Source organism: Segatella hominis, from assembly GCF_019249725.2.
Taxonomy (GTDB): domain Bacteria; phylum Bacteroidota; class Bacteroidia; order Bacteroidales; family Bacteroidaceae; genus Prevotella.
The window spans coordinates 1,487,501-1,545,171 of the sequence record NZ_CP137559.1 but is presented as its reverse complement, the minus strand read 5'-3'; the positions used below and the strand labels follow the sequence as shown (position 1 = coordinate 1,545,171).

Genomic DNA, 57,671 nt, shown 5'->3' with positions numbered 1-57,671 from the left:
CAGTGAAGAGAATGCATCTGGCGGTATTATCGTTACAGCTCCTACTTGTGGTGCCTGCGGCGTGTTGCCGGCTGTGCTTTATCACATGCATAAGGCGCATGAAATGGGTGAACAGCGTATTCTTCGTGCTTTGGCTACAGCTGGTCTTGTAGGAAATGTCGTTAAGCAGAATGCTTCCATCAGTGGTGCGGATGTCGGTTGTCAGGGTGAGGTAGGTGTAGCCTGCGCTATGGCTTCAGCTGCTGCCTGTCAACTTTTTGGTGGAAGTCCATCACAGGTAGAGTATGCTGCGGAAATGGGACTGGAGCATCACCTCGGTATGACCTGCGATCCTGTATGCGGTTTGGTTCAGATACCTTGTATCGAGCGCAATGCATTTGCTGCGGCACGTGCCTTGGATGCAGATCTGTATGCTTCCTTCTCCGACGGTCATCACCGTGTTTCATTTGATAGAGTAGTGGAGGTAATGCGACAGACAGGTCATGATCTCCCATCGCTCTATAAGGAAACTTCTGAGGGAGGATTGGCCAAAGGATTTAAGAGTAAGTTCTGAATTTTCAATAGTCAATATTCATCAGCAATCAGTCACTGATACAGAGTTATGGATGCTGAGTTTCAATCATGAGAAAAGGCTTGTTTAGGAATGAAAAATCCTACACAAGCCTTTCTGCTATAGGGGAAATCCTGATTGATAAGATGTTTACCCTCGCTTTTGAAATCAAAGTTTTTTCCCTAATGCAATTGCTGCAATCACGTTAGCTCCTTCTTTCTTGAGTTTGTCTGCGAATTTGCAAACGGAACTGCCTGATGCGATAATGTCGTCGAAGAGCAGGATGTCCTTGCTCTTGATGGCTTCGAAGTCAAAGGTGTATTCGTCCTCTTCCTCTCCATCGTCAGGGTTTGTACGGGTAGTCCAGGAGATAAGCGGATAGGCATTAGCCATACCAGTCTTCTCGCAGACCTCCTTGCTGAATTCCTCAAAACGTCGTTTGGTATTTGCACGGGTAGATGCAGGAATACAAACGAGGGTCAACTGGTTAGCGGCATCGCCGAAAGTCTCCTTGATGAGAGTGGTGATGTCGGAAATTGCTTTCTTGAGAGCCTGTTGATGGTCAATCTCTGTGGTCAACTCCGAGTTTCCCTTGAAGTTGACAATGTAATCTCTCTTTTCCCAGTCTTCGGCAGACAGTTTGAAATTGCCATACGCATTGTAGGAGGCGTAATCGACAATCCATTTGTAAGGAAGACCGTTTTCAAGATGTTTCCAGTTTGTAATAATCGTAGTGTATTCTGCCATAACTTTCATGTTAATTAATGAAACAATAGAGTATTTTGAATGCTACAATATTATATGATATGTAGTAATGATGCAAAAATAGGAATATTTTTTTGAATATCTCACATATTTGTCTTAATTTTACGAAAATCTTTGTAATTTTGCACCATATTTAAAATATACATCATTTTTATGACGAGAAAAAGTAAAATTCATGAGATTAGAGATTACGTCATCATAGCCTTGGCGATGTTGATAGGTAGTATTGGATTGAATATTTTCCTCTTGCCTAATCATATCACGATGGGTGGTATCGGCGGTCTCGCTTCTATCTTGTACTGGGGTGCAGGCATCCCTGTATCAGTTTCTTATTTCGGTCTGAATGTCTTCCTGTTGGCAATAGCCTTGCGCATCCTCGGATGGCGATTCTGTGTGAAGACACTCTATGGCATTTCCCTTTTTGCCCTTTATACTCGCATTATAGAGTTCTATGGGGAAGGAAATATTACCTTGTTGCATGACCAGCCTTTCATGGCGACCGTCTTGGGAGGTTTTTGTATGGGTACGAGTGCTGGATTAGGTTTGTCCTGCAATGGCAGTACGGGTGGCTCGGATACGGTGGCAGCCATGATCAACAAGTTTTATAATATTTCCTTAGGACATGCCATTTTGATTTGTGACCTCTGTATTATTTCGAGCAGTTATTTCGTGCTGAAGAGTTGGGAGATGGTGATTTATGGTTATGTATGCCTCTTTGTGTCGTCTCTCTGTGTTGATCATGTCATCAATACCTTGCGTCGTTCGGTCCAGTTCTTTATCATCTCTGATAAGTATCTTGAGTTGAGTGCTGCTATCAATACGACAGCCGACCGTGGTTGTACGGTGATGGATGGACATGGTTGCTATAGTGGTAAGAATGTCCACATGCTCTTTGTCTTGGCACGTCAAAGGGAATCGCAAAAGATTTTCCGACTGATAGACGAGATAGATCCTACTGCTTTTGTCAGTCAGAGTGCCGTTATCGGTGTTTATGGTTTAGGCTTCGACCGTTTCAAGGTAAACAGAACACTGTTGAAGAAGTAGGAGAAAATTATAAATATAGTTGCCCTGTTATATATATAATAATGTATAACAGGGCAATTTGCGTGTAAAAAAGGGATTTTTTAGCAAAAATGAAAAAAAGTTCGGAAAAAATTTGGTGGAATCAAATAATTGTAGTACCTTTGCACTCGCAATTCAGAAATGAGGCTAAAAGCTAAGTAAATGAGTTCGATGAGCGGGGTGTAGCGCAGCCCGGTAGCGCTCCTGTTTTGGGAACAGGTGGTCGCAGGTTCGAATCCTGTCGCCCCGACTCAATCTCTTACTAAGTTAGCATCATGCAAGCGGGGTGTAGCGCAGCCCGGTAGCGCTCCTGTTTTGGGAACAGGTGGTCGCAGGTTCGAATCCTGTCGCCCCGACAAAAAGCTAAGAAGTCTATTCTTCTTAGCTTTTTTGTTTATATATAAAAGCTGTTGTACTTTTGTATCGTATCAAGATAGGGTAACAATTTTTTAAAATTAGTATAGCTCATGATTATTACAATAGCCCGCCAGTGTGGCTGTGGTGCCGTCAATGTAGGCAAATTGCTGGCAGAACATTATGGTATTCCTTTTTATACCAGAAAGAGCTTGCTTCGGATGGCAAGCGAGAAAGGTGTGCTCGATGAGATGGAAGCATTCTTTGAGGAGCGCCCAGTAGATGAACTCCTGTTTGCCATGTCTTCCTTTGGTGAAACACGCAAAGATTCCACGGAAAGACCTTTGCGTGTACTTGCAGACATGATTGGAGACGAGAACTGTATTATCATCGGTCGTTGCGGTAACTATATTTTCCGTGAACGTAAGGATTTGGTTTCCGTATTCTTGAAGGGAACGATGAAATCCCGCATTGCAGATATCCAGATGGAACAGAATCTTTCTTATGAAGATGCGAAGGAGTTTGTGGAACAGTTAGACGACTGTCGTGTGGCATATCATAAGTATTATACCGGACTTACCTGGGGAGATGCCAATGATTATGACATTTGTCTGGATAGCGATCGGTTGGGAACAGAAAAAACAGCCAGTATGATTGAGCGCTATGTGGAGCAAATCGGTTTGGACAACGAAAAGTGATACTAAAATTAACTTGAAATCATGAAGTTTCTTATTCAATTTATGATAATCATCGCTTTCTCGTTTTTGGGAGAGCTGTTGCATTATTTTCTTCCATTGCCTATACCAGCCAGTATATATGGTATAGTCTTGTTGTTTGTCGCCTTGGAGTTGAAATGGGTCAAGGTGAAGGATATCCGTGAGACGAGCAGTTTTCTCATCGCAGTCATGCCAGTCATGTTTATTCCTGCAGCTGTAGGACTTATCGATTCCTGGAAGTCGATAGGTAATTCCTGGCTGGAATATATCATCGTTACGGTATTGACTACTTTTGTAGTGATGGGAGTCTCTGGTTGGATTACACAATTTGTTATCCAGCGTAACAAGGTACAGAAAGAAAATAAGAAGTAATTAACTAAAATAATAAGGGAGAAAACAAGATGGAGTTGTTTCAGGAATCAGTATTTTTTGGAGTACTGGTCAGTTTGGCATCGTATGGAATAGGTTTGGCTTTGAAAATTAAGACGGGTTGGTCTCTTATGAATCCGCTCTTGATAGCTATCATATTGGTTATCTGTGTGTTGTTGTTTACAGGTGTAAGTTATGAGTCGTATAGTGCTGGTGCCAATATCATCAGTTATTTGCTGACGCCTGCCACAATTTGTTTGGCTGTACCATTGTATCAGCAGGTAGAATTGTTGAAGAAGAATTATCGTGCCGTCATGATTGGTATCTTGTCGGGTGTGTTGGCAAGTTTGTGTTCCGTACTTATTCTTGCATTACTATTTCATTTCGATCATGCTTCGTATGTTACGTTCTTGCCAAAGTCCATTACGACAGCCATCGGTATTGGCGTATCAGAAGAATTGGGCGGTCACGTATCAGTTTCAGTAGTCGTTATCATCGTAACGGGAGTTCTTGGAAACATCTTTGCAGAGAAGTTCCTTTCCCTCCTTCGCATCAAGGAACCGATAGCAAAAGGTATCGCCATCGGTTGTTCTGCCCATGCTTTGGGTACGGCTAAAGCGATGGAGATGGGTACCATTGAGGGAGCGATGAGTAGTCTTTCTATTGTGGTTTGTGGTGTGATGACGGTGATAGGTGCGTCTTTTTTTGCTCTTTTCTTGTAGCTTTTGCACAATTTGCACAAAAAATGGCTTAAAAGCGATACTTTTTTTGGTGGTTTGCTTAAAAAACGTTACCTTTGTCCTGCAAAAATATGAAAAAAGGCAGAATGCCCCAACTTCATATTATATGCAGGATTTCACAGGGCAACGCATACTTCGGCAACCCCTTATGTAATCTGCTATCAGTAAAAGAAATGATAAGTTTGATCGAGACATGTAAAAGTAGTAACAAGTTTCGAGTAACCATAGAAGTGTCAAAACCATTCCTGATATGATTAAGTTTTTAGACTTACAGAAGATTACTTTGCAGCATGCGGATGAGATTCACGAGGCAGTTAGCCGTGTGATAGATTCCGGTTGGTATCTGCAAGGTAGTTCAGTCAAGCAGTTTGAAGAACATTACGCTCACTTTATCGGTACCCGCCATTGTATAGGTGTAGGAAACGGCTTGGATGCCCTGACCCTCATCTATCGTGCTTACATGGAGATGGGCGTGATGAAGGAGGGGGATGAGGTGATTGTTCCTGCCAATACCTATATCGCTTCCATCTTGGCTATTTCAGAGAATGGTCTGAAACCTGTTTTGGTAGAACCAGATCCAGAGACTCTTGAGATAGACGATGCTCGTATAGAGGAAGCAATCACGGAGCGCACCCGTTCTGTGATGATTGTCCATCTTTACGGACGATGCGCTTATACTCAACGGATTGCTGATATTTGCAATAAGTATCACTTGAAATTAGTAGAGGATAATGCCCAGGCACATGGTTGCCGTTATCTCGGTGAACCAGCTGTTCAGGAATCTGCGCAGAAAGGCAAGCGCACTGGTAGTTTGGGAGATGCAGCCGGACATAGTTTTTATCCAGGAAAGAATTTGGGAGCATTGGGAGATGGCGGTGCTGTTACCACAGATAATCAGGAATTGGCAGAAGTCATTCGAGCTTTAGCCAATTATGGTTCGCATAAGAAATATGTCTTTCAATATAAGGGCCGTAATAGCCGTTTGGATGAGATTCAGGCAGCAGTACTTGATGTCAAGCTCAAGTATATTGATGAGGATAATGCCCGTCGCCAGCAGATTGCCCGATATTATTATGATCATATCCAAGGTTTGGAAACTTCATCTGCTCATCCTGCAGGATATATTCGTTTACCCAAGCAGATGCCAGATGCGAGCAATGTCTATCATATCTTCCCGATTTTCAGTAATCGTAGGGATGAGTTGCAGCACTACCTTTCCGCTCAAGGTATCCAGACATTAATCCATTACCCAATAGCTCCTCACTGTCAGGAATGCTATCCTGAATTACATTCCCTTTCCCTTCCCATCTCAGAGCAGCTTCATCAGGAAGAACTGAGTTTGCCGATAAGTCCTGTTGTGACATGGGAAGAAGTGGAAGAGGTGGTAAAGAGTATTAAGTCTTATTTCTTTTTATAAGGAATAGTCTTTTTATGTCACAAAGTGGAACGATTGCAAGAAACATTCTCATCATGTACATTCGTATGTTTGCCACGGTGATAATAGAATTCTACATCAGTCGTGTATAGTCTCAAGTGGCTTTTTGCCATCAAGAGTTATAAGGAAACTGGGCGAACTTTTCATTTTATCAGAAAGATGGTTGATAAAATATAGAATAATTTGCAAGTTCTTGCGTTATTATAAATATGAGTAAGAATTCGATTATATTATATTTTATAGGTTTATTAAGCTTCGTAAGTTTGTCTTCCTGTATGGATGATGAGGATTTTTCTTCATCCCGGGCAGACTTGCTGACTTTTTCTACTGATACGGTAAGGTTGGATACTACCTTCTCGAATGTACCGACACCTACCAGAACGATGTGGGTTTACAATCGTTCTGGAAAGGGTATCAGATGTAGCAATATCCGACTGGAAGGTGGTAATCAGGAAGGTTTCAGAGTGAATGTGGATGGTACGTTTCTCGGACAGGCAGCTGGTTTTCAGACAAGTGATGTCGAGATTCGTAAGGGAGATAGCATCCGTGTATTCGTGGAACTGACTTCAGCTCTGCAGGAGAAAAATGAACCGCAGCTGGTGGAGGACGACCTTGTCTTTACTTTAGAGAGCGGGGTGCAGCAGAAGATTAATCTGCGTGCTTTTTCATGGGATGCAGAGATGCACAACGGTCTGGAAGTGAAGAAAGGTGAGGAAACAATTCTGGGTGAACCGGATGAAAGCGGCTACCAGAAACCAATCGTCATCTATGGCGGAATCAAGGTGGATAGCTTAGGTACACTCACTATCAGAGAGGGTGCTACGCTTTATTTCCATGAGAATGCTGGTATTGATGTATATGGTAAACTGAAGGCTGCAGGTACTGCAGAAAAACCGGTTACTATGAGGGGTGACCGTATCGACCGGATGTTCGACTATCTGCCATACGACCGTACTCCCGGACAATGGCAGGGCATCCGCTTGAGAGAGGCTTCTGCTGATAATGAACTGAAATATGCTGATCTCCATAGTGCTTATCATGGTATCGTAGTGGATTCCTGCGATCTTGCTACCCAGAAATTGCTGGTAGAAAATTCTACTATCCATAACTGCCAAGGCTATGGCTTAGCGATTTCTTATGCCAAGGTACAGGTTTATAATACGCAGATTTCAAACACGCTCAATCATTGTCTCTATGTAGAGGGTGGTCATGTGGATGTCAACAATAGTACGATTGCACAGTTCTATCCGTTTGATGGCAATCGACGTTCTGCAATCGGTTTCAAGGCTCCTATAGATACATTGGACGTCAGAAATTCTCTCGTTACGGGATATGGTAATGATGAGGTACTGTGGACGCCAGTAGAGGAAGAACCGCTCAAGTTCAGTTTCGACCATTGTGTGTTGCGTACCGAGAAGATGATGACGGAGGACAGTCTCCGTTTTACTCATGTCGTCTATGAAGATGTGAAGGATACCACCATGTATGGCGAGAAGCATTTCTCTGTTTTCGATACAGAAAATCTGATTTATGATTTCCACTTGTCTGCCAAGTCTGCTGCCATTGGTGCAGCCGACCCGAAAACCGCTTTGCCTTATGACCGTAATGGCCTCAAACGCGAAGAAGACAAGGCTGATGCTGGATGCTTCCTGTATCGGGAGGAGAAAAAAGAAGAGTAGTTTTTCTTTTATGACTTATCAGGAGAAATGTAGCTTATGAAGATGAGTACATATAGAAAATGGGCCTTGTGCTTTTTGGGGATGAACTTGATGTTTGTCCCTTCTTTGGTTTTTGCCCAGCGCAATGATGAGGCTACCGAGCAGCTGGGCAAAGCTTTGGAGTATTTTACTTCTCAAAAATATCATGAGTGCCTGATGATTATGCAGGACTTGGAGAAGCAATATCGGCTCAATCCCAGATACAAGGCCTATTTAGGTGTCTGCTATTATTACGAATGGGATTATGAACATGCTAATAAGTATCTGACGGAGGCAATACCCCAGTTGGCTCTGTTTGCCCCTCATGAGCGCTCGTTCTATTATTGGGCAAATGCAGAAAGTCTTTTCAATCAGCAGAAGTACAAGGAGGCCATTCCTATGTATGAGGCAATGTTGCCGTTGTGCTATGAGAATGAAAAGCCGGATGCTTATTATCGCTTAGGTTTCTGTCATCTGTTTATGGAAAACTGGGTGGGGGCATGGAATGAATTCCTCAAGGCTCAGGATGCTTATCAGAAATATAGGGACACACCCGACATGCAGGCCCGTATCATACAGGTCAGCCACATGTTGGATGGATTGAAGCCTAAGGTGATAGGTATTGTAATCAGCGATCTGCTGAAATAGTTATCTCATATTGGCATCTACGAAAGAGAAAGGAAGCAGGTCCTTGATGCTTCTGAAGCAATAGATGCCCTCTGTGCCATAGAGAAGAATGCGTACCGGTTGCTTGTAGCGGTCTTCTATTTCGAGGATGACCTGGCGGCAAGCTCCACATGGGGAAATCGGATCCTTGAGAAATCCGTTGGCATTTTTTGCAGCGATGGCAATGGTCTTGATGGACAATTCCGGATGGTTTGCCTGTGCAGCAAAGACTGCCGTTCTTTCAGCACAGAGTCCTGATGGGAAGGCTGCGTTTTCCTGGTTGGCACCGATGACGATGCTACCATCTTCCAGAAGACAGGAGGCTCCTACATAGAAGTGGCTATAGTTGGCGTATGAATTCTGGGTAGCTGCAATAGCTTTTTCTACCAGGTTCTGTTCTTCCTGGCTCAATTCTTCCAATTGCGCAAACTGGTATTCAATTTCGATCTTTCTTTCTTTCATAGTTCTAAGGAGTTTTGGTTTTGTAACAGATAACTGAAACCTATTTCTACTGAAAATAGGTTTCAGTTATTTTTTTTATTTTTGAAGTTTATATAGATGACTATTTTGTATAGAAATCTATTAGGTTTGTGATAGCTCTCTTACAGACAGGGCAGAATTCTGGCGTATCATTGATGCGCATGCGGCAATCCTGAACGCCACGATATACTCCCTTGGTGCTGTAGCCGGCACCTTCAAAGACTCCCACCTTGCTTTCTGCCACCTTGGTATTCTCTGAGAGAGGGGTAGGAATAGGTGTTCCTTTCTTTACCATGTCTTTCCACTTGCTGGAGAAGTTGACCAGCGTGGTGATGTTCGGCTCCCAAGGTTCTACGTCGTGTGGGTACATCGGAATCTCTTCGAAATCGTAGGCGTATTCGTCTGCGAGACCAGCAAAGGAATGTCCGAACTCATGTACTACTACTGGCTTGTACCACTTGTGGTGGGTAGAGGTCAGGTTGTAAGAATTGAGGATTCCGCCTCCACCATATTTCTTGGAATTTACCAGCACGATGATGTGTTCGTATGGAGTACCAGCCAACCAGTTGTGCAGGTCCTTCAGATGGAGTGTGGTCAGGTATCTGTCGCTATAGAATGTATCAAAATGAGAGTGGAGTGCAGTATTCTTCCAAATTCCTTTGGCTGGTTCGCTCGTTCCGCTTTCTTCAGATGGTGATTTTACGGCGATGACATTGAATCGGTCACGCATTTTTTTGAATGGCTCATGATTGAAGAGCGCTTCGTTGGCATCCTTTACGTCTTTGATGAAAGTGTCCATCTCTGCATCTGTGTATCCCTCTGCTACGTAAGCAACATGGATGCAGCGAGTTGTATCGGCTGCCTGCTGGATGGTTTCGTATGCTGTCGGCTTCTCTCCCTTGTGGTGGATAAGGATGTCGGTAGGCACTACCTGATGGGTGAGTGATGCAGTAACCTCACGACGGTTGTTGAAGAGCGACAGGGTGATGTCCACCGTGTCTTTTGGCATCGGTACGAGGAAGACATTCTCGAAACTCTGCGTATTCTTCTTAGCCTCCGGGTAGGAAAGCCATTCCTGGAAGAGGGTAGAGAAGGAGTTGCGATAGATGACCTCACCTGTCTTGTGGGCACGAACTGTGATTTGTCCGTTTCCTTCTACAGGCACTTCGCCCAGTCGCTGCTTTTTACCATACCAGCGGGGCATGACGTTCAGTTCATCTACTGCAATCATCTGTTGCTTCGCGTTTCCTACGAAGGTATAATCTACTCGCAGGGTTTTGTCAACGAAATAGTCGTTGAAGTTTTGTGCCAGGAGTTTGCCTGGCATCATGAGCATAGCAAGAGCTGCAATGATCAGTGTTTTCTTCTTCATTTTCTTTTCTTTATTTCTTTATCTTACTTTCAGTCTGGCTCCAGGGTATATCTTGAAGTCAGGATCAAGGTGATTCTTGGAATAGAGACTCTTCAGTCTGATGCCATATTTCTGTGAAATGCTGTACATGCTCTCGCCTGGTTGTACGATATGAGGGCGTTTCTTGAACTGCTTAGGCGCTTTCTTGCGCTTTTTCTTCAGATAGATGACATCTCCCTTGTGCAGGATGTCGTGCTTGTCTCTTTCGTTGTACTTAGCCAATTTTCTCCAACTGATACCCACTTCCTTTCCGATGCTCTTGAAGGTTTCTCCCTCTCTGGCATACAGATAATAATTGTCATTGAAGATGTGGATAGGATGCAGAAGTCCTTGTGCGTTGACCGGCTGATCTGTGCCACTATGTTCTGCCATGAATTTGTCGTAGCGTTTTTCCTTGTCATAATCATGGAGCTTGTACAGTTCGATAATCTGTATCAGTTTGTTGGCATACTGCGGATTGGTAGCATAGCCACATTGTTTCAGTCCTCTTGCCCATCCTTTGTAGTCGTTGCTGTTCAGTGAGAAAAGCCGGGCATATCGCTGTTGCCGTGCCAGAAAGCGGCTATGGTCTTCGTAGCTTTCCCTGGCATCACTATATACACGGAAACATTCACCACGGGCGTCATCGTCGTGGTATTGCGTAGGACCTGTCCATGAAGTGTGGCATTTGATGCCGAAATGATTATTGCCCTGTCTTACCAGGCTGCTTCTTCCTGCAGCGCTCTCGAAGAGACCTTGTGCCAGCGTGATACTGGCTGGTATCCGATATTTGAGCATCTGCTCGATAGCAAGATCCTTGTACTGGTTGATATATGTCTGATAAGTCTGGTTCCACTTCATCTGTGCGCCCGAAGGAAGGGTGCAGAGCAGAAGAGCCAAACCTATGATATTTGCTTTGATTCTATTCATACTGCAAAAATATAAAAAATAGTTTATTTTCGCTTGTTTTCCCTTATTTATTTATTAATTTTCACTTTTTGTATGCTTTTTCGATATTATTTGATTATTTTTGCAGGAAAAAAGATGAGCACAAGGATATTGATAGCTTTAGGCTCTAATCATGAGCAAGAGAAGAATGTGGCTTTCGCAATGGAGCGTCTGCGCAGTTTTTTCCCCGGCATTTCCTTTTCGAGAATACTGTGGACCGAACCGATAGGCATCGCATCTGACCGATTCGTGAATGCCCTTGCCTTAGCTGATATGGATAGAGAGCAGGAGGAAGTGGAACGGATATTGAAGCAGATAGAGAAAGAATGTGGAAGAAGCCGGGAGGAAAAGGTGAGGAATATTATCAGGTTGGATCTCGATCTTTTGCAGTGGGGTACAGTCCGGTTGCGTGAACAGGACTGGGAAAGGGGTTACGTCCGCCTGTTGCTGCAGGAGATGCAATGGGCATTCTGATAATTTCATAAACTTATAGGGAGTTATAGAATACGAAAATACGGAATGTGAAAATGCGGAATGGACGATACAATAAAAATCCTCTTGATGAGGCTGATAAAGCCGAATCAAGAGGATTTTTATATTTCACCAGCATCAGGATTCCTCCCGATGCTGGTGAGTAAAGTTATGATGTCTTATCGTTTTAATGTCTTATAAAACCGGTGTCGGGTTGTCTTTGGTGAGGTGCAGTTCTACCACTTCTCCTGTGGCAAGCGATTTCTTCACATTGATGAGTCGCTGGTTGCTGCTTCCCCTGAAAAATAAATCCTTATCAGCGAGTGCCTTTATGAACGGACCATCTACCAGAACATCTATCTGTTCGAGCAGTGCTCTCTGTGCCGGGTTCTTCAGGAGATTCTCATATTTATAACCCGTAAAGCACCAGATATCCTTGCTGCTTTCCTTGCGGATGGCACGAGCTAACTCTGCAAATCCCTCAGCCTGAAACATCGGGTCGCCTCCTGAGAAGGTAACATTGGCGAACGGATCGCTCATGATTTCCTTCAGCAGGTCTTCGGTCGATGTCATTGTACCATTGTTGATGTCCCACGACTGCGGATTATGGCATTCAGGACAATGATTGGGACAACCTGCACAATAGATAGAGGTCCTGAAACCAGGACCATCCACCATCGTGTCGTGGATTACGCTAAGAACGCTTATCATGATTTCTTCCCAGTTTATCCTTATCTTACTTTTGTGGAGTGTCGATATGAGTTACACGGTCGTGAAGCTCAGCCAACTTGCCACTGTTCCAGCGATCGGTAGTACCTACGAGGTAACCGGTGATGCGCTGCAACTTGTCGATGTGGTGGCTTCCGCACTTAGGACAAACTTCCAGGTTGGCCTCTGCATTCTCGTAGCCACAGTCCAGACAGCGGTTGCGGTTGTGGTTTACAGAACCGTATCCCATATTGTACTTATCCATCATGTCAACCACACTGGCAATGACAGAAGGGTTGTGGGTAGCATCGCCGTCAATCTCTACATAGAAGATGTGTCCACCACGAGTCAGATCGTGATAAGGAGCCTCCACCTGTGCCTTCTTCATGGCAGTACACTTGTAATATACAGGTACGTGGTTTGAGTTGGTATAGTAATCACGGTCAGTAACACCAGGGATAATACCAAACTGCTTGCGGTCTTTCTTAGTGAACTTACCGCTCAAGCCCTCTGCAGGAGTAGCGAGGATAGAGTAGTTGTGGTGATACTGCTCGCTGTATTCGTCAGCATGTTCCTTCATGAAGGTAACAATCTTCAGACCCAATTCCTGTGCCTCTTCGCTCTCGCCGTGGTGATGACCGATGAGGGCAACCAGACATTCTGCGAGTCCGATGAAACCGATACCCAACGTTCCGTGATTGATTACGCTCTCGATGGTCTCCTCTGGCTTCAGGTTCTCGGCACCTACCCAAAGATATTTCATCAGCAATGGGAACTGCTTAGCCATAGCGGTCTTCTGGAACTGGAAGCGCTCGTCGAGCTGCTTGGCTGTGATATCGAGGATATTGTCAAGCTTCTCGAAGAAAGTCTTGATTCTCAATTCCTTGTTCTCGATACCCATGCACTCGATGGCCAACTTTACGATATTGATTGTAGAGAAACTCAAGTTACCGCGTGCGATACTGGTCTTCTCTCCCCAACGGTCTTCGAATACACGTGTACGGCAACCCATAGTGGCGATTTCCCACTTGTAGCGCTCAGGATCGTCAGCACGCCACTTCTCGTTCTGATTGAATGTGGCGTCGAGGTTGAGGAAGTTAGGGAAGAAACGGCGGGCTGTTACCTTGCAAGCCAACTGATAGAGGTCGTAGTTGCGATCCTCTGGCAAGAAGTTGACACCACGTTTCTTTTTCCAAATCTGGATAGGGAAGATGGCAGTTTCGCCATTTCCTACGCCATCGTAAGTACTCTTCAGAATCTCGCGCATGATGCAACGGCCTTCTGCACTGGTATCTGTACCATAATTGATAGAAGAGAATACCACCTGATTACCGCCACGGGAGTGGATGGTGTTCATATTGTGGATGAAAGCCTCCATCGCCTGATGTACACGGTTTACGGTCTTGTTGATGGCGTGCTGTTCCAGACGTGCTCTTCCCTGAAGATTGTCGAGTGGCTTCTCGATATAGTCATCGATAGGCGCATCATAAAGATCCTTGAGATCTTCGCCAGAGAGCTTCTCCAAGTTTTTCACTTCCTCCTGGTAAGACATTCTTACGTATGGAGCCAGGTAGAAGTCGAAAGCAGGAATAGCCTGACCACCGTGCATCTCGTTCTGACAGGTTTCCAGAGAGATGCAAGCCAGTACGGCTGCTGTCTCGATACGCTTGGCTGGACGGCTGGAACCATGGCCAGCTGTGAAGCCATGCTTCAGGATGACGTCGAGCGGATGCTGTACGCAAGTCAGACTCTTGGTAGGATAATAATCTTTGTCGTGTATATGAATGTAGTTGTGCAGGACGGCGTCACGAACTTCCTCGCTGAGGAGATAGTCGTCAACGAATGGTTTTGTAGTTTCAGAAGCAAATTTCATCATCATGCCGGCAGGAGTGTCGGCATTCATGTTGGCGTTTTCACGGGTGATGTCATTGTTCTTGGCATTCACGATGCTCATGAACACATCGCGTGTCTTTGCCTTGCGGGCAATGTTACGCTGGTTGCGGTATGCGATGTACTTCTGTGCCACGTCCTTGCGGGCACTCTTCATGAGCTCCATCTCGATGGCATCCTGGATGGCTTCTACGCTCATCTGGTTCTTGCCACGATAGCTTACATGATCAGTGATTTTCTCAATAAGAGTTTCATCTTCACCCTTGTCTGTGTGCAACATGGCTTTACGTATGGCAGCCATGATTTTCTGTTGATTGAAACCAACAATGCGTCCGTCACGCTTTACTACAGTTTGTATCATTTCTATCTTTACTTTAAGATTGATATTTAATTAGCTTATTATTAACATTTTACGCAAAAAGGAGGCAGTAGGAACCTCGATTTTGACATTGCAAAGATACAAAAGATATTTGAAAGTTTTCTGTTTTGGACAACTTTTCTTTGGTTAAAAAATATTAAGTAGTTGATAATCAGGCAATTAAAAAATCGTTTTGGAAAACTTTTGTATTTTATTGTTTCCCAAAACGATTAATTGCTTATGCATCAAAGAGTTATGCGATTTTTGCCCCGAAATGTTAATTATTGCTTATCCGGATGCTTTAGTCGATAATCCCTTTATATATGGGATTTCTGCACCTCACTTGCAGAAATCTGTGCTTATTTCTGATTTCTTTTATAGTCAAGTGCTGCACCTATTGCCGTGCAGAATTCTGAATATTTAGGTATGCGGAACCTAACATTGTAGAGTTTCTCCATGGCAGGGAATACTTCCCGGCACTGAGGCATGAGGGTCAGGTTTCCGATGAGTACGAAATCCTTGATTCCCGACTCTAAGGAGGAGAGAATTGTGGCAGAACCGATACATTGCAGTACCATCCAGATGAGGCCTTTGGCTATATCTTCACGAGATGCGTTTGCCTTGGCGTTGCTGAACAGAGATGCCACGGCATTCATTGGCAGTCCTGGCAATGGTTTGGCGCTGATATCGCCTATGAGCAGATTGATCTTGGAAACATCACCATCTTTTGCCAGATGGGCTATCTGCTTCACGTCGTCGGTCTTGAGCATGATGCGGCTCAGTCCTGCTAAGGTGCCGCCTCCGATGCCGATACCTCCGATGTGGCGTATGTTGTCGCCTTCGCATTTCACGAGTGATGTACCCGTTCCCATGCTTACTACAATCATCCTGTCGAGCTTGCTTTCATATTTGGCACCAAGTCCGTCGGCTACGAATTCCTCGCTCTTGGAGGTAGGAAGTCCATAGATAGGCTCGTCTATATAAGCAGAGCCTACACCGGTAAGCATCACATGTTCCACCTCAGAGAGGCTGATCTGGTTGTCGTGCAGGTATTTTCCGAATGCTCCATACAGAGACGTGATTGGGTCTGTAGCCTTGATGCGGATGGGACTTACTACGATTCCGTCTTCGTCAATGCCCACAATCTTGGTGGTGGAGATACCTACGTCGATACCAATTACTATTTTTTTCATTTTAGAGATATATTGTTTTTGAGTTTTTTAAAGCACACCCATCTTACAGAAAGTGATGAGCACACCATATCCGAGAATCATACTGATGAGACCGATGGTCAGACCTGCTTTCACCATATCGGTCTGCTGGATGAGTCCGGTAGAGTAGGCGATGGCATTCGGAGGGGTGGAAATAGGAAGCGACATGGCGCAGGAAGCAGCCACGGCTACACCTATAATAATAGTAGAGGTTCCACCGATGCTTTCGAGTGAACTGCCCATGCCGGCACATACTACGGTCAGGATAGGAATCAGGAGGGCTGCAGTAGCGGTGTTGGAGATAAAGTTACTCAATGCAAAGCAGACGAGTCCTGAAACGATCATGATGACTACCGGGTTGAATGTGTCAAATGGAATACTTTTCACGGCATTCTCTGCTAACCCCGTACCATTCATGGCAAGACCCAAGGCAAAACCACCGGCTACCATCCAGATGACAGCCCAGTCGATTTCCTTCAGGTCGTCGGCTGTGAGCACACCGGTAAATGCAAATATGGCGATAGGCAACATGGCTACGGTATTGGCATTGATACCGAAATATTTCTTACCGAATACCCAGAGTACGATGGTCAGGATGAAGGTGGCAGCTACTACGATGGTACGCCAGTTGAACTGGATGTCTCCCTGAATCTGCAGTTCGATAGTCTTCTGTGAGAAAGGGAACATCTTGCGGATAATAAACCATGCCAATACCAGCATGACGAGTACCATCGGGCACATAATCATCATCCAATCTCCGAAACCGATGTCGAGATTGAGTCCGTCTGGTGCTGTAAGAACCTTGTATGCGAAGGCATTAGGAGGTGTTCCGATAGGAGTTCCCATACCGCCGAGGTTAGCTCCGATAGGGATGGCCATGGTGAGTGCGATTCTTCCCTTCCCGTTGGCAGGAAGTGCCTTGAACACAGGAGTCAGGAAGGTAAGCATCATGGCTGCGGTGGCAGTATTGGAGATAAACATGGAGAAGATGCCGGTGATGAGCATGAAGCCCAACAGTACATTTTCTGATTTCTTGCCGAAAGGAGCGATGAGAGTCTTAGCCATCAGTACGTCGAGTCCACTCTTGGTGGCGGCGATGGCCATCACGAAACCACCGAGGAAGAGGATGATGGTAGGGTCGGCAAAGCAGGCCATGATACCCTGATATTCCAGGAGGTTGCCGTATTCGCCTTCGGAACCTTGCATGATATTGAAGGCCGAGTCGGATACACCGAACAGCAATACGAAGATGATGACTACTGATGTTGCCCAGGCAGGAATGGCTTCGGTGAGCCATAGCATGACCGCCATGACGAAGATGGCGATGACGCGTTGCTGAACGACTGTCAGCCCCTCGATGCCAAAGCTGTCGATGGGCAGATTCCAAACTAGTGCGGTGAGCAGGGCGGTGATGGTAAACATCAGAGCCTTCTTGCGATTGAAGTCGCTGCTCAAAACTTTTTTGACGGTTTCTTGCATTTTCTCTATGTTTTTTATGGATTTTGTCGGCAAATGTACGCAATATTTCCGACATAACAAAATATTAGATAGAAATATTCATCAAATACTGAGAAAAATTACAAAAAGAATGTTTTTCCGAAAAAAAATGATGCAAAAGGTTGGTCTTTTAAAAATAAAGTATTATATTTGCGAAATCTTATAGTGAAAGATTATCTAACATAAATATTTTATACCATGACTCAAGTTACATTTGTTTTGGTTTTCTTTGTAGTGGTCATGCTGCTGGCATTTTCGTTATACCACCACAAGAAGCACATAGAGTTTAAGATGTCGGACATCGAGAAGGCTGTCCGTAGTGCTTATCCTGAGGGTGTCACTTCTGTAAAGAAGGGAGACCTGGTAGTTGCTGTGAAGAAGTATTTCCATTGCAGTGCTAAGGATGCCCATTATATAATAGGTGTAGCTCGTAGAAAGAAGATCGTGGATATTGCTGCCGAGCAGGTATCATTGCATACGGAAAATTGCTCCTTAGAGGGCACAAAAATGCCATAGTCAGGGCGCAAAGTTGCCGTGCCTAAGCATTTTTTCACCCTTCATTATCCATCATAGTCTAATGATGCGTTTTATTGAGGTCTAATGATGCGCTTTATTAGGTGCTAACGAAGCGCTTTATTAGGTGTTAATGATGCGCATCGTTAGGTCATGTAGATTTTCAACAAGTTATGTTCTTGAAAATCAGTAGATTACAGATGAAGTGTGATGGCGATATAAAGAATGAATCTTCTTTACATTAGCTTGGCTGAGGTTCTCGTATTTTCAGACGCTTCTGTTTTCTCTGAGAATATCGTAAATATGAAGAAGATGGAAAAATGTACTGGTAATCAGATAATTGTGTGTATTTTTACAGGATGATGGCGTGGAGGAAAATCTATAGTCGTACGATTTTAACCCCTATAGTTGTACGACCATAACTCTGGAGTTGTACAACCATAGCATGTATAGTTGTACAACTGTAACTTTATAGTTGTACAACTATAGGTCTTGTTCCTAATAGAGAGCAGAAAATAGGGTGTTTCAGTCTCTCAATCCCCCTTGTTTTTGTCGCTAGATTCAAAACTTGTAGGTGTATGAAATATGGTTATATATTTTGACGGAAAGTTGTAGGATTTGAAGGATACTTTACCTCTGTAATAGGAAAAATCAATATGAATTATGCAATTTGCATTATGCAATTTGCATAATTCGAAATAAATAATTATCTTTGCAGTCGAAAGTAACATTCTAAAATGGTGCGCAATATGGAGAATCCTTTTATCATAACGGGTTATATCAAGCCCGAATATTTCTGCGATAGAGAAAAGGAAGCAGAAAGAATCATCAGTAAGATAACGAGTGGCGAGAATATGGTGGTAATGGCTGCAAGACGAGTAGGCAAGAGTAAACTGATAGACTTTTGCATGGACTCTCCTGCTATCAAAGACCATTTTATCTGTATTTCCATCGATATTCTCCGAACTTCCAGCATTCATGAATTTGCCTTCGAGTTGGGAAAGGCTGTATTTGATTTGGCAGCTCATCGTGGAGCCAAGATGATGAGAATGGTGGTTAACACCCTGAAGTCTATCAATGGCTGCTTCGGTTACGATCCGATTTCCAATACCCCAACGTTTAATCTTTCGTTGGGTGATATTTCTAATCCGCTCTATACATTGGATGAGATATTTGCCTGTTTGGAGCAGGCCGATAAAAAATGTATCGTTGCCATTGATGAGTTCCAGCAGATAGGCTATTATCCGGAGAAGAATATGGAGGCCATTCTCAGAACTTATATTCAGAAGTGCAGCAATGCTAATTTCATCTTCTCTGGCAGCGAGCGTCACCTAATTTCCAAGATGTTTTCCGAGAAAGCGCATCCTTTTTACAATAGTGCTGATATGATGAATCTGGAGGTGATTCCGCTTGATAAATACAAGGAGTTTGCTATCCGTTTGTTTGGTAAGTTTGATAAGAAGATTAAGGAGGAGGCTATAGAGTTGGTGTATCAGGCTTTTGGTGGCAATACCTATTATATGCAGAAGGTGATGCATGAGGCTTTCAACCAAACAGCGCCACAGGCTGAGGCTGATTGTGAGATGATAAAGAGCATCATCCATGCTTTGGTATTGGATAATGACCATAAGTTTAGCGAGATACTTTCCCGTCTCACTCTTCCGCAGAAGGAACTTCTGTATGCTGTTGCTAAGGAGGGAATGGCTAGTCAGATTACCTCTTCTGGCTTTGTGAAGAAGCATAGTCTCCGCTCGGCAAGTAGTGTGCAGAGTGCTGTGAAGAAACTGCTGGAATATCATCTGATTTCTACTTCTCAGAGTACGTATTATATTGATGATCAGCTTATGAACTTATGGTTGAAGGAATAAATTGAATGTTTTTGAAGTGAAATCGAGATAGGACAATAGAGCCTTTTGGTATTTTTGATACTGAAAGGCTTTTTTTGTATCTTAAAATGAAGAAAGTCGCTCTTTTCTTTGGCATTTCTAATTCTTTTCGTTATTTTTGTGGCGTTAATTTAAAAGAAAGGAATAAGATGGAAACGATTAATATTCAGTTTCAAGTACCTTCTACAGGTCAATATACGCTTGACGAATTTGTCGCTAAGCTCAAAGACTATGCTGAAAAATTAGCCAGTTCTATCTCCAAATCAGAAAATAGCTACCAGGAAAGATATATGAGCCAAGCCGAGCAGGAAGCCTATGTGGCAGAAAGTCTCAACCGTGCTCTTGATGAAATGGAAGCTCATAAGAAGAATGGGACTAAGCCGATGGATGCTCGTGATTTGTTGAGAAGACTTCGGGAAGAGGAGGCGTAGTATGAAGGTTAAGATTTATACGGAAAAAGAATTTGAGCGACAACTTAGAAAGCTTTCCAAGAAATATCGTTCAATGCTTGATGACTATGATGCTTTTCTTACAGGCTTAGAACAGGATCCTTACCAAGGTACTAGTCTTGGCAAAGGTGTCAGAAAGGTAAGAATGGCAATAGCTAGTAAGGGTAAAGGTAAGAGTGGTGGTGCAAGGGTCATCACTTATAATCTTTACCAGGAAGGAGATACCATTATCATTGATTTATTGACAATTTATGATAAAGGAGAAATCTCTAATATCTCTGATGAGTTTATCAGTTTTTTGCTTGATAAGCGTGAAAATGGATAATACGCAGAATTTGTAGATTGTGTGATAGTGGAACTTCTTTGGTGTGTCGGGTAAAGATTTCCAGGAAATCAAGTCGGCGATAGCTGGTTTGCAGAAAGGCGAGTTGATTATCAAGGATCATACGATGGCTGCCCTTGGTTTGGGTGGTAAACCGTATAAGAAAATAAAGGTGACGCATCTCATTTGATGCGCCATCTTTTTAAATTTTACTGGGGAAAATATGATTCTCGAATTCAACAAGCAAGGGAATTATATCATATAATCAGCAGAGAAACTTTCTAAATCTCTCCCCACTCTTCATCCGACCATTCTTCTTCCCTAAAAGTATGTTCTTTAGACCCCCAGTTAGTATTTCCATTACCGTTACCAGGAACTTTATTAGTATCGATGGAAAGACTGGTCAGAATACAAGTATCTTCTGCCAGACTCATACTCTTTACAGTTGGCTCTATATATATTTTTTTGATAGAAACTAGCTATATTATCAAAAATAGTGTTAACGATTTCTGTATTTCAGAAATCATTAAGAAGATTAACTAAAATCCGTATGGCAGACAAAAGGATGCTGCCTTTTTGCGCAGCCCCAAAAAACATTTTTCCATCAAAAAAATACGTTATTTCGATTTTTTTTCGTAATATTGCACTCAAAAACAACATTAAAGGCTATTGATATGAAACGAATCTTTATTTCAATGACAGGTATCATCACATGTATGAACCTGATGGCACAAACTCCAGTCAGTTTTTATCCTCAGGAGAATGCCCAAGACATCAACATCGATACACATCTGGTCATCGTGTTTGACAAGACTGTAAAGACTGGCAGCAAGGGCATAATCACAGTTACGGACAAGACAACTCGAAATGTGGTTGATAGAATCGATATGAGCATTCCGGCGGGACCAACCGAAGGACAGCCCAAGAATCCCAATGCTGTCTATACTCCCGTTCCCTATATATATAAGGTGGAGAATGTAACCAATCGCAATACCCGTCCTGGAACTCCATCAGGTGCTGCTAAGGAAGACAAGCGCAAGTATCAGAAGACCATCATTGGTGGCTTCTCTGATGCCTTTCACTTCTATCCGGTCATCTGTCACGGGAACAAAGCAACCATTTATCTTCATAACAATATGCTGGAATATGGACATGAATATGAAATCAAGATCAGCAAGGGTACGATTGAGGGATGGAATGGCAAGAAGTCATGGACGTTTAGGACAAAGGAAAAAGCCCCTTCTGCAGATTTGCGTCATATAGTTGTGGCAGCTGATGGCAGCGGAGACTTCTCCACTCTGCAAGGTGCCATGGATTGGATACCAGACTCATTGCCTTCTGAAGCCAGCAGGAAAAAGGTTTTCGTGAAGAAGGGAGATTATGAAGAGCTGGTTTATTTCCGCAATAAGCGATTTGTTACTATCCAAGGAGAATTCATGGATGGGGTAGTGGTGCATTACCCCAATAACGAGGTGTTCAATCCTCACCCGGTTGATATCAAGACCAATGAGCAGAAAGGAACATTCCCTTCTCGCCGTGCGGCTGTGGCGGCAGACAACTGTGCCGACATGATTTTCAAGGATATCACCTTCAAGACAGATTGCAAGGGACAGGCTGAGGGATTCCTGCTCAATGGTGAAAGAAACTTTGCAGAGAATGTGCATGTCATCGGTGACGGTGATGCTCTTCAGGTGAATGGTTCTGCCTACTGGCTTAACTGCGTGATTGATGGAGGAGGTGACACGGTGCTGGGTAGAGGTCCATCCTATTTCAATCACTGTATCCTTTCCAGCTATGATGCTTTCATGTGGATTAGAAATACCTGGGAGAACCATGGTAACATCTTCAATGACTGTACCTTCAAGGGATTGGGCAAGGATGCCGTGATAGCCCGCCTTCCTGACAACAAGGGCAGAAATTATCCTGATGCGGAATGCGTGCTGCTGAATTGTACGCTTGATGGTGTGCCTTCTGAAGGCTTTGGCCCCATAGATGAGTCGGCATCTACGGCAAATCTCCTGGAATTCAACAGTCATGACAAGGAAGGTAAAACTATAGATATCAGCAAGAGAAACAAGCATGTCCGTCAGCTTGACGCCATCAAGGATGCTGAGACAATCGGAAAATACTCCAATGCAAGTTGGGTATTGAATTGGTAAGAAAGGAGATTATTTATGTCACAAAAGAAGATATTCAGATGCCAGGAATGTGGGTACGAGACCGAAATATATGAGGGACGTGGTTTCATGGGGCAGCACATAGAAGCCATGTCTTGTCCCGACTGCAGGAACATAGTACCTCTAGTGGTGGGGGGAGTGATAGGTGATGCTGCACCTAGCTTCAACTCCCTTGTGGGAAGACTGTGTCTGAGATGCGGATCTGCCAGGATTCACAGGTGGGATATGCACACTCTTTCTAAACCTGTTTTTCAATCCATGCCATCAATACCGCTACTGCATATTGCTGTTCTTCTCTGGTCAGCTGTCTTCCGGCAGGTATATGATGCCATTTGGAGAAACATCCACGACAGCAGCAGCCTGTAGCATGCTGGGCAATGAATACGGGATGACCTCTCATCGGCGTCTGCTTGCCGTCATTGGGGATTACGGCTGGAGCAAGACGTTTGGCAACGAAATCCTCTGCATGCTTACGGATGGTTGTCAAGCCCTTTTCTGCAATATATTCCTTATCCCTTTTCGAAAGGTGAAAACGGCTGCGGAATGCTGATTTCGAAAGCCTTTCAAACAGATCTGTCAAGTCATACTCTTTGTCTGGAGAGGTATGGTTTTCCTTGTTTTCTGAAGAGACAGAATCTTTCTGATAATCCTCTTTCTCCTCAGGAAACAAATTGAGTTCTACATATCTGGCATGGTTTGCCCTCGAATCTTTTTTCATATCTATTTATCTCCTATATCTGTTAATCTCCTATATATTTAATGGATATCAGACTCTTCTGCTGTAGATGCATTGTCCTCCTTGGGTTGGGGCTTGGGTACGAAGCCCAGAATAGCTACCAGACAACTCATCAATGGACTGATGATGTTGAAGAAGCAGAAGGGGAGATAGACCAGTGTCGGGATGCCGAGAACCGTACTCTGCGTCATACCGCAGGCTGTCCATGGAACCAGTACGCTCGTCACGGTAGCACTATCCTCTGTACTTCGGCTTAAGAGTTCCGGACGGTAGCCTCGTTCAGCATATTCATCCTTGTAGATAGATGCATTCATGATGATGCTCAGAAACTGGTCGCCCATAACGAGATTGAGCAATACGCCCGATGTCACGGTACTGCAGACAAGTGATACGGTGCTGTGGATGCTTTTCAGAAGCATGTGGGTGATAGCGTGAAGCATGCCGCTGGCCACCATACATGAACCGAAACACATGGCACAGAGAATGAGCCAGATGGTGTTGAGCATACCTGCCATGCCGCGGGTTGCCACGAGTTCATTGATGTTCTCCATGCCGCAATCTACCTGAGTGTGGGTATAGCAGGTTATCATGATTCCCTCAAAGAGGCTCTTGGCAGTGATGTTGTCTTCTCCTGCAATATTTACCAGTACTTCCGGCTGGAGGATGAGGGCACAGATGCATGCAGAAAGAGCTGAAAGAAGAAGCGTGATGAGAGAAGGGGTCTTGCGGTAGATGAGCCATCCTGTAAAAGCAGGAACGAGCATTGTAAGCAGGGAGATATTGAAACCATGACTAAGACCGGTAAGATACTGGCTGATATCCACAGGTTTGGAATCATAGCAGAGTCCGATGATGAGATAGAGTACCAGCGAGAGCAGGATGCTTGGTATGGTGGTATAGAGCATGTAGCGGATATGTGAGAAGAGGTCGGCACCGGCAATGCTTGAAGCCAGGACGGTGGTATCGCTCATTGGCGAGAGCTTATCACCGAAATAGGCTCCCGAAATAATGGCTCCAGCGGTGTAGGGGGCTGGTATTCCCAGGGCATCACCGATTCCCATCAGGGCAATACCGATGGTGGCAATGGTGGTCCATGAGGTTCCCGTCATCACAGAAATGATGCTGGAGATGATGCAGGCGCAGGGTAGGAAAAAGGTCGGCGACATGATCTGAACACCATAATATATTAATGTGGGAACCACGCCACTGATCATCCAGGTAGCTGACATCATTCCGATGAGCAGCAGAATCAGAATAGATACTCCGGCATCGCCCACAGTCTTTTTGATCATCTCCTCGAAGATATTCCATTTCATATTGTAGATTCCCATGCCGAGTGCTACGCATACTGCTGTGGCTATCATGAGGGCCACCTGAGAGGCACCCGCCAGGGCATCATCAGGGAAGAGCTTGACAACCATGACGATGAGGGTGATAAGTACTGCCAGCGGTATGACAGAAATGAAAGGATGTGGTTCCACTGGCTGCTGAGGAGGGCAGGAAACCTGATCTTCTGCAGCCTGAGTTTTTTGTTTATTTTCTTTTTGTTCCATTTGTTAATACTCTCTTATACAATTATTTAAAATCAACGTTTTTCAGTCTCCAGCTCCAGCAATATTCTCTTTGCTTCCAGTCCTCCGGCAAAGCCTGTCAGGGAACGATTACTGCCGATAACGCGATGGCAGGGGATGAGGATGCTGATGCCGTTGGCTCCGATAGCTCCAGCCACGGCTCTGACACAATTGGGATTGCCTATACTTTGAGCGATTTCCTTATAGCTTCTTGTCTCTCCGTAAGGTATATCGAGCAATGCATTCCATATTTTTTTCTGGAAATCTGTTCCTACAGGATGCAGCGGAACTTCGAATGACCTGCGGATGCCGGCAAAATATTCTTCCAGTTGCTGCTTGGTCTGTTCCAGGATAGGGGATGTTTCAATCTTGAAATCTGCGTTCATATACCTTGCAAGTCGAAGCTTATTGCGCTCTGCACATGGCATTTCATTCCAATCACAAAGACACAATTCATCACCCACTGATGCTAGAATTAACTCTCCACAGGGCGAGTTGTAATATTGGGTGTTTATTTGCTGCATTCTCTCAAATACGATTAAACGGAATCTTTATTTTTCATACAGTTCTATCGGCAAACCATCTGGGTCACTGAAGAATACAAATCGCTTGCCTGTATATTCATCCGTGCGTATAGGCTCATGTGCGATGCCTTTACTGTCAAGTTCATCAGTTGCCTCCGAAAGATCATCTACCTCAAAAGCAAGATGGCGCAGACCGGCTGCTTCCGGATAGGAAGGACGTGCAGGTGGGTTAGGGAAGGAGAATAACTCGATGACATAGTTGTCATCAAGCCAGCAGTCTGCCTTCCATGAGTCACGTCCTTCACGATAGTTTTCACTCACAATCTTCATTCCGAGCACATCTGTGTAGAAATGCTTGGATTTCTCATAGTCGGAGCAAATCACGGCTACATGATGGATCTTGTTTAGTTTCATATATATTGTACTTTTTTTGCAAAAATAATAAATCTTCTAAGATATTTTGTAATGTATTTTATATCACACTTTTATGAGGGACTTTTACTTTGTACTGCAAATAGTGATGCAGAGCGATATAGCTGCCAAGACGGCTCCTACTGCACATACACCCATCCAGCCTTCATGTGTCCAGGCTAATCCGGCACAATATGTGCCAAAGGAGCCACCAATAAAATAGGTGGTCATGAAAATGGTGTTGGCCCTGTTTGATGCTTCAGGCATTTCCTGAATGCAACCACTCTGATTACTTAGTTGCAGACATTGTAAACCGATGTCAACCAGAATAATAGCCACAATAAGTCCCATATAGGTGTCGCCAAAGAGATAAGCTGTGGTCCATGCTACAAGTTGCAGGCAGGCACCATAAAGGCTTAACTTTCTAATGCCCCATTGGTTCACAAGTTTACCCAATCCGCTTGCTGCTAATGCTCCAGCTATACCGCACATACCTAAGGTGCCCACCATCTCGCTACCCGAGAAGAATGGGGCTTGTGCCAAGCGGAAGGCGAGACAAGACCAGATGGCCATCATACTACCAAAACTGAAAGCTGCACGGATGGCATAGAGACGTATGCGAGCATTGTTGGCTACAATGTGAAAGACGCTTTTCATCAGCCCCCTATATGTTCCTACATAGTTGCTGTCTATCTGCGGCATAATCTTGAGCGTGAGAATCAGGCAGACTATCATGATGAGGGCTGCTATGATAAACATCTCGCGCCAGCCCAACCATTCGCCCACGTAACCGCTGACCACTCTGGAGGCAAGAATGCCCGTAAGCAGTCCCGACAGGACAATGCCCATGTTTCTGCCTTTATTTTTCTTTTCGGAATATTGTCCTGCTATAGGGATGAAGAATTGTGGAATGACTGAGCAGGCTCCCAGCAGGAGAGAGGCACCCCAAACAATCCATACCCTTTGAGAAAAAGCTATGAAAACGGCCATGACGGCTGCTACGGACATATTGATGACGATGATGCGGCGACGCGAGTAGAGGTCACCCATAGGAATCAGGAAACATAAGCCCAGCGCATAGCCTATCTGTGTGACAACGGTTATGAGATTAGCCTCATGTTGACTCACGCCCATGTCATGGCGAATCATCTCTAAGAGCGGTTGATTATAGTAGCAGTTTGCTACTGTGAGGCCCGCTATAACAGCCATCGTCAGCAACAAACTGCGCTCTATTCCTTTGTTTTCTTTCAATTGTTTCATTCTGCTAATCAATCTTTATAATCCACTTTGATGACAAGTACTCTGATGTCTTGATTGTCAGTATCATTGGCTACCTTGGCGATGTGCCAGTCGCGAGGGAAAAAGATGAAGAATTCATCTGGAGTACTGTCGTAGAACTTGGTACGGCACTTCTTGTAATCGTAGTGAATGACATCAGGACGGTACTTGCAGTTGGGTGTACTGGTATAGTGGTCGATGATGCCGAAACGCTCCACGCCCTTGACGACATACTGGAAATCAATGTGATGGTTGTGGCTTTCAGAACCGCGCTTTTCCAACGGATTGTTCTTGCTGTCCTCTACGCTGATGGTGAGTGATGAGCCGGGAATCTTGTGCTTGCCGCCAGGAATACTGAGCAAATCGGTTTTAGCAAGGTAGTCGAAGAGTGCCTTCCACTGTTCAGGATTCTTCTGATACTGAAGATAGAAATCCACGAGATTGACACTGTGGTGAGGGCGGGCTTTGGTAAAACCATTCTGCCAGACCCCTGATGCAGCCCATGCTTCTGCCTCCTTGATGAGTTGAGGGTTGTTGCCGTAATACTGGGTATAATAACCTTTCGCATTTTTGCCGCATGAAGACGGGGTTTTGCAGCAGGCTTTCTTGTTTTCTTGTGCTACTATTGCCAATGAAGAAGTGAGCAATAGAGCAATTCCAAAAATGATTTTTTTCATTGTTGTTCCGTTGATTATGTTGGGTTTGTCTTAATCGTTGCAAAGGTACATCAAAATCATGAGATGGCCAAGCAAAAAATAAAAAAAATGTGCTTATTTTCCATATTGGGAATAAGCACATTTTCTATGGGTTTACTGGTTCTTTTTGTTCATTTTCTCAAGAATCAGTTGGAATACTTACTTCTGAAGAGGAATCTTCTTGACACGACGCTCGTGGCGGCCACCTTCGAAGGAAGCAGAGAAGAACTCATCCATGATAGCCTCTGCAGTCTTGTTGTCGATGAAACGGCCTGGAAGTACCAAGACATTCGCATCATTATGCTGACGGATGAGATGAGCAATCTCCTTGTTCCATGCCAAACCAGCACGTACACCCTGATGCTTGTTCAAGGTCATGGAGATACCCTCGCCACTACCGCAGATACCGATACCAGGATAAACCTCGCCGCTCTCGATACCCTCACCAAGTGCATGACCGAAGTCTGGGTAGTCAACGCTTTCGTCGCTATATGTACCATAATCCTTTACAGGATAACCTTTCTTCTCCAAATACTGCAATACAAATTGTTTCATTGGGAAACCTGCGTGATCGCATGCAACTCCTACTGTCTTTACTTCCATAATCGTTAAAATTTAAAGGTTAGAACTTATTTATATGAAAAAAGGAGTCAGGTGAAGGAGGAAAAGGGTAGTCTGAAAACCCTCCAACTCCTTCACTTCTTACTCCTTTTTGTATTCTTTATGCCTCAGCCAAGAAAGCCTTTACCTGCTTGTAAACGTTCTCGCCTGTGTAACCGAGCTTCTCATCGAGCACCTTGTAAGGAGCTGAGAAACCGAAGCTCTCCATACCCCAAACCTTACCGTTGGCGCCTACGAGCCCCTCGAGAGTTACAGGAAGACCGGCAGTCATACCGAAGATCTTAGCGTTCTTTGGCAATACGCTCTCCTGATACTCCTTGCTCTGACCACGGAACAAGCCCTCTGATGGAGCACTTACCACGCGAACCTTGATGCCGTCGGCACGCAAAGCCTCGCAACCAGCCTCCAATGTAGAAACCTCAGAACCGCTAGCTACCAGGATAACGTCTGGATTCTCATCGCTTCCTGCTACGATGTAAGCACCCTTGGCTGCTTGCTCATAGTCTGTTCCCTCTGGCAACTTGGCAATGCCCTGGCGAGAGAAGATCAAAGCTGTAGGAGTCTCAACATTCTCCATAGCGAGCTTCCAGCAAACGGTAGTCTCGTCAGCATCAGCAGGACGGAATACGCGAACGCTGTCCTTGCCTGCGTGATTCTTCAATTTCTCCATCAAGCGGATCTGTGCCTCCTGCTCAACTGGCTCGTGAGTAGGTCCATCTTCACCAACGCGGAATGCATCGTGAGTCCAGATAAACTTAACAGGAACCTGCATCAGGGCAGCGATACGAACTGCTGGCTTCATATAATCAGAGAATACGAAGAATGTACCCATTGCTGCAACCACACCACCGTGGAGCATCATACCGATACACATATCAGCCATTGTCAACTCAGCAACACCTGCCTGGAAGAAAGCACCTGAGAAATCACCACGAACGATGCTCTTGGTCTTCTTCAAGAAACCATCTGTCTTATCTGAGTTAGAAAGGTCAGCAGATGCACAGATCATGTTAGGAACCTGCTCTGCCAAAACACCGAGACAAGCAGCAGAAGCAGCACGAGTAGCTGAACCAGCCTTCTGCTCAACCTTGCTCCAATCTACCTTAGGAGCCTTGCCGCTGAACCACTCATCCATCTGAGCAGCCTTCTCTGGGTTAGCCTTGCGCCACTCAGCCTCTGCAGCCTTGCGCTCAGCAACGATCTTCTTCAACTCCTCAGCACGCTTAGCGTAGATCTCCTTTACATCGTCGAAGATAACGAATGGGTTCTCAGGATCACCACCGAGGTGCTTGATAGTATTTACGTATGCGTCGCCACCGAGAGGAGCACCGTGAGTATTGATGCAAGCCTCGTAGCTTGTGCCGTCTGCGCGGAGGGCACCCTTACCCATTACAGTCTTACCGATGATGAGGGTAGGGCGATCCTGCTCCTTCTGGGCAGCATCGAGCGCCTCACGAATCTGAGCCACGTCGTTACCGTTGATCTTGATGACATTCCAGCCCCAAGCCTTGTACTTCATCTCAGTATCCTCGTTCATTACAACGCCACACTCTGTAGAGAGCTGGATGTCGTTAGAATCGTAGAACATGATGAGGTTGTTCAGACCGAGGTTACCGGCGATACGACCTACACCCTGAGAGATTTCCTCCTCTACAGCACCATCCGAAATGTATGCGTAGATCTTGTGCTGCATCATGGTTGAACCCAGACGAGCCTCGAGGAACTTCTCGGCAACAGCTGCACCAGCTGCGAGTGCATGACCCTGACCGAGAGGACCAGATGAGTTCTCAATACCACGCTCAAGGTCAAGCTCTGGGTGACCTGGAGTTACAGAACCCCACTGGCGGAACTGCTTGAGGTCTTCCATTGAGAAGAAACCACGCAAAGCCAAACCAGCATAGAGCATTGGGCTCATGTGACCTGGGTCGAGGAAGAAGCGGTCGCGGCCAGTCCATGTTGGATCTGCTGGATCATAAACCAGGTACTCAGAGAAGAGCACGTTGATGAAGTCAGAACCACCCATAGCACCACCTGGGTGACCAGAGTTTGCCTTTTCTACCATTGAAGCAGCCAAGATACGGATATTATCTGCTGCATGATTCATTACTTTAATGTCGTTCATAACACAAATTACTTTATTTTGTTATTATTGATTATTTTCTGCTGAAATATTCCTTTGACAATTCTGTTTCAGAATGTCGAACTGTTTGTTCATCAGCTCCTTATATGAAAAGAGCTGATGAATTTTAGATTTTACCCTACAAATATACTACTTTATTTTCAAAACTACGATAGATTTTGCAGGAATTTTAACCTTGAGGGTGTTTTTCTTGACTTTTGCATCCTTGAACACGGCAGGCTTCACTACCTCAGGGTGCTCAAAATCATTATAGTCGGTCACCTTCTTGCAAGAAAGAATCTGTCCGTTTACAGCCTTTGGAGCAGCTGCGCCATCCAGTTTGAACTCAACTTCCTGAGCCTTGTCAAGACTTACATTTGCAAGAGAAACCACGATGGTTCCGTCTGCCTTCTTGGCAGCAGATGTAGAAACCAGAGGAATCTTTCTGCCGTCCTTCGCATGACTGTCGCCACGAACGTCCATAGAATCACATTTCACATCCATCGGAAGGTAGGTTGCCTCCTGGAAATCCTTATACATATTGAATACGTGGTAGGTAGGAGTGAGTACCATGTGACCTGTACCCTTCGTATCTGTCAGAATCATTGACTGGAGAACGTTGACTACCTGAGCGATATTGGTCATACGGATTCGGTCGCAATGGCGATGGAAAACATTCAGTGAGAGCGCAGCTACAAAGGCATCGCGCATACTGTTCTGCTGATAGAGATGGCCCTTGATAGTGCCCGGTTCCTCATCCCACCAGGTTCCCCACTCATCGACCAGAAGACCGATTTGCTTCTTAGGGTCAGCCTTGTCCATGATGGCTTCGTGCTTCTTGATGACATCCTCAATGCCGAGGCACTTGCCCATGGTCCAGTAGTAATCGTCGTTGTCGAACTTGGTAGCCGAACCCTTGCTGCCTTCCCAGCCGGTTACTGTATAATAATGTAAGGAGATTCCGTTGGCACGATGACCAACACGGTCCATCAGCACCTTGGTCCAGTTGTAATCGTAGTCGCTGGCACCTGATGCAATCTTGTAGAGTTGGTTGCCATCGTAATTGCGACAATATACAGAGTAGCGGCGGTAGAGGTCTGAGTAATATTCAGGGCGCATGTTGCCACCGCATCCCCAACTCTCGTTGCCCACTCCGAGGTACTTTACCTTCCAAGCCTTGTCGCGACCGTTCTGTCGGCGGAGCTTAGCCATAGGTGTATCGCCGTCGCTGGTCATGTATTCTACCCACTTGGCAAGTTCCTCAACGGTTCCCGAACCCACGTTTCCGCTGATGTAAGGCTCGCAACCCAACATTTCGCAGAGATTCAGGAACTCGTGAGTACCGAAGGAATTGTCTTCGATGGTTCCACCCCAGTTGTTGTTTTGCATCTTAGGGCGTTTCTCACGTGGACCGATACCATCCATCCAGTGATATTCATCAGCGAAGCATCCTCCTGGCCATCTCAAAACAGGAACCTTCAGGTCCTTCAAGGCTTGGAGTACGTCGTTACGATAACCCTGAGTGTTGGGAATCTTAGAATCAGGACCCACCCAAAGTCCACCATAGATACAGCTACCGAGATGCTCGGCAAACTGACCATAGATTTCCTTGTAAATCTTCTGGGTGCCCTGATTGGCATGAATGGTACCTGTCACATCCTGAGCCTGGGCAGAGAACGCAACGGTTGTTGATAATAACATAGTTGCAATAAGTCTGTTCATCATCGTTTTTGTTGTTTTAATTTTTTAGGTTTCCATATATGATATTATCCCCTATATATAATAAGGTATATTTCCTTATCTTATTAAAACGAATCTCATCTTGCGATAAGATGCGTTTTAAAAAATACGTTTGTGAGGGAAAAATCCCCCACAAACTCATTTTATTTCTTATTGGCTACAGCTGCCTGTTCGATGGCAAGACCTGCCTTATAGGTCTCAATATATGCATCGAAACCAGCTACGTCTTCTGCTGTAGGTGCAATTTCTACACCAGTATTTCCTGCGAATACCTTCTTGTCGAGGTAATCAGCCAGACTCAGCTTCTCATCGTTGTTAACGAGATAGCCTGCGAGCAGAGCGATACCCCAGGCACCACCTTCGCCTGCTGTCTCCATTACAGAGATAGGAGAGTTGATGGCTGCAGCGAGGATGCGCTGACCTACACCCTTGGTCTTGAACAAACCGCCATGACCTGTGATGCGATCTACCTGCACCTTCTCGTCCTTGAACAATACATCGTTACCAATCTTCAATACAGCTACTGAAGCGTAGAGGTTGGCACGCATGAAGTTGGCGAGGTTGAAGTGGTCGTTGGCTGAACGAACGAACATAGGGCGACCTTCAGCCAAACCTGTTACAGGCTCACCAGAGATATAGTTGTAAGCAATCAAGCCGCCGCAATCTGCATCGCCCTCAAGAGCGTGGTTGTAGAGCTTGCCGAATACCTCGTTCATATCCACAGGTACACCGAGCAACTCCTGATACTGCTTGAACAAACCAACCCAAGCGTTGAGGTCGGAAGTACAGTTGTTGCAGTGAACCATGGCTACAGGACTACCATCTGGAGTTGTCACCATATCAATTACTTCGTAAGGTTTGCTCAAGGCTTTCTCCAATACAATCATAGAGAAAGAAGAAGTACCTGCACTTACGTTACCAGTGCGCTGACGAACAGCGTTGGTAGCTACCATACCAGTACCTGCATCACCCTCTGGAGGGCAGAGAGGAGTACCAGCCTGGAGAGTTCCAGATGGGTCGAGCTTCTTCGCACCTTCCTCGGTCAGAACACCAGCGTCTTCGCCTGCGTTCAATACCTCTGGCAGGATGTCGAGAATCTTCCAGCCCAAGTTCTTAGGCTCGATAAGCTTATCGAACTTAGCTACCATCTCGGCATCGTAGTTGTTGGTGTTGGAATCGATAGGGAGCATACCAGATGCATCGCCTACGCCCAAAACCTTCTTGCCTGTGAGCTGCCAGTGGATGTAACCGGCGAGCGTGGTGAGGAAGTCAATCTTGTTGATGTGCTCCTCACCGTTCAGGATAGCCTGATAAACGTGAGAGATGCTCCAACGCAATGGGATGTTGAAGTGGAAGAGTTCTGAAAGCTCGGCTGCAGCCTGGGCTGTGTTGGTGTTACGCCAGGTGCGGAAAGGAACGAGGATGTTCTCATCCTTGCCGAAAGCCATGTAACCGTGCATCATCGCAGAGATACCGATGGCAGCCAACTGCTTGATTTCGCAGTCGTACTCAGCCTTCACGTTCTTGCGGAGGTCGGCGTAGCAATCCTGCAAGCCTTTCCAAATGGTGTCGATGCTGTAGGTCCACAAACCATCAACCAACTGGTTTTCCCACTCAAAGCTACCCTGTGCGATAGGGTTGTTGTCGGTGTCAATCAAGACAGCCTTGATTCGGGTAGAACCAAACTCGATACCGAGAATGGCCTTACCTGATTCTATAATAGTTTTTGCGCTCATTATTCTTTTATTCTTTAATGTAAAGAACAAAGGGTAAAGCCTTGAAAATCATTTGAATTCTTCACTCTTCGTTCTTCACTCTTCACTTAAATTATCTCAATGCTTTGTTGAGCATGTAATAAATCTCGTTGTTGCGGAGCTGCTGCTTGAAGCTGCTGATAGTTGTGTTCTTGTCGATGTTAACGAACTCAATACCCAGAATCTCGCAGAAGTCCTCCCAGTACTCAGCAGTGATATCGTAAGAGAATGCACTGTGGTGTGTACCACCAGCGAGGATCCAAGCGCCTGCACCAATCTCGAATGTTGGCTGTGGAACCCAGAGAGCTGAAGCTACAGGGAGCTTAGGCATTGCCTTTGGCTCGATGCACTCTACTTCACTTGCGATGAGACGGAAGCGGTTGCCGAGGTCAACTACTGTTGCTTTAACACCCTTACCTGTCTTAGATGTGAATACGAGGCGAGCTGTCTGCTGCTTGCGGATACCGATGCCGAGGAAGTGAACCTCGAGCTTTGGCTTGTCTGTTGCAATCAATGGGCAAACCTCGAGCATGTGGCTCTGGAGGCTAGATGTGCGGTCCGCTGCGAAGTTGAGTGTGTAGTCCTCGAGGAATGAGCAACCCTTCTCCAAGCCCTGGTTCATAACCCAGAGTGTGCGATAGAGGCAAGCTGTCTTCCAGTCACCCTCTGCACCGAAACCGTAACCCTCTGCCATCAGGCGCTGTGAAGCCAAACCTGGAATCTGGTCGAAACCGCAGAAGTTTGGATCGTCGACGTCTGCATCGCCGAGGTCGTCGAAGTTTGTAGTGAATGCTACTGCGTTCTCATCCTTCAATACGCGACGGAGAGCAATCTCAGCTTTAGCTGCATTCTTCACTTTCTCCCAATATACTTCCTCGCCTGACTCATCTATCTTGATGGTGTATTCCTTCTTGTACTCCTCAACGAGAGCATCAGCCTCAGCATCAGTTACCTTCTTGTAGTACTCCATGAGTGAAGATACAGGATAGTAATCTACGTGGTAACCCATGCGCTGCTCGAACTCTACGCGGTCGCCATCTGTTACGGCTACGTTGTTCATATTCATACCGAACATCAAGCAGCGTACGTTGTGAGCATCAGCAACACCTGCTGCTACGCGAGCCCATGTTGCAATCTGCTTCTGAGCCTCTTCGCTCTTCCAGTAACCTACTACTACCTTTCTTGGAATGCGCATACGAGTGCAGATATGGCCGAACTCGATATCGCCGTGAGCAGACTGGTTGAGGTTCATGAAGTCCATATCGATAGAATCCCAAGGGAGTTCTGCGTTATATTGTGTATGGAAATGGAGGAGTGGCTTCTCGAGAGCCTGCAAGCCCTTGATCCACATCTTAGCAGGAGAGAAGGTGTGCATCCATGTGATGATACCTACACATTTATTGTCGTTGTTGGCAGCCTTCATTACAGCCTCAACCTCTACAGAAGAGTTAGCTGTGCCTTTGTAAACCACCTTGATAGGGATGATGCCACTGTTGTTGAGACCATCTACCATGTCCTTAGAGTGACCATCTACTATCTTAACTGTCTCACCTCCGTAAAGAAGTTGTGCACCAGTTACAAACCAAACCTCTAAATTTTCAAATGCTTTAATCATGATTGTTGTTGTTATATTGTTAGTTTATTATTATTTTTTTCTTCGGAATTATTTCTTCTTTTTCTGACCGTAGTAGGCATTAGGACCATGCTTGCGGCTGAAGTGCTTCTCTACGAGCAGCGGATTCATGGTAGTATTTGGGTTCACGCTGAAAGAGATGAACGCCATTTTGGCTACCTGCTCTGCTACTACTGCGTGGTAAACAGCTTCGTCTGCATCTTTACCCCATGTAAAAGGACCATGGTTCTTCACCAACACACCTGGAGTATGAACAGGATTGATATTGTCCTTTTTGAAACGGTCAACGATCACTACGCCTGTATTGTGCTCATACTCAGCCATCATATCTTCAGTCATGGCCTCGGTGCAAGGGATGCAGTCGTGGAAATAGTCAGCATGTGTAGTACCGATATTTGGAATATCCATGCCAGCCTGAGCCCAAGCTGTAGCATATGTGGAATGTGTATGTACCACACCGCCCAACTCTGGGAAAGCACGGTAGAGAACCAAATGGGTAGGAGTATCAGATGAAGGATTCAAATCACCTTCTACTACTTTGCCTGTTTCCAAGTCAACTACTACCATGTCGCTGGCTTTCATGTTGTCATAACTTACACCTGATGGTTTGATGACAACGAGACCTTTCTCACGGTCGATGCCACTTACATTTCCCCATGTGAAGAGCACAAGGTTGTGTTTTACAAGGTCAAGATTAGCCTTGAACACTTTTTCTTTCAATTCTTCTAACATAGTTTTATGTCCTTTTTATTAATTGTTGTATATTTAGTTTCGAATAATTTTCTATCTTAATGGCTTTCTATTACTTCAGGTTGAAATACGGATCTTGTTCGTATGCTTTCTTGTTGAAGCGATAGAGAGCAGCTCCTCTTTTAGAGGATATCTTGTCGATAAGTTCAGTCTTCTCTATGAAGTCGATATCCTTGATACGCTTACGGAAGTTGCGCTTATCGATTTCTTCACCCATCACGGCCTCAAAAACATGCTGCAACTGTGTAAGGGTGAACAGTTCTGGAAGCAACTTGAAACTCAACGGCTCATTGTTGATGCGGCGGCGAATTTGTGATATCGCATTTTGAATCATCTGGTTGTGGTCGGAATACAACTTAGGGAGTTCATTCAGATTTACCCATTCCAAACCATATCTTATTCTGAGAGAATCATCATAATCTTTTACGTTGATGAGAGCGCAATAGGCGATAGAGATGACACGCTCGCCTGGGTCACGGTCAATACGACCGAATGCGCCTACCTGTCGGATGTATAATCCCTTCATACCTGTCAAATCCAGAATGACACGATTGGCTGCATCCTCCAAAGTTTCGTTCTGACCTACGAAGCCTCCATAGAGAGACCATTCTCCACGACCTGGATCCATCTGGCGCTTGCCGATGAGCAATTGCAACTGGCTTCCGTTGAAACCGAAAATGATACAGTCAACAGAAACGAGGACTTTGGAATGTTCGTTATAAAATTGTGTCATGATGTTTTGATTTTTGATGATTATTATCGTTTGGCTTTTTACAGCCTTTATTTCTTTGAATGTCTTTTTTAGAATAGTAAAAAGTGGTTGTCTTTTTAGTTCAAGTCTGCCTCCTTCAGGACTTGCCTATAAGGAGACAGACTTGTGTGATATTTGTATTGTTCGCCAGAGTCAGCCTGGCGAAAATGCTTTTTACCAGAAATATGCGTAGAATGCAGCGCAGAGGCCGATTACTACGATTGTACCAATGATATCGAACGCACCCCAGCTCTCACGGATAGACTTCTTGAAGTCGGATGTGAAGGTGATTGCCTCTACCTGCTCCTTGCTTGGGGCTGGAGTGAAGCAGCTCACGACTACCATGAAGATGATAAGGAAGACGAGCAGCCAGCACTCGAATACGAGCCAGTTGGTCTGCCAGAACCATGCGGTATAATCCCAGAACGCACCATCCATTGTTGCCTTACCAGTATCGGTAATGACGTTGGTAACGAGGCGGAGCATACCGATGAGGAAACCGGTAATCATGGTGTATTCGCCTGCCTTTGGAGTAATCTTCTTGAAGAAAATACCCATCGCAAATACGGCTACCATAGCTGGAGCCAGGAGTGACTGGATACCCTGGAGATAATTGTACAATGTATCCATCTTCATCATGATTGGCAACCAGGCAAAACCGAGAATTACAACTACTACGGTAGCGATACGGCCAACGAGTACGTAGTGAGCCTCAGACATTCCCTTCTTCAATGGCTTGTAGAAGTCCTCGGTGAAGAGGGTAGCACAGCTGTTGAAGAATGCTGCCAATGAAGCAACGAGTGCGCAGATGAAACCGATGGTTACGATTCCCTTGATACCTGCAGGAAGCACGGTCTTTACCATGATGGCGAAGGCTGCATCAGTCTCGTTCATCTGGATTGCGCCCTTCTGAGCCAAGGCAGCTGCAATCATACCTGGAATGAGGAACATGAAGCAAGGGAGAACCTTGAAGAAACCGGCTGCGATAGTACCGCGGCGGGCACGCTTCATTACCTCTACGTTGCTTTCGCCAGGAACCTGACCGAGTACACGCTGAACGATATGCTGGTCAGTACACCAGTACCAGAAACCAATGATGGTTGCACCAATGAATACTACGAAACCTGGATACTCCTGATACATTGAGTCACCTGCCTCCCAGTGGAACATGTGGGTTGTTCCGTAGCCGTTGTTCAACTTGCCGCAGTAGTCCATCATATCTGCCCAACCTGCAGAGACGCTTCCACCGCCGAGGGTAGAGAGACCGAGGAAGAGCACGAGGAATGAACCGATGACGAGGATAGGAGTCTGGATGGTTGACAGAGTCATTACACCCTTCATTCCGCCGAATACGGTGAAGATGGTGGTGAGGATGATCAAACCGATAGCACCTACCCAGAAATTCAAGCCCCAGAGATACTCGAAGAAGATACCACCTGTAAGTGCGGTAACGCTCACTTTGGTGAGAATGTAAGCAACGAGTGTGATGATAGAGAGCCATGAACCTGTACGCTGAGTATAGCGGAACTTCAGGAAGTCAGGCATGGTGATGATCTTACCCATCTTGTTGATGAGCAACTGATAGAAAGGTACGAACAACCAACCGAGGATGAGGATCATCCAACCCTGCATCTCCCAGTGAGCCATTCCGACACCACTCTTGGCACCTGTACCAGCAAGACCCACGAGGTGCTCTGAACCGATGTTGGCTGCGAAGATAGCCATACCGATAACATACCATGGCTCGCCCTTACCGAAGAGGTAAGCAGAAGAGTCTTCGCCCTTCTGAGCCTTTCTGTCTTTCACAATCGCATGCCATACTGCCCAAATAACGCCAACTACACCAATGGCGAGTACTGTCCAATCCAGCCATACGAATTCTGTTGAATTCCAATTCATAATTTTACTATAAGATTGTTGTGTTTATTATTAATAGTTTTATCTTTCCCCTTTATAGAGTTTTCTTCTCTTTGTTGAGTTTTCAGAGCCTTTCCTTAAATGAATAAGGAAAAGGCTTTGATAAGAGGAGTCTTATTTCTTTACGCTAAATTTATAAGCAAGGTGAGAGTAGTATTTCTCGCCTGGTTTTAAGGTTGCGTCAGTCCAATCCTTCACTCCCTGTGAAATCTTGGTAGGAGAGTCTGGATATTTCTGGCTCTCGAAGCATACACTTACATGCTTAGGATACTTGATGCCATGCTTGCAAGAGATGCCTGTGCCCTGGAAGTTACCGGTATAGACTTGAATACCTGGTTCATTGGTGAATACTTCAAGCAGGATTCCACTCTTAGGAGAGTAGAGGCTGGCGCAAACAGTCTTGTCATCGCCCTTGCCATTCTTGTATGTGTTCAGGCACCAGTTGTGGTCATAACCTGTAGCATTCTTAATCTGCTCAAAGTTGTAATCCACCTTCTTGCCAATTTCTGTAGGAGTGCGGAAGTCCATAGGAGTACCTGTCACATCCTTGATTTCTCCTGTAGGAATATAGAGTTTGTCTGAAGGAGTGAACTTGTCGGCATTCACATACATAATCTGGTCGAAACCTTCCTTGGAAGGATCGCCGTTGAGATTGAAGTAGGAATGGTTGGTCATATTGATGACAGTCTCCTTATCTGTTGTTGCTCCAAATACGATATCAAGGGTGTTGTCGCTCTTGACAGTATAGGTGGCTGTTGCTGTTACATTACCAGGGAAACCATTCTCGCCATCCTTAGCATGGATAGTGAATGTAACGGATGAATCGTTTTTGGCTGTTACGTCGTAAACCTGGTTCAACCAGCCTGTGGCACCGCCACCATGCAGACAGTTGCCATTGTCGTTTGCCTTCAACTGATAGGTCTGGCCATTCAACTGTAATTTGGAGTCCTTGATGCGGTTGGCATAACGACCTACAGAAGAACCATAGTCTGATGGTGAGTTGAGGGTGTCGGCATACTGGTGAATATTGTCATAACCCAATACAACGTCTGTTGGCTTACCATCCTTGTTTGGCACAGAAATGGAAACTACGCGTCCACCATAATTGGTAAGACAAACTTCCATACCCTGATTGTTCTTGAGGGTAATCAACTCCGTTTTCTTGCCGAGGACAGTTGAGTCGAAATCAGCCGGATTTAAACCAGACTGTGTGAGGTTTGAATTCTCACATGCAGAAAGCATGACTGTTACTAAGCCAGCTCCCAAAATTAGATTTTTGATATCTTTCATTTTTAGGTTGATTATTAGAAACTTTATTATTTGGGTGTAAAATTAATACTTTATCTCGAAAGTACAATACTTTTTCCTTATTATTTTTGTTCTAAAGTGTGTTTTTAACACTATTTGTATTATTGTGGACGAAAACAGGGATGAAATAGCTTAAAATAGTCTGTTTGTATGTGACATGATGGAAATAAGAAAAGTCCACGAAAAACTAACCTTTTATTAGTTTTCGTGGACTTGTTTTTTCTGATACATTATATAATTATACTTGATATAGCATATCATGTGTATTAGTTATATAATATATTATAATGTATATTAGCAAACCTTGTGAGAACCCTCAGAGATAACTACAGGGTAAATCTCAGGAGCATGACCATACTTGGCTGTGAACTTAGCAGTAACATCCTCTACGAACTTGTCATAGATGTCGTCCTTTACCAAGTTGATGGTGCAACCACCGAAGCCGCCACCCATGATACGGCTACCTGTAACACCATTCTCCTTAGCTACGTCGTTCAAGAAGTCGAGCTCCTCGCAACTTACTTCATATTCCTTGCTCAAACCATAGTGAGTTTCATACATTTTCTGACCTACAGTCTCGTAGTCACCCTTTTCGAGCGCATCGCAGACTGCCAATACGCGGTCTTTCTCGCCCAATACGAAGTGAGCGCGGCTGTAATCCTCTTCGCCAACTTCTGCACGAACCTCTTCCAACTGCTCCCATGTACAATCACGGAGGGTTTCGAACTTAGCCTCTGGATGCTTAGCAGCGATGTGCTTAACCACATTCTCGCAAGAGTTACGACGGTCGTTGTATGGAGAACCTGCCAACTCATGCTTAACCTTAGAGTTTACCAAGCAGAGCTTATAGCCCTGAGGGTTGAATGGGAAGTACTCAAACTCGCGGCTGTTGCAATCGAGGCGCATCAATTTACCTTCCTTGCCGAATACAGAAGCAAACTGGTCCATGATACCGCAGTTTACGCCGATATACTTGTGCTCAGTAGCCTGACCGGCCAATACGAGATCCCACTTAGAAACCTTGTTGTCACCGAAGAGATCGTTCAAAGCAAATGCGAAGCAGCTCTCAAGAGCAGCAGAAGAAGACATACCTGCACCGAGAGGCACGTCACCATAGAATGCAGCATTGAAACCTTTCACCTCAACACCCAATGACATCATTTCCTGACAGATACCATAGATGTAGCGTGCCCAAGAAGTACGAGGACCCTCAGGATCATTCACCTTGAATTCTACACGGTCTTTCAAGTCGATAGAGTAGAGCATTACTGTATCTGTACCGTTAGGACGAATCTCTGCCATGATACCCTTATCTACTGCACCTGGAAATACGAATCCACCATTGTAGTCGGTGTGTTCACCGATAAGGTTGATGCGGCCTGGAGACATATAAATATTACCTGTTTTACCATCAAAGTGCTTGATGAAGCGGCTTCTTACTTTTTCGATATCCATAATTCTTATAGTTTAGATTGTTAAATTGTTAATATTTAAAAGATTTGCTTTATTTAGTAAATGGCTTTCCGTGAGTTGTACTCATGGAAAGCCAACCATTATAGAGGGTATTCCTAAGATTATTCTACAGGAATGTCCTTGTTGATGTTCTTGCAACCAGCGATTGCATAGAAGAACATGTAACCCATAGAAATGAGAGGTACGATGTAGCTCAACATGTAACCTGCATTATCGGCGATGAAGTTCTGTACCAATGGCATCAAACCACCACCTACTACCATCATCATGAAGATGCCTGAAGCCTGGGCTGTATATTTGCCAAGACCCTCTGTAGCAAGGTTGAAGATACTTGGCCACATGATAGAGGTGCAAAGACCGCAGAGTACCAAGAACATGGCTGAGATAGGAACTGTTACCAACTGGAATGAAGAACCTGTAAATACAGGCATATCTACAGTTGTTGATTTGCCAAGAAGTACTGCCAAAAGAATGAACAGCATACCTGCACCATTAGCGACAATCATCATAGAACGGCTTGAAACCTTGTTGGCAATGAAGCTGGAGCACAAACGGCCCACCAACATGAGCAACCAGTATGTTCCTGCTACGAAACCACCGATAGCTGCTGCGTTTGCCAAGGCTGCGCCGTTGATGAAGCCACCACCATTGGCAGTTGTGTCTGAAATGTAGAAATTCAAAGTTCCTGGGATACCTACCTCAACACCTACATATACGAAGATGGCGATAACGCCGAGGTTGAAATGGCGGAATGCCCATGGTGAATGCTCGAATACAGTCTTGTCAGTTGTCTTACCCATCTCAGGATCCTTGATAGGGATGAAGAGCAAGCATATAAAGGCAGCTGCAAATACTGCGAGAGCGATGTAAAGTACCAAGTTGACATCTACCATCTGGGTATTGGCTGTTACTGTACCGATAAGGGCACCTACGAGCATTGGAGTTAAAGTACCAGATAAAGAATTCAGTGTACCCCCAATGAGGTTCAACTGGTTACCGCGGTTACCACCGCCACCGAGAAGATTCAACATAGGGTTTACTACAGTATTCAGAATACATACAGCAAAACCTGAGATGAATGCACCGAAGAGATAAACAGAGAAGCCTGATACATCGACACCAAACTTACCTGAGAGGAACTGAATGAATACGCCGACAAAACCAGTAGCAATACCAGTAAGAGCTGTTTTCTTGTAACCAATTTTAGTCAACAATTTACCAGCAGGGATACCCATGAAGAGGTAAGCCAAGAAGTTCATGGCATTACCTAGCATACCAATCATGTTGGCGCTACCGCTATCGGCAAATACGTTTTTCCAGATGACTCCGATAGGAGCAGCTAAGTTTGTGACGAATGAAATCATCGCATAGAGGAACATCATCGTGATAATGGCAATGATGTTACCATTTTGTTTTTGGTTTTCCATTTTTTCTTTAATAGTTGATATTTAAATGTTTTGTTTATAGACTTGGAAAGGAGTGGCAGTTCAAAAACTGCCACTCCTATGTTTAAATGTATGGTCTATCTTATAAATAAGGTTATCTTAAGGATAAGACTGAACCATACAAGTTTCTTTTATTTGTCAACACCAAACTTATAGATAGTTTTCTGTGTGTATGTTTCGCCTGGTTTCAAGCGTACACTTGGGAAATATGAGCGGTTTGGTGAGTCTGGGAAGTGTTGAGCCTCAAAGCAGACTGCACTTCTGCGTGGGAATGTTGCACCATGCTGACCCTTGATACCCTCCAGGAAGTTGCCTGTATACATCTGCAAACCTGGTTCGGTAGTATAAACTTCCATTGTACGACAGCTAACAGGATCCTTGATTCTTGCAGCAAAACTCAACTCGCCTTCTTCCTTCTTGTTGAGTACGTAGTTGTGGTCATATCCTGAACCATTCTTGATTTGCTCATTGTCTGCATTGATATCCTGACCAATCGGTTTCGGTTTGCGGAAATCAAATGGAGTGCCTTCCACCTTCAAGATCTCACCTGTAGGAATAGAAGTCTCATCGATAGGCAAATAGAAATCAGCATTCACCTCACAAATGATATTGTCAATGGTTGGTGTAGGGTTGCCGATACCTTGGATTGAGAAGAAACCGTGGTTTGTCAGGTTCACGATAGTCAACTTGTTGGTTGTAGCCTGATACTTGATAACCAACTCGTTATCGTCAGTCAAGGTGTAAGCCACCCAAACGTCCATTTCTCCTGTAAAACCTTCTTCTCCGTAAGGGCTGGTATATTTTAATACGACAGCATTCTCGCTCATGCGGGTTGCATCCCAAACGTGTGCGTGGAAACCGGTAGGACCGCCATGCAAGTGATTCTTGCCATCGTTGCAAGCCAACTGGTATTCTTTGCCGTGTAATGTGAACTTACCGTCACAAATACGGTTTCCATAGCGACCGATGAGTACGCTTAGGAAAGGCTCTGGTGAATTGATAACATCCTGGATGTTGTCATGACCCTGGATGAGGTTAGCATAATTGCCATCTTTGTCTGGCATCATGATAGCCACAATTGCACCGCCGTAGTTTGTTACTGCAACTTCATTGCCCTGACTATTCTTCAAGATGAAGAGGTCGGTCTGCTTTCCATTTACAGTGGTCTGAAAATCTTCTCTTTTCAGACCACAGAGGTTTTCTACTTTTTCGCTCATAATATCCTAATTTTTTAGTTACTTTATCGTTTAAGTTATTATCTACTGCAAAGTAACTAAAAAAAAATGATTATTACAAATATTTTAGCAATTTATTGATTTAAAAAAACAAAAAATAACTTATGAAAGGAAATCGGCTACAATGTAACTTGACCCTCCAACGAAGATAAAATCATCTTCAGCAGCGTCTGCCTGTGCTGCTTTAAATGCTTTATTAACAGAAGAATACACGTTTCCGTTGAGTCCTAACGAAGTGCCTAATTCCGCGATTTTTTCCACTTTTATGGCTCTTTTTGTAGTTGCTTGTGTCCAATAGTAAATTGCGTTCTTTGGAAGCATTTTCATCACAGTTGTGACATCTTTGTCATCTACCATGCCAAAAACGATGCGAAGCTGTCTGCATGCTTGTGCCTTGATCTGAGGAGCCAGATATTGCCATCCGCCTACATTATGACCTGTATCGCAGATTACCAAAGGCTTGTCTTGTATCTTCTGCCATCTACCCATCAATCCTGTCAGTTCTGTTACATGGGAAATTCCATATTTGATGGATGTTCCTTTGTTCTTGGCAAGTGTAAGATACTTGACGGCATTAAGGATGGTGTTCATATTCTTGGCCTGATAATCGCCGCAGAGTTCTCCTGTCAACTTACCCCATGTACGGGTAGTGTATTCCATTTTTCCATTAATATGTTCTGCTTTCTGGATTTCCTGCTGGTTTTCATCTTGGGCGAAAATGATAGGAGAGTTTTCTTTCTGTGCCTTTTGCTGGAAAACAGGACGTGTTTCTGGCAGATCTTCTCCGATAATGACTGGTACTCCTGGCTTGATGATGCCTGCTTTTTCGCCTGCGATGTCAGCCAAAGTGTTGCCTAAGAACTGGGTATGATCCTTACTGATATTAGTGATGATAGATAGGATAGGGGTGATAATGTTGGTGCAGTCCAAGCGACCACCGAGTCCTACTTCGATAATGGCGATATCAACCTTTTGTTCGGCAAAGTACTTGAATGCCAGAGCGGTGGTCAATTCAAAGAATGATGGATGTAGAGGTTCGAAGAATCTGCGTTCTTTTTCTACGAAATCGATAATGTATTGTTCGCTGATGCATTCTCCGTTTACTCGGATACGTTCACGAAAATCTACCAGATGTGGAGATGTAAAGAGTCCAACTTTGTATCCTTCTGATTGAAGAATGGCAGCAAGGGTATGAGAGCAGGAACCTTTGCCGTTGGTACCTGCGACATGAATGCTTTTGAACTGGCGATGAGGATGTCCGAAATGCTTGTCAAGCGTTTCGGTGGTTTGCAAACCTGGCTTGTAAGCCTTGGCACCTACCTTTTCAAAAACAGGAGTGCTGTTGAACAGATATTCTATGGTTTCTTGATAATTCATTGCTTTTCTGCGTTTATTACACCTTATTATATATATAAAGGAGCAACCCTGCCTTTGCCAGACAGGATTGCTCCTTTCATTTTTATCAATATATTCTCGTTTATTTAAAGAGGTTTTTGAAACTTTCAAAGAGAGACTTCTTGGTGGCACTATCAGCCTTGAAGTTCTCGCATTCTTTAAATTTCAAGACAAGTGCTTTTTCCTCCTTGGTAAGGGTCTTTGGTACAAATACGGTGATGTTGACGATGATGTCACCCTTTCCGTAACCATAACCCTGTACGGCAGGAAGTCCTTTTCCTCTGAGGCGCATCTGCTTGCCTGGCTGGGTTCCTGGTTCAATCTTGAGGGTAGTCTTGCCATCAATAGTTGGTACTTCTACCTCTCCGCCAAGAGTTGCAGTAGTGAAATCAAGAACAAGATTGTAATACAGGTCCTGACCGTTACGCTCAAAGATGTCGCTCTTTTCTTCCTGGATAAGAACCTGAATGTCACCATTGATGCCATTATGCTTGCCTGCATTTCCTTTGCCGCGAACACTGACACACATGCCGTCTTCAACACCAGCAGGAATGTTGATTTCTACGACTTCATCACCTTTTACGATACCATCACCGCCACAATGCTTACACTTGTTCTTGATGATGGTACCTTCTCCATGACAGTCTGGGCATGGAACCTGAGTCTGCATCATGCCGAACATAGAGCGAACGGTCTTGATAGTATATCCTGTACCATTACATGTATGGCATGTTTCTGGTTGTGCACCGCCTTCGCATCCTGTACCATGACATTCCTCACAAGTAACATCCTTGCGAATTTTGAATTTCTTGGTAACACCTGTGGCAATTTCCTGCAAAGTGAGTTTTACTTTCACGCGCAGATCGCTTCCCTGATATTGCTGGCGAGCACCGCCGCCACCAAAACCTCCGCCAAATCCGCCGAAACCGCCGCTGTGTCCTCCGAAAATGTCTCCGAACATGGAGAAGATGTCATCCATATTCATGTTGCCACCTCCGCCAAATCCACCGAATCCACCTTGTGGACCGTCGAATCCGAACTGGTCATATTGCTGGCGCTTCTGAGGATCTCTTAAAACATCGTAAGCCTCAGCTGCTTCCTTGAATTTCTCCTCAGCCTCTTTGTTGCCGGGGTTGCGATCAGGATGATACTTGATGGCAATCTTTCGATAAGCCTTCTTGATCTCGTCATCGGATGCTGACTTATCGACGCCCAGCACCTCATAATAGTCTCTCTTAGCCATTTGCTAACTTCTGATTGAATGTTCTGAATATCAATTGATTATTGTCCTACTGCTACTTTTGCGTGGCGGATTACTTTGTCGTTGAGGGTGTAACCTGTCTGTACGCAGTCGATAACCTTACCTTTCTTGTCATCGCCCATTCCCGGAACCATAGCGATGGCCTCATGGAAATCTACGTCAAAGTCCTTGTCTGTAGTCTCTATCTTCTTTACGCCTAATCCTTCCAATGTCTTGATGAATTTATTGAAAATCATCTGAACACCTTCTTTGATAACCTTAGGATCTTCACTCTTATCAGCAATGGCACGCTCAAAATCATCGAGTACTGGCAAAATGGCTGAAATTGTTTTTTCTCCGCCATTGAGTACCAGTTCTGCTTTCTCTTTGAGAGTGCGTTTGCGATAGTTTTCAAACTCAGCAGTCTTGTAGAGCAATTGCTTCTTGAGGTCTTCCACTTCTTTTTGAGCTTTCTCAAGTGGATCCAATTCTGTTTCTTCTGCCTTTTTGTCGGCAGCATTGTTGTCCTCTGTCTTTTTGTCAGCATCGCTGTCAGATTCGTTCTCTGCACCCGCATTTTTGTCAGACTGGTTGTCTGCAGCATGGGTGTTTTGTTCCTGCTCATTGGATACTTGCTCGTTGTGAGCCTGCTCCTCGACGTTGCCGTCTTCTATATTTATATCTCTTTCTTTAGACATAGTTGTAAATTTACTTTTGATTTTTTTAGAATCTTCATGACAAAAAGTGTGCCAACCTGAAAAGGCTGGCACCTATTATATATGTATGTATATAAGACTTCTCGTTTGTCTTTGCAATATTCAATCCTGTATGAGTAGGATTACTGCAATCCGTACATCTTAGCTTTTTGCTCCTTGATAGCCTCGTCGTAGATATACTCGTCGTAAGACATGAGTTTGTCGATTGTGCCAGATGGAGTCAGCTCGATGATGCGGTTTGCTACGGTGTTGATGAACTCGTGGTCATGGCTGGCAAAAAGAATATTGCCCTTGAATGCCACCAAGTTGTTGTTGAAAGCCTGGATACTTTCCAAGTCCAAGTGGTTGGTTGGAGTATCAAGAATCAGACAGTTGGCATTCTGCAACTGCATACGGGCAATCATACATCTCATCTTTTCACCACCGGAGAGTACGTTTACTTTCTTCAGTACTTCCTCACCGCTGAAGAGCATTCTACCCAAGTAGCCCTTCATGGCTACCTCATTACCCGGACCATATTGGCTCAACCAATCTACCAGGTTCTTATCGCTTTCAAAGAACTCAGTATTGTCGAGTGGGAGATAGGCTGTTGTGATGGTAACACCCCACTTGTATTCACCTCCATCAGCCTTTCTGTTGCCATTGATGATTTCAAAGAGAGCGGTCATCGCTTTTGGATTATGAGAGAGGAATACTACCTTTTCGCCCTTTTCGATATTGAAGTTTACGTTATCGAAAAGTACAGTTCCGTCCTCGTCGCATGCCTTCAAACCTTCTACCTCAAGAATCTGATTTCCTGGTTCACGGTCCATCTGGAAGATAATGCCAGGATATTTACGGCTTGATGGGCGGATTTCCTCAACGTTGAGTTTCTCGAGCATCTTCTTACGAGAGGTAGTCTGCTTGCTCTTTGCAACATTGGCAGAGAAACGGCGGATGAATTCTTCCAACTGCTTTTTCTTCTCCTCAGCCTTCATCTTCTGGTTTTGAGCCTGACGGAGAGCCAACTGTGAACTTTCATACCAGAAAGAGTAGTTACCGGCAAACATGGTTACCTTTCCAAAGTCGATATCCACGGTCTGGGTACTTACTGAGTCGAGGAAGTGACGGTCGTGAGATACAACCAATACGGTTTGCTCGATGTTGCTTAAGTATTCTTCCAACCATTCTACAGTATCGAGGTCGAGGTCATTGGTAGGCTCATCGAGGAGAAGGTTGTCTGGGTTTCCAAAGAGAGCTTTTGCCAACATGACGCGCACTTTCTCTGTGTTAGAGAGTTCACCAACAAGCTTGTTGTGCTGTTCCTCTTTTACGCCAAGATTCTGAAGAAGTTGTGCTGCATTGCTTTCGGCCTCCCAACCATTCATCTCTGCAAACTTCAACTCCAGGTCTGCAGCTCTGTTACCGTCTTCTTCTGTCATTTCTGGTTTAGCATAAAGGCGCTCACGCTCCTTCATGTTTTCCCAAAGAGGCTGGTGTCCCATCAAGACGGTGTCCATTACACGAAATTCGTCGTATTTAAAGTGGTCCTGCTCCAAGACAGAGAGACGCTCGCCTGGTCCCATTTCTACACTACCCTTATTTGGCTCAAGATCGCCACTGATGGCTTTGAGCAAAGTTGATTTACCTGCGCCGTTGGCACCGATAATACCATAGATGTTACCATGAGTGAACTTGAGGTTTACATCCTTGTAAAGAACTCTTTTTCCGAATTGGATTGCAAGATTTGTTACTGTGATCATTATTAATTAATACCTTTTCTTTTTTAATTTTGGCTGCAAAGTTACGAAAAAATATTTGAATATCAATGCTTTGATGATAAAACTTGCTTAATTTTTAGTTAAAATGTCACAGAGGCTTGGTGGTGTTGTCAAAAAGAAGTACTTTTGTATTTTAAAACATTTGAAAATTGAAAATAATAGAAATAGAATATGGCGCATCAAAGCAATAAATGGCAGAAAAGTGCCAACCAAAGGGGAGGCTATGGCGTTCCTAACGAATATGCTCACTATGTAGTCGGAAAACCGGCTCCGCTTCTGGAATGGCTTCTTGAAAATATCAAAGGGGAGAGTAAAACCAAGATTAAGTTGACTCTCCAGGGACGAGGTATTAAAGTGGATGGTAAGATCATTACGCAGTTTGATTATGCGCTGCGTCCTGGTATGAAAATCTCAGTCAGCAAAACTAAGAAAAATAATGATAAGTTTAAAAATCGATTTGTTAAGATAGTTTACGAGGATAGGTATCTTGTCGTTGTTGAGAAAAACGTGGGTATCTTGAGTATGGCTGCTGGGCATTCTACGCTGAATGTGAAAGCTGTTCTGGATGACTATTTCCATAAGTCACGTCAGAATTGTCAGGCACATGTCGTTCATCGCCTTGATCGTGATACTTCTGGTCTGATGATTTATGCGAAGGATAAGCAGACTGAACTTGCTTTGGAGAATGATTGGCACAACAATGTTTATGACCGTAGATATGTAGCTGTTGTCTCTGGAGAGATGGAGGAAGATGAGGGAACGATTGCTAATTGGCTCAAGGATAATAAAGCTTATATTACATATAGCAGTCCTACCGATAATGGAGGAAAATATGCTGTAACTCACTTTCATACGCTCACTCGTTCGACTGATTATTCATTGGTAGAGTTTCGCTTAGAGACTGGTCGTAAAAATCAGATTCGTGTGCATACTGCTGATATGGGACATCCTGTCTGTGGGGATATAAAATATGGCAATGGAGATGATCCTTGTCATCGTCTTTGTCTTCATGCATATGTGCTCTGTTTTTATCATCCTGTAACTCATCAGCCTATGGAGTTTGAAACTCCTATTCCTGCTGAGTTCCGTAAGGTTTTTAAGTAAAAATATAGTATGGCTTTTGTGAAGTAATGAGTCTCGATTTTAGTCTTTTTAAATAAATTATAATAGTAAAATGGATGATTTCGGATATTATATTTTTGCCTTGGTTGTGCTGGTCGTTGGTTTCTTGATTGTAAAGAAAGTTGCAACATGTTTGGTTAAGACTATTGTCGGCATACTGGTATTAGCAATTTTGGCTGGTATCTATTGGGTGTATATTGCGTAAATAAGTTTTGGAGTTTTTGTGTCAGATATAGCAGAAAAGCGTTGCTGTAACCAAAATGTTTGGTAACAGCGACGCTTTTTTATTTGTGTTGCTTTTGTATTTTCTTATTGATTTTCAAGAGATCTTTCATGGCCTTTTTTCCAGCTTCTTCTCCTTTTTCTATCATCTTTATTACTTTTTTATCACTGAAGCTGGCTGCTGAAAATCCTTTTAAATCTGGATTGATATAAACGTTGACATGGCGAAGATTTTCTTGGTATTGGTTGAGGTCAGGACGCTGGGTTATCCAATGGAGAAGTTGCCCCATGAATTTCTCTGCATTTTCATACTTTTTGGCTTTCCGTTCTCTTTTCCAGGCTTTACTGTCTTCATGTTTCTTAACCGTTAGGTCAATGGCTATCACAATATCAGCTCCCATATCAAGCACCACATCTACGGGAAGATTATCCACCAGTCCGCCATCTAATAGTTCAATTCCATTGATATCGATGGCTTTGAAGGCACCTGGTATTGCCATACTGGCTCGCATGCTTCTTGCTAAATTGCCGTTCTTGAGTATCACTTTCTGCCGGTTGATATAGTCGGTAGCTACGCATCGGAAAGGGATGGGTAAACTATCGAAGGAAATACGATTTTGGTGGTGGATAGAATCTCCGTATTGAAAACTTTGCTTGTTTGTCATAGTGAGCTTGGCTGTTATCATGGAATCGAGTAGGCTGAAAATTTTATCACCCCGTATCATTCCTACGGATTTGTCAACCTGCTTGCTTCCCTTTCTGGCTATCGGGAATCCAAACAGATAGGTGACGCCATCCCGCTTAACAATGGGTTTGTCGCAGATTCCTATGTTGCGGTCTGTCAGCAAATTCATCCATTCCTGAGATCTGAACATACTGTCAAGTTCTTCACTTCTGTAACCGCAGGCATAGAGACCGCCAATGATGCTCCCGATACTGGTTCCTGCTATATAGTCTATTGGGATGCCGGATTTCTCAATATATTTCAAGGCTCCTACTGTGGCAGCGCCTTTTGCACCGCCACCACCCAAGACAAGTCCTATTTTGGGACGTTCTTCCTGATGTTTAGCCTCTGTGCTGCCTATACCTATTATATATATAAGGAGGCAACTTAATAGGAAAAATTTCATGGATGTCCTCATTGCTTTTGTTTTTGAAGAAAAATGCCAGTTTTGGGATGGTTCAATTTGTATTCTTTGGAATAGTCTGGAAATCAGAGATTATCTATTTGTCTGAGATTGCCTATTTGTAGATGAAATAAGTTCCTCCGTCGCTCATGCAGTATTTCTTGAGTAAAGTTTGGATGTATTCGGCATTTGCGCGAACATTAGCTTCGTTTCCATCATATCCGTTGATAAGCACGACAAGATGGGTCGTATTCATTTCCATCTTCGTTCGTTCATTATCGCTTGTTGGTGTGCCAACTCCTCCTATTTGGTCTCTATATACAGGTAATCCCTCTATATTAATAGTTCCTCTGCCTATACCTTCATAAGGCTCGCCGGCTTTTCCCACACCTAAGGTAAGGGTATCTCCTTGAAATTTATCAGCGTCAAAACCGCCGATGCTGTAACCGTAGGCTATGCTGGCTAAGTTTACGAGATCCACAAGGGTATCTCTTTGGTAAAGTTCCTTGTCCTGTAATAAGCGGCGGATTAATGCTTCTGAGGCAGGGCGATAGCGGGATGGGTCCTTGCCACAGGAACGATATACCTTACGGGTAGCAGCTATGCCACTCATGTCTTTGAGCGATTCTGTTGTCAATTCCTGTTTGTATCTTCTGCCCAGTTCTTCGATTTCATCCCAGAGTTCTTGGCAGTATTGTGTATTTATAACGGAAGCTTCTATGCATGCTCCAACAAAAGAAGGGCATACTGATTCTATTTCGGGTGATACTATGATTTTCATATGAATGTATTTCTGTTAATTGTTCTACTTATCCTTGGTGCAAAGTTAATATAAAAAATCAGAATCTGCAAGAATAAAAAATAAATTATAGCAAATTCTTAAGTTGTTTTCTCATTTTTCTCATTTAGTATTTCATGGAAAAGACTAATTTTGCGTTCGGTAAATCGTTTTCGTTCGTTTGACTCGATAAATACAATTAATGAATGATCAAAATACAATTGATGAGTCGGGTAAATGTAGAAGGCGATTTGATGAAGCAACAGATAATAATTAAAAACGAACTAAACAATGACATTATGGTGAACAGATTTATTCTTAATGAAGTGTCTTATTTTGGCCCAGGTGCCCGTAAAGAACTCCCAACTGTAGTTGCAAATCGCGGATGGAAAAAAGCTTTGGTTGTTACGGATAAGGGATTGATGAAATTCGGAGTTGCGAAAATGGTGCTGGATGTGCTGGATGATGCAAATATCGCATACGAGGTTTTTGATGATGTCAAGCCAAATCCAACTGTTACAAATGTAACGATGGGTGTTGAGGCTTGCAAAAAGGCAGAAGCAGATTTTATTGTTGCGATTGGTGGTGGTAGTTCGATGGATACTGCCAAGGGTATTGGAATCGTCGTTAACAATCCGGAGTTTGCTGATATCGTTTCTTTGGAAGGTGTGGCTCCTACTAAAAATAAGTGCTTGCCAATAGTGGCTCTTCCTACTACTGCAGGTACGGCTGCTGAGACAACTATCAATTATGTGATTATAGACGAGAAGCGCCAGCAGAAGATGGTGTGCGTAGATCCTAATGATATTCCAGCAGTTGCTATTGTTGATGCAGAATTGATGTACTCTTTGCCAAAGGGGTTGACTGCTGCTACGGGTATGGATGCAATGACACATGCTATTGAAGGATTGATAACCAAGGCTGCTTGGGAAATGAGTGATATGTTTGAGTTGAAAGCCATTGAGATGATTTATAAGTATCTGCCAATAGCTGTGAATGATCCAGAGAATCCTGAAGGAAGAAATGGTATGGCTGTTGCCCAGTATATTGCTGGTATGGCTTTTTCCAATGTGGGTTTGGGTGTAGATCATGGTATGGCTCACCCGATGAGTGCTCTTCATGATGTTCCTCACGGAGTAGCTTGTGCTATTCTTTTGCCAACAGTTATGCGCTATAATATGGAGGTAAGTATTTCCAAATATGTAGATATAGCTAAGGTTGTGGGTGTATATAAAAATGGTATGACTGATCAGGAAGCTGCAGAGGCTGCTTGTGATGCTATTGAAAAATTGTCCAGACTTGTTGGTATTCCTCAGCATCTTACAGATTTAGGCATTACCGAAGCGGATATTCCTGCATTGGCAGAACAGGCAATCACTGATGTTTGTACTCCGGGTAATCCTCGTGAAGTTACTAAGGAGGATATTCTTGCATTGTATCATCAGATTTTGTAATGATATATAAAACAATCTTGTGCCTTGTTTAACAAGTGTACTAAATGTGATAAACGACAAGCGTATGTAGCAGGCGGTAAAAAGTTTGTATATATCTTGCAATGGTATGTCGTATTACATTATTATATATTATAATATATCTGCCCATACTTTTATTTTTCCCTGCCCAGACAATAATTTTTCCGTGGGCAGGGAAAAATAAAAGTGGGGTGTTCCTTTGAGAATGGGTACTGTTAGGATTGCGTTTTTATGGAGATTGGTAAAAACATAAAAGCGTAAAAATAGACTATAATAAGATATAATCATATGTTTGTAGTCTTTTGTGTGCCCACACGATAAAATTCTGAATAGTTTTGAATAAGATGTCGAAAATAGCCTATTTGTATTCGTTTTTAATGAATATATGTTAAATTTGTGTTAAAATACAAACTTTTTTCTTGAATTATTTGGAGGGTAAGAAAATTGTTTGTACTTTTGCACTCGCTTTTGAGAAATCAAGCATTCCTCAAGGCGATAAAGAAAGAGTTCTTTGAAAGATTTTACATAAACAGACAAGTAGTACAAGAAGCGGTTAACTTCTTAGAAATAAGTAAGTTGACTGGGTAAAAGAAACGAACCGTCAAGAAATTGACAAGTCAGGTTTACTAAGCTTCAATAAACGAAAAAGGATATTCGTCCTAAGTACAGACAACAAACACTTCGCCTGTTTTTCGGAACAGGCAGAGTAAAAATGATATTTTACAATGGAGAGTTTGATCCTGGCTCAGGATGAACGCTAGCTACAGGCTTAACACATGCAAGTCGAGGGGAAACGACATCGAAAGCTTGCTTTTGATGGGCGTCGACCGGCGCACGGGTGAGTAACGCGTATCCAACCTGCCCACCACTTGGGGATAACCTTGCGAAAGTAAGACTAATACCCAATGATATCCCACGAAGACATCCGAATGGGATTAAAGATTTATCGGTGATGGATGGGGATGCGTCTGATTAGCTTGTTGGCGGGGTAACGGCCCACCAAGGCGACGATCAGTAGGGGTTCTGAGAGGAAGGTCCCCCACATTGGAACTGAGACACGGTCCAAACTCCTACGGGAGGCAGCAGTGAGGAATATTGGTCAATGGGCGAGAGCCTGAACCAGCCAAGTAGCGTGCAGGACGACGGCCCTATGGGTTGTAAACTGCTTTTATAAGGGAATAAAGTGAGTCTCGTGAGGCTTTTTGCATGTACCTTATGAATAAGGACCGGCTAATTCCGTGCCAGCAGCCGCGGTAATACGGAAGGTCCGGGCGTTATCCGGATTTATTGGGTTTAAAGGGAGCGTAGGCCGGAGATTAAGCGTGTTGTGAAATGTAGAGGCTCAACCTCTGCACTGCAGCGCGAACTGGTCTTCTTGAGTACGCACAACGTGGGCGGAATTCGTGGTGTAGCGGTGAAATGCTTAGATATCACGAAGAACTCCGATTGCGAAGGCAGCTCACGGGAGCGCAACTGACGCTGAAGCTCGAAAGTGCGGGTATCGAACAGGATTAGATACCCTGGTAGTCCGCACGGTAAACGATGGATGCCCGCTGTTGGCCTGAATAGGTCAGCGGCCAAGCGAAAGCATTAAGCATCCCACCTGGGGAGTACGCCGGCAACGGTGAAACTCAAAGGAATTGACGGGGGCCCGCACAAGCGGAGGAACATGTGGTTTAATTCGATGATACGCGAGGAACCTTACCCGGGCTTGAATTGCAGAGGAAGGATTTGGAGACAATGACGCCCTTCGGGGTCTCTGTGAAGGTGCTGCATGGTTGTCGTCAGCTCGTGCCGTGAGGTGTCGGCTTAAGTGCCATAACGAGCGCAACCCCTCTCCTTAGTTGCCATCAGTTTAAGCTGGGCACTCTGGGGACACTGCCACCGTAAGGTGTGAGGAAGGTGGGGATGACGTCAAATCAGCACGGCCCTTACGTCCGGGGCTACACACGTGTTACAATGGCAGGTACAGAGAGAGGGTTGTACGTAAGTGCGATCAAATCCTTAAAGCCTGTCTCAGTTCGGACTGGGGTCTGCAACCCGACCCCACGAAGCTGGATTCGCTAGTAATCGCGCATCAGCCATGGCGCGGTGAATACGTTCCCGGGCCTTGTACACACCGCCCGTCAAGCCATGAAAGCCGGGGGCGCCTGAAGTCCGTGACCGTAAGGAGCGGCCTAGGGCGAAACTGGTAATTGGGGCTAAGTCGTAACAAGGTAGCCGTACCGGAAGGTGCGGCTGGAACACCTCCTTTCTGGAGAGACGATTATCCTATGGAGAAATAGGAATCTGATAAAAGTTCGCTTCTCTTCTTGTACGCACCATCTGTTTAATTAAATAAGAGATAGAGAATGTTCGGCAGAGATGCTACTCTTTACCAACACAGTCCTATAGCTCAGTTGGTTAGAGCGCCACACTGATAATGTGGAGGTCGGCAGTTCAAATCTGCCTGGGACTACTTCTCAATTGATATCTCGACTTGGGGGATTAGCTCAGTTGGCTAGAGCACCTGCTTTGCAAGCAGGGGGTCAACGGTTCGAATCCGTTATTCTCCACTCCAAAGGAAAAGGCTGGTATGAAGTATTTTACTTTTTTACCTTTTTACCCTTTTACCTTTAAAAGATCTTTGACATATTGACACAAGCAAAACTGTAAGTAATGAACTTTAGTTCAGACTAAAGTAAATCAAATCGCAAGATGAGATTTCACTTTGTTAGAATACAGCTGAAAGTATGAGCTACTTATTCGTTATTCGGAAACGAGTAACAAGAATACAGTCGTAAAGAAAGTAAGAAAGGGCGTATGGCGGATGCCTAGGCTCACGGAGGCGATGAAGGACGTGATAAGCTGCGATAAGCTTCGGGTAGGTGCAAATAACCCCTGATCCGAGGATTTCCGAATGGGACAACCTAGCCGTCTGAAGGACGGTTACTAGCACCTAAGTGTTAGAGCTAACGCAGGGAACTGAAACATCTTAGTACCTGCAGGAAGAGAAAATAAATGAATGATTCCCCCAGTAGTGGCGAGCGAACGGGGAACAGCCCAAACCGTTGACGTCGCAAGACGCCATCGGGGTTGTAGGACCGCGACATTGTATTGAAATGGTGAGTGGAAGTATCTGGAAAGTTACATCACAGAAGGTGATAGTCCTGTACACGAAGCCAAATCAAGCATAGCGGTATCCTGAGTAACGCGGGACACGAGGAATCCTGCGCGAATCTGCC

At 44.4% G+C, this 57,671-nt stretch carries 50 protein-coding genes, 4 tRNA genes, 2 rRNA genes and 1 pseudogene (2 of these 57 running past the window's edge); 24 read left to right on the top strand and 33 right to left on the bottom strand.

All coding sequences use genetic code 11. The features are described 5' to 3' along the window. Positions 1 to 553, top strand: partial view of an L-serine ammonia-lyase gene (locus KUA50_RS06435; protein ID WP_218456651.1) — the 3' portion only. 662 nt of this gene lie to the left of the window's left edge; 553 of the gene's 1,215 nt are visible here — the last part of the coding sequence; the start codon falls outside the window, past its left edge; the stop codon is at positions 551 to 553. A 165-nt stretch (positions 554 to 718) separates the two neighbouring features. On the opposite strand, the gene KUA50_RS06430 is transcribed toward KUA50_RS06435, so the two are convergent. Further along, on the bottom strand, positions 719 to 1,297 hold the full coding sequence (locus KUA50_RS06430) for a phosphoribosyltransferase (protein WP_218456650.1): 579 nt from the start codon (positions 1,295 to 1,297) through the stop codon (positions 719 to 721). Positions 1,298 to 1,468: 171 nt separating this feature from the next. Between KUA50_RS06430 and KUA50_RS06425 the strand changes: the two genes are divergently transcribed. From KUA50_RS06425 to KUA50_RS06385, 9 genes are all read left to right on the top strand, one after another. After that, a complete protein-coding gene (locus KUA50_RS06425) occupies positions 1,469 to 2,359 on the top strand; it encodes a YitT family protein (protein WP_218456649.1) in 891 nt (296 codons plus the stop codon). 194 nt (positions 2,360 to 2,553) lie between these two features. Further along, positions 2,554 to 2,627, top strand: a tRNA-Pro gene (locus tag KUA50_RS06420). A gap of 32 nt (positions 2,628 to 2,659) precedes the next feature. Next, a tRNA-Pro gene (locus tag KUA50_RS06415) sits at positions 2,660 to 2,733 on the top strand. Between the two features lie 111 nt (positions 2,734 to 2,844). Then, positions 2,845 to 3,429, top strand: coding sequence for an AAA family ATPase (locus KUA50_RS06410; protein WP_218456648.1), 585 nt, complete (start codon positions 2,845 to 2,847; stop codon positions 3,427 to 3,429). A 21-nt stretch (positions 3,430 to 3,450) separates the two neighbouring features. Next, positions 3,451 to 3,819, top strand: coding sequence for a CidA/LrgA family protein (locus KUA50_RS06405; RefSeq protein WP_022110265.1), 369 nt, complete (start codon positions 3,451 to 3,453; stop codon positions 3,817 to 3,819). A 29-nt stretch (positions 3,820 to 3,848) separates the two neighbouring features. After that, positions 3,849 to 4,538: an LrgB family protein gene (locus KUA50_RS06400; protein ID WP_022110266.1), complete on the top strand. Its 690-nt coding sequence runs from the start codon at positions 3,849 to 3,851 to the stop codon at positions 4,536 to 4,538. Between the two features lie 268 nt (positions 4,539 to 4,806). After that, on the top strand, positions 4,807 to 5,973 hold the full coding sequence (locus KUA50_RS06395) for a DegT/DnrJ/EryC1/StrS family aminotransferase (RefSeq protein WP_218456647.1): 1,167 nt from the start codon (positions 4,807 to 4,809) through the stop codon (positions 5,971 to 5,973). A gap of 227 nt (positions 5,974 to 6,200) precedes the next feature. Continuing rightward, positions 6,201 to 7,670, top strand: a complete 1,470-nt coding sequence (locus KUA50_RS06390) for a right-handed parallel beta-helix repeat-containing protein (protein WP_218456646.1) — start codon at positions 6,201 to 6,203, stop codon at positions 7,668 to 7,670. A gap of 42 nt (positions 7,671 to 7,712) precedes the next feature. Beyond that, a complete protein-coding gene (locus KUA50_RS06385) occupies positions 7,713 to 8,336 on the top strand; it encodes a tetratricopeptide repeat protein (protein WP_218456645.1) in 624 nt (207 codons plus the stop codon). Here the strand turns inward: KUA50_RS06385 and cdd are convergent, their stop codons facing one another. From cdd to KUA50_RS06370, 3 genes are all read right to left on the bottom strand, one after another. Further along, the gene (gene cdd / locus KUA50_RS06380; RefSeq protein ID WP_218456644.1) at positions 8,337 to 8,816 is read right to left on the bottom strand and encodes a cytidine deaminase; all 480 of its coding nucleotides are present in this window, start codon (positions 8,814 to 8,816) and stop codon (positions 8,337 to 8,339) included. Positions 8,817 to 8,916: 100 nt separating this feature from the next. Next, positions 8,917 to 10,206, bottom strand: a complete 1,290-nt coding sequence (locus KUA50_RS06375; RefSeq protein ID WP_022110272.1) for an igA Peptidase M64 family protein — start codon at positions 10,204 to 10,206, stop codon at positions 8,917 to 8,919. An 18-nt stretch (positions 10,207 to 10,224) separates the two neighbouring features. Then, positions 10,225 to 11,154: a glucosaminidase domain-containing protein gene (locus KUA50_RS06370; RefSeq protein WP_218456643.1), complete on the bottom strand. Its 930-nt coding sequence runs from the start codon at positions 11,152 to 11,154 to the stop codon at positions 10,225 to 10,227. 114 nt (positions 11,155 to 11,268) lie between these two features. Between KUA50_RS06370 and KUA50_RS06365 the strand changes: the two genes are divergently transcribed. After that, entirely contained in the window at positions 11,269 to 11,646 is a 378-nt protein-coding gene (locus KUA50_RS06365; RefSeq protein ID WP_218456642.1) for a 2-amino-4-hydroxy-6-hydroxymethyldihydropteridine diphosphokinase, read from the top strand. Positions 11,647 to 11,838: 192 nt separating this feature from the next. Here the strand turns inward: KUA50_RS06365 and nrdG are convergent, their stop codons facing one another. The 4 genes from nrdG to KUA50_RS06345 form a co-directional block, all read right to left on the bottom strand. Continuing rightward, positions 11,839 to 12,354, bottom strand: a complete 516-nt coding sequence (nrdG, locus tag KUA50_RS06360) for an anaerobic ribonucleoside-triphosphate reductase activating protein (RefSeq protein WP_118117143.1) — start codon at positions 12,352 to 12,354, stop codon at positions 11,839 to 11,841. Positions 12,355 to 12,379: 25 nt separating this feature from the next. Next, on the bottom strand, positions 12,380 to 14,602 hold the full coding sequence (locus KUA50_RS06355; RefSeq protein WP_218456641.1) for an anaerobic ribonucleoside triphosphate reductase: 2,223 nt from the start codon (positions 14,600 to 14,602) through the stop codon (positions 12,380 to 12,382). 356 nt (positions 14,603 to 14,958) lie between these two features. After that, on the bottom strand, positions 14,959 to 15,792 hold the full coding sequence (coaW, locus tag KUA50_RS06350) for a type II pantothenate kinase (protein ID WP_118117145.1): 834 nt from the start codon (positions 15,790 to 15,792) through the stop codon (positions 14,959 to 14,961). A gap of 27 nt (positions 15,793 to 15,819) precedes the next feature. Next, positions 15,820 to 17,289 carry an SLC13 family permease gene (locus tag KUA50_RS06345; RefSeq protein ID WP_218456640.1) on the bottom strand — a complete coding sequence of 490 codons (1,470 nt, stop codon included), beginning with the start codon at positions 17,287 to 17,289 and terminating at the stop codon, positions 15,820 to 15,822. Between the two features lie 216 nt (positions 17,290 to 17,505). Here KUA50_RS06345 and KUA50_RS06340 point away from each other — a divergent pair, with 216 nt between their 5' ends. The 5 genes from KUA50_RS06340 (at position 17,506) to KUA50_RS06320 (ending at position 20,667) form a co-directional block, all read left to right on the top strand. Beyond that, positions 17,506 to 17,823, top strand: a complete 318-nt coding sequence (locus KUA50_RS06340; RefSeq protein WP_022110279.1) for a hypothetical protein — start codon at positions 17,506 to 17,508, stop codon at positions 17,821 to 17,823. Between the two features lie 746 nt (positions 17,824 to 18,569). Continuing rightward, a complete protein-coding gene (locus KUA50_RS06335) occupies positions 18,570 to 19,688 on the top strand; it encodes an AAA family ATPase (RefSeq protein WP_256624214.1) in 1,119 nt (372 codons plus the stop codon). A 167-nt stretch (positions 19,689 to 19,855) separates the two neighbouring features. Beyond that, positions 19,856 to 20,137: a hypothetical protein gene (locus KUA50_RS06330; protein WP_218456639.1), complete on the top strand. Its 282-nt coding sequence runs from the start codon at positions 19,856 to 19,858 to the stop codon at positions 20,135 to 20,137. A gap of 1 nt (position 20,138) precedes the next feature. After that, complete coding sequence (locus KUA50_RS06325; RefSeq protein WP_218456638.1) at positions 20,139 to 20,480, top strand: type II toxin-antitoxin system RelE/ParE family toxin; 342 nt, start codon at positions 20,139 to 20,141, stop codon at positions 20,478 to 20,480. A gap of 43 nt (positions 20,481 to 20,523) precedes the next feature. Beyond that, a complete protein-coding gene (locus tag KUA50_RS06320) occupies positions 20,524 to 20,667 on the top strand; it encodes a hypothetical protein (protein ID WP_218456637.1) in 144 nt (47 codons plus the stop codon). 91 nt (positions 20,668 to 20,758) lie between these two features. Here the strand turns inward: KUA50_RS06320 and KUA50_RS06315 are convergent, their stop codons facing one another. Then, positions 20,759 to 20,911, bottom strand: a complete 153-nt coding sequence (locus tag KUA50_RS06315) for a hypothetical protein (protein ID WP_218456636.1) — start codon at positions 20,909 to 20,911, stop codon at positions 20,759 to 20,761. A 240-nt stretch (positions 20,912 to 21,151) separates the two neighbouring features. Here KUA50_RS06315 and KUA50_RS06310 point away from each other — a divergent pair, with 240 nt between their 5' ends. Both KUA50_RS06310 and KUA50_RS06305 read left to right on the top strand, forming a co-directional pair. Further along, positions 21,152 to 22,636 (top strand): pectinesterase family protein, encoded by a 1,485-nt coding sequence (locus KUA50_RS06310; RefSeq protein ID WP_218456635.1) that lies wholly within the window; start codon positions 21,152 to 21,154, stop codon positions 22,634 to 22,636. Positions 22,637 to 22,651: 15 nt separating this feature from the next. Then, positions 22,652 to 22,888 (top strand): annotated as a pseudogene (locus KUA50_RS06305) (hypothetical protein); the annotation flags it as partial. Between the two features lie 4 nt (positions 22,889 to 22,892). Here KUA50_RS06305 and KUA50_RS06300 read toward each other — a convergent pair. From KUA50_RS06300 to KUA50_RS06195, 22 genes are all read right to left on the bottom strand, one after another. Beyond that, complete coding sequence (locus KUA50_RS06300) at positions 22,893 to 23,372, bottom strand: DUF4186 domain-containing protein (RefSeq protein WP_218456634.1); 480 nt, start codon at positions 23,370 to 23,372, stop codon at positions 22,893 to 22,895. A gap of 38 nt (positions 23,373 to 23,410) precedes the next feature. Beyond that, positions 23,411 to 24,943: a Na+/H+ antiporter NhaC family protein gene (locus tag KUA50_RS06295; protein ID WP_256624213.1), complete on the bottom strand. Its 1,533-nt coding sequence runs from the start codon at positions 24,941 to 24,943 to the stop codon at positions 23,411 to 23,413. Between the two features lie 32 nt (positions 24,944 to 24,975). Continuing rightward, positions 24,976 to 25,485 carry a methylated-DNA--[protein]-cysteine S-methyltransferase gene (locus KUA50_RS06290; protein ID WP_218456633.1) on the bottom strand — a complete coding sequence of 170 codons (510 nt, stop codon included), beginning with the start codon at positions 25,483 to 25,485 and terminating at the stop codon, positions 24,976 to 24,978. Between the two features lie 27 nt (positions 25,486 to 25,512). Beyond that, complete coding sequence (locus KUA50_RS06285) at positions 25,513 to 25,899, bottom strand: VOC family protein (RefSeq protein ID WP_022110289.1); 387 nt, start codon at positions 25,897 to 25,899, stop codon at positions 25,513 to 25,515. An 84-nt stretch (positions 25,900 to 25,983) separates the two neighbouring features. Beyond that, positions 25,984 to 27,156, bottom strand: coding sequence for an MFS transporter (locus KUA50_RS06280; RefSeq protein ID WP_218456632.1), 1,173 nt, complete (start codon positions 27,154 to 27,156; stop codon positions 25,984 to 25,986). A gap of 8 nt (positions 27,157 to 27,164) precedes the next feature. After that, complete coding sequence (locus KUA50_RS06275; RefSeq protein ID WP_218456631.1) at positions 27,165 to 27,851, bottom strand: YhcH/YjgK/YiaL family protein; 687 nt, start codon at positions 27,849 to 27,851, stop codon at positions 27,165 to 27,167. 177 nt (positions 27,852 to 28,028) lie between these two features. Continuing rightward, on the bottom strand, positions 28,029 to 28,472 hold the full coding sequence (gene rpiB, locus KUA50_RS06270) for a ribose 5-phosphate isomerase B (protein WP_118119112.1): 444 nt from the start codon (positions 28,470 to 28,472) through the stop codon (positions 28,029 to 28,031). Between the two features lie 118 nt (positions 28,473 to 28,590). Continuing rightward, the gene (locus KUA50_RS06265; protein ID WP_218456630.1) at positions 28,591 to 30,612 is read right to left on the bottom strand and encodes a transketolase family protein; all 2,022 of its coding nucleotides are present in this window, start codon (positions 30,610 to 30,612) and stop codon (positions 28,591 to 28,593) included. Between the two features lie 147 nt (positions 30,613 to 30,759). Then, positions 30,760 to 32,334, bottom strand: coding sequence for an alpha-N-arabinofuranosidase (locus tag KUA50_RS06260; protein ID WP_218456629.1), 1,575 nt, complete (start codon positions 32,332 to 32,334; stop codon positions 30,760 to 30,762). Between the two features lie 158 nt (positions 32,335 to 32,492). Beyond that, positions 32,493 to 34,085, bottom strand: a complete 1,593-nt coding sequence (locus tag KUA50_RS06255; RefSeq protein WP_218456628.1) for a xylulokinase — start codon at positions 34,083 to 34,085, stop codon at positions 32,493 to 32,495. A gap of 91 nt (positions 34,086 to 34,176) precedes the next feature. Next, a complete protein-coding gene (araA, locus tag KUA50_RS06250; protein ID WP_218456627.1) occupies positions 34,177 to 35,718 on the bottom strand; it encodes an L-arabinose isomerase in 1,542 nt (513 codons plus the stop codon). A gap of 48 nt (positions 35,719 to 35,766) precedes the next feature. Continuing rightward, complete coding sequence (locus tag KUA50_RS06245) at positions 35,767 to 36,468, bottom strand: L-ribulose-5-phosphate 4-epimerase (protein ID WP_022111244.1); 702 nt, start codon at positions 36,466 to 36,468, stop codon at positions 35,767 to 35,769. A 70-nt stretch (positions 36,469 to 36,538) separates the two neighbouring features. Continuing rightward, positions 36,539 to 37,219 (bottom strand): NUDIX hydrolase, encoded by a 681-nt coding sequence (locus tag KUA50_RS06240; protein WP_022111245.1) that lies wholly within the window; start codon positions 37,217 to 37,219, stop codon positions 36,539 to 36,541. Positions 37,220 to 37,411: 192 nt separating this feature from the next. Further along, complete coding sequence (locus tag KUA50_RS06235; protein WP_218456626.1) at positions 37,412 to 39,136, bottom strand: sodium:solute symporter; 1,725 nt, start codon at positions 39,134 to 39,136, stop codon at positions 37,412 to 37,414. 132 nt (positions 39,137 to 39,268) lie between these two features. Further along, positions 39,269 to 40,444 (bottom strand): aldose epimerase family protein, encoded by a 1,176-nt coding sequence (locus KUA50_RS06230; protein ID WP_022111247.1) that lies wholly within the window; start codon positions 40,442 to 40,444, stop codon positions 39,269 to 39,271. Between the two features lie 312 nt (positions 40,445 to 40,756). Further along, positions 40,757 to 41,917 (bottom strand): galactokinase, encoded by a 1,161-nt coding sequence (gene galK, locus KUA50_RS06225; protein WP_218456625.1) that lies wholly within the window; start codon positions 41,915 to 41,917, stop codon positions 40,757 to 40,759. A gap of 119 nt (positions 41,918 to 42,036) precedes the next feature. Then, positions 42,037 to 43,362 (bottom strand): MFS transporter, encoded by a 1,326-nt coding sequence (locus KUA50_RS06220; RefSeq protein ID WP_218456624.1) that lies wholly within the window; start codon positions 43,360 to 43,362, stop codon positions 42,037 to 42,039. Between the two features lie 149 nt (positions 43,363 to 43,511). After that, positions 43,512 to 44,597, bottom strand: coding sequence for an aldose epimerase family protein (locus KUA50_RS06215; protein ID WP_218456623.1), 1,086 nt, complete (start codon positions 44,595 to 44,597; stop codon positions 43,512 to 43,514). Between the two features lie 120 nt (positions 44,598 to 44,717). Continuing rightward, positions 44,718 to 45,992: a bifunctional folylpolyglutamate synthase/dihydrofolate synthase gene (locus KUA50_RS06210; protein ID WP_218456622.1), complete on the bottom strand. Its 1,275-nt coding sequence runs from the start codon at positions 45,990 to 45,992 to the stop codon at positions 44,718 to 44,720. 100 nt (positions 45,993 to 46,092) lie between these two features. Then, entirely contained in the window at positions 46,093 to 47,253 is a 1,161-nt protein-coding gene (gene dnaJ / locus KUA50_RS06205; RefSeq protein WP_218456621.1) for a molecular chaperone DnaJ, read from the bottom strand. A 38-nt stretch (positions 47,254 to 47,291) separates the two neighbouring features. Continuing rightward, positions 47,292 to 47,948 (bottom strand): nucleotide exchange factor GrpE, encoded by a 657-nt coding sequence (locus KUA50_RS06200; RefSeq protein WP_118119116.1) that lies wholly within the window; start codon positions 47,946 to 47,948, stop codon positions 47,292 to 47,294. Positions 47,949 to 48,088: 140 nt separating this feature from the next. Then, the gene (locus KUA50_RS06195) at positions 48,089 to 49,708 is read right to left on the bottom strand and encodes an ABC-F family ATP-binding cassette domain-containing protein (protein WP_134843550.1); all 1,620 of its coding nucleotides are present in this window, start codon (positions 49,706 to 49,708) and stop codon (positions 48,089 to 48,091) included. Between the two features lie 189 nt (positions 49,709 to 49,897). On the opposite strand from KUA50_RS06195, the gene KUA50_RS06190 reads away from it, so the two are divergent. Next, a complete protein-coding gene (locus KUA50_RS06190) occupies positions 49,898 to 50,830 on the top strand; it encodes an RluA family pseudouridine synthase (protein ID WP_022111255.1) in 933 nt (310 codons plus the stop codon). Positions 50,831 to 51,132: 302 nt separating this feature from the next. Here the strand turns inward: KUA50_RS06190 and KUA50_RS06185 are convergent, their stop codons facing one another. Beyond that, positions 51,133 to 52,200, bottom strand: coding sequence for a patatin-like phospholipase family protein (locus tag KUA50_RS06185; RefSeq protein ID WP_218456620.1), 1,068 nt, complete (start codon positions 52,198 to 52,200; stop codon positions 51,133 to 51,135). 112 nt (positions 52,201 to 52,312) lie between these two features. Further along, positions 52,313 to 52,978, bottom strand: coding sequence for a B3/4 domain-containing protein (locus KUA50_RS06180; RefSeq protein WP_218456619.1), 666 nt, complete (start codon positions 52,976 to 52,978; stop codon positions 52,313 to 52,315). A 296-nt stretch (positions 52,979 to 53,274) separates the two neighbouring features. Here KUA50_RS06180 and fucO point away from each other — a divergent pair, with 296 nt between their 5' ends. The 5 genes from fucO to KUA50_RS06155 all read left to right on the top strand — a co-directional run. Further along, positions 53,275 to 54,429, top strand: a complete 1,155-nt coding sequence (gene fucO, locus KUA50_RS06175; RefSeq protein ID WP_218456618.1) for a lactaldehyde reductase — start codon at positions 53,275 to 53,277, stop codon at positions 54,427 to 54,429. Positions 54,430 to 55,169: 740 nt separating this feature from the next. Beyond that, positions 55,170 to 56,701: ribosomal RNA gene (locus KUA50_RS06170) — 16S ribosomal RNA — on the top strand. 130 nt (positions 56,702 to 56,831) lie between these two features. Continuing rightward, positions 56,832 to 56,905, top strand: a tRNA-Ile gene (locus KUA50_RS06165). A gap of 23 nt (positions 56,906 to 56,928) precedes the next feature. Beyond that, positions 56,929 to 57,002 (top strand) — tRNA-Ala (locus KUA50_RS06160). 227 nt (positions 57,003 to 57,229) lie between these two features. Then, positions 57,230 to 57,671, top strand: a 23S ribosomal RNA gene (locus tag KUA50_RS06155); it runs 2,455 nt beyond the window's last position. The 16S and 23S rRNA genes sit together here with 2 tRNA genes alongside, the layout of an rRNA operon.

Coding starts and splice junctions, on each gene's coding strand:
- KUA50_RS06355 (WP_218456641.1), bottom strand. CDS start 14,602: ATGATACAAACTGTAGTAAAGCGTGACGGACGCATTGTTGGTTTCAAT.
- KUA50_RS06375 (WP_022110272.1), bottom strand. CDS start 10,206: ATGAAGAAGAAAACACTGATCATTGCAGCTCTTGCTATGCTCATGATG.
- KUA50_RS06260 (WP_218456629.1), bottom strand. CDS start 32,334: ATGATGAACAGACTTATTGCAACTATGTTATTATCAACAACCGTTGCG.
- galK (WP_218456625.1), bottom strand. CDS start 41,917: ATGGATATCGAAAAAGTAAGAAGCCGCTTCATCAAGCACTTTGATGGT.
- KUA50_RS06245 (WP_022111244.1), bottom strand. CDS start 36,468: ATGTTAGAAGAATTGAAAGAAAAAGTGTTCAAGGCTAATCTTGACCTT.
- KUA50_RS06390 (WP_218456646.1), top strand. CDS start 6,201: ATGAGTAAGAATTCGATTATATTATATTTTATAGGTTTATTAAGCTTC.
- KUA50_RS06400 (WP_022110266.1), top strand. CDS start 3,849: ATGGAGTTGTTTCAGGAATCAGTATTTTTTGGAGTACTGGTCAGTTTG.
- KUA50_RS06430 (WP_218456650.1), bottom strand. CDS start 1,297: ATGGCAGAATACACTACGATTATTACAAACTGGAAACATCTTGAAAAC.
- fucO (WP_218456618.1), top strand. CDS start 53,275: ATGGTGAACAGATTTATTCTTAATGAAGTGTCTTATTTTGGCCCAGGT.
- KUA50_RS06310 (WP_218456635.1), top strand. CDS start 21,152: ATGAAACGAATCTTTATTTCAATGACAGGTATCATCACATGTATGAAC.
- KUA50_RS06255 (WP_218456628.1), bottom strand. CDS start 34,085: ATGAGCGCAAAAACTATTATAGAATCAGGTAAGGCCATTCTCGGTATC.
- nrdG (WP_118117143.1), bottom strand. CDS start 12,354: ATGATAAGCGTTCTTAGCGTAATCCACGACACGATGGTGGATGGTCCT.
- coaW (WP_118117145.1), bottom strand. CDS start 15,792: ATGAAAAAAATAGTAATTGGTATCGACGTAGGTATCTCCACCACCAAG.
- KUA50_RS06410 (WP_218456648.1), top strand. CDS start 2,845: ATGATTATTACAATAGCCCGCCAGTGTGGCTGTGGTGCCGTCAATGTA.
- dnaJ (WP_218456621.1), bottom strand. CDS start 47,253: ATGGCTAAGAGAGACTATTATGAGGTGCTGGGCGTCGATAAGTCAGCA.
- KUA50_RS06240 (WP_022111245.1), bottom strand. CDS start 37,219: ATGACACAATTTTATAACGAACATTCCAAAGTCCTCGTTTCTGTTGAC.
- KUA50_RS06335 (WP_256624214.1), top strand. CDS start 18,570: ATGGAGAATCCTTTTATCATAACGGGTTATATCAAGCCCGAATATTTC.
- KUA50_RS06325 (WP_218456638.1), top strand. CDS start 20,139: ATGAAGGTTAAGATTTATACGGAAAAAGAATTTGAGCGACAACTTAGA.
- KUA50_RS06315 (WP_218456636.1), bottom strand. CDS start 20,911: ATGAGTCTGGCAGAAGATACTTGTATTCTGACCAGTCTTTCCATCGAT.
- KUA50_RS06330 (WP_218456639.1), top strand. CDS start 19,856: ATGGAAACGATTAATATTCAGTTTCAAGTACCTTCTACAGGTCAATAT.
- KUA50_RS06370 (WP_218456643.1), bottom strand. CDS start 11,154: ATGAATAGAATCAAAGCAAATATCATAGGTTTGGCTCTTCTGCTCTGC.
- KUA50_RS06195 (WP_134843550.1), bottom strand. CDS start 49,708: ATGATCACAGTAACAAATCTTGCAATCCAATTCGGAAAAAGAGTTCTT.
- KUA50_RS06190 (WP_022111255.1), top strand. CDS start 49,898: ATGGCGCATCAAAGCAATAAATGGCAGAAAAGTGCCAACCAAAGGGGA.
- KUA50_RS06285 (WP_022110289.1), bottom strand. CDS start 25,899: ATGAAACTAAACAAGATCCATCATGTAGCCGTGATTTGCTCCGACTAT.
- KUA50_RS06385 (WP_218456645.1), top strand. CDS start 7,713: ATGAGTACATATAGAAAATGGGCCTTGTGCTTTTTGGGGATGAACTTG.
- KUA50_RS06275 (WP_218456631.1), bottom strand. CDS start 27,851: ATGAAAAAAATCATTTTTGGAATTGCTCTATTGCTCACTTCTTCATTG.
- KUA50_RS06185 (WP_218456620.1), bottom strand. CDS start 52,200: ATGAAATTTTTCCTATTAAGTTGCCTCCTTATATATATAATAGGTATA.
- KUA50_RS06365 (WP_218456642.1), top strand. CDS start 11,269: ATGAGCACAAGGATATTGATAGCTTTAGGCTCTAATCATGAGCAAGAG.
- KUA50_RS06290 (WP_218456633.1), bottom strand. CDS start 25,485: ATGCAGCAAATAAACACCCAATATTACAACTCGCCCTGTGGAGAGTTA.
- KUA50_RS06405 (WP_022110265.1), top strand. CDS start 3,451: ATGAAGTTTCTTATTCAATTTATGATAATCATCGCTTTCTCGTTTTTG.
- KUA50_RS06235 (WP_218456626.1), bottom strand. CDS start 39,136: ATGAATTGGAATTCAACAGAATTCGTATGGCTGGATTGGACAGTACTC.
- KUA50_RS06340 (WP_022110279.1), top strand. CDS start 17,506: ATGACTCAAGTTACATTTGTTTTGGTTTTCTTTGTAGTGGTCATGCTG.
- KUA50_RS06265 (WP_218456630.1), bottom strand. CDS start 30,612: ATGAACGACATTAAAGTAATGAATCATGCAGCAGATAATATCCGTATC.
- KUA50_RS06215 (WP_218456623.1), bottom strand. CDS start 44,597: ATGAGCGAAAAAGTAGAAAACCTCTGTGGTCTGAAAAGAGAAGATTTT.
- cdd (WP_218456644.1), bottom strand. CDS start 8,816: ATGAAAGAAAGAAAGATCGAAATTGAATACCAGTTTGCGCAATTGGAA.
- araA (WP_218456627.1), bottom strand. CDS start 35,718: ATGATTAAAGCATTTGAAAATTTAGAGGTTTGGTTTGTAACTGGTGCA.
- KUA50_RS06230 (WP_022111247.1), bottom strand. CDS start 40,444: ATGAAAGATATCAAAAATCTAATTTTGGGAGCTGGCTTAGTAACAGTC.
- rpiB (WP_118119112.1), bottom strand. CDS start 28,472: ATGGAAGTAAAGACAGTAGGAGTTGCATGCGATCACGCAGGTTTCCCA.
- KUA50_RS06295 (WP_256624213.1), bottom strand. CDS start 24,943: ATGGAACAAAAAGAAAATAAACAAAAAACTCAGGCTGCAGAAGATCAG.
- KUA50_RS06300 (WP_218456634.1), bottom strand. CDS start 23,372: ATGAAAAAAGATTCGAGGGCAAACCATGCCAGATATGTAGAACTCAAT.
- KUA50_RS06180 (WP_218456619.1), bottom strand. CDS start 52,978: ATGAAAATCATAGTATCACCCGAAATAGAATCAGTATGCCCTTCTTTT.
- KUA50_RS06200 (WP_118119116.1), bottom strand. CDS start 47,948: ATGTCTAAAGAAAGAGATATAAATATAGAAGACGGCAACGTCGAGGAG.
- KUA50_RS06210 (WP_218456622.1), bottom strand. CDS start 45,992: ATGAATTATCAAGAAACCATAGAATATCTGTTCAACAGCACTCCTGTT.
- KUA50_RS06395 (WP_218456647.1), top strand. CDS start 4,807: ATGATTAAGTTTTTAGACTTACAGAAGATTACTTTGCAGCATGCGGAT.
- KUA50_RS06425 (WP_218456649.1), top strand. CDS start 1,469: ATGACGAGAAAAAGTAAAATTCATGAGATTAGAGATTACGTCATCATA.
- KUA50_RS06345 (WP_218456640.1), bottom strand. CDS start 17,289: ATGCAAGAAACCGTCAAAAAAGTTTTGAGCAGCGACTTCAATCGCAAG.
- KUA50_RS06280 (WP_218456632.1), bottom strand. CDS start 27,156: ATGAAACAATTGAAAGAAAACAAAGGAATAGAGCGCAGTTTGTTGCTG.
- KUA50_RS06220 (WP_218456624.1), bottom strand. CDS start 43,362: ATGGAAAACCAAAAACAAAATGGTAACATCATTGCCATTATCACGATG.